This is a genomic window from Nocardioides sp., assembly GCF_035697785.1.
Taxonomy (GTDB): Bacteria; Actinomycetota; Actinomycetes; order Propionibacteriales; family Nocardioidaceae; genus Nocardioides_B.
Genome location: NZ_DASSCL010000005.1, coordinates 1 through 43,710 on the forward strand (window position 1 = coordinate 1; position 43,710 = coordinate 43,710).

The 43,710-nt window shown below is 69.4% G+C and carries 42 protein-coding genes; 22 read left to right on the forward strand and 20 right to left on the reverse strand.

The window, feature by feature from the left end; genetic code table 11:
* Both VFH10_RS00650 and VFH10_RS00655 read right to left on the reverse strand, forming a co-directional pair.
* On the reverse strand, nucleotides 1-205 hold a 205-nt coding region (locus VFH10_RS00650), incomplete at its 3' end, for an acyl-CoA dehydrogenase family protein (protein ID WP_325124976.1).
* A gap of 38 nt (nucleotides 206-243) precedes the next feature.
* Nucleotides 244-675, reverse strand: coding sequence for an RDD family protein (locus VFH10_RS00655; protein WP_325124977.1), 432 nt, complete (start codon nucleotides 673-675; stop codon nucleotides 244-246).
* 197 nt (nucleotides 676-872) lie between these two features.
* On the opposite strand from VFH10_RS00655, the gene glnA (VFH10_RS00660) reads away from it, so the two are divergent.
* Nucleotides 873-2,297, forward strand: coding sequence for a type I glutamate--ammonia ligase (gene glnA, locus VFH10_RS00660; RefSeq protein ID WP_325124978.1), 1,425 nt, complete (start codon nucleotides 873-875; stop codon nucleotides 2,295-2,297).
* Between the two features lie 330 nt (nucleotides 2,298-2,627).
* Here glnA (VFH10_RS00660) and VFH10_RS00665 read toward each other — a convergent pair whose 3' ends face one another.
* Nucleotides 2,628-3,101, reverse strand: a complete 474-nt coding sequence (locus VFH10_RS00665; RefSeq protein WP_325124979.1) for a hypothetical protein — start codon at nucleotides 3,099-3,101, stop codon at nucleotides 2,628-2,630.
* Between the two features lie 115 nt (nucleotides 3,102-3,216).
* On the opposite strand from VFH10_RS00665, the gene VFH10_RS18335 reads away from it, so the two are divergent.
* Nucleotides 3,217-3,486 (forward strand): helix-turn-helix domain-containing protein, encoded by a 270-nt coding sequence (locus tag VFH10_RS18335; RefSeq protein WP_414689819.1) that lies wholly within the window; start codon nucleotides 3,217-3,219, stop codon nucleotides 3,484-3,486.
* Here VFH10_RS18335 and VFH10_RS00670 read toward each other — a convergent pair.
* Nucleotides 3,474-4,166 carry a DUF4304 domain-containing protein gene (locus VFH10_RS00670; protein WP_325124981.1) on the reverse strand — a complete coding sequence of 231 codons (693 nt, stop codon included), beginning with the start codon at nucleotides 4,164-4,166 and terminating at the stop codon, nucleotides 3,474-3,476. The two genes, VFH10_RS18335 and VFH10_RS00670, sit on opposite strands and share 13 nt — an antisense overlap.
* Before the next feature lie 469 nt (nucleotides 4,167-4,635).
* Here VFH10_RS00670 and VFH10_RS00675 point away from each other — a divergent pair, with 469 nt between their 5' ends.
* The 5 genes from VFH10_RS00675 (at nucleotide 4,636) to VFH10_RS00695 (ending at nucleotide 8,704) form a co-directional block, all read left to right on the forward strand.
* Complete coding sequence (locus tag VFH10_RS00675; RefSeq protein WP_325124983.1) at nucleotides 4,636-5,217, forward strand: dihydrofolate reductase family protein; 582 nt, start codon at nucleotides 4,636-4,638, stop codon at nucleotides 5,215-5,217.
* Between the two features lie 515 nt (nucleotides 5,218-5,732).
* Entirely contained in the window at nucleotides 5,733-6,119 is a 387-nt protein-coding gene (locus tag VFH10_RS00680; RefSeq protein WP_325124985.1) for a hypothetical protein, read from the forward strand.
* A gap of 84 nt (nucleotides 6,120-6,203) precedes the next feature.
* Entirely contained in the window at nucleotides 6,204-6,878 is a 675-nt protein-coding gene (locus VFH10_RS00685) for a DUF6766 family protein (protein WP_325124987.1), read from the forward strand.
* 68 nt (nucleotides 6,879-6,946) lie between these two features.
* On the forward strand, nucleotides 6,947-8,266 hold the full coding sequence (locus VFH10_RS00690; RefSeq protein WP_325124989.1) for a ferredoxin reductase family protein: 1,320 nt from the start codon (nucleotides 6,947-6,949) through the stop codon (nucleotides 8,264-8,266).
* A gap of 84 nt (nucleotides 8,267-8,350) precedes the next feature.
* Nucleotides 8,351-8,704 (forward strand): cupin domain-containing protein, encoded by a 354-nt coding sequence (locus VFH10_RS00695; RefSeq protein ID WP_325124991.1) that lies wholly within the window; start codon nucleotides 8,351-8,353, stop codon nucleotides 8,702-8,704.
* Between the two features lie 19 nt (nucleotides 8,705-8,723).
* Here the strand turns inward: VFH10_RS00695 and VFH10_RS00700 are convergent, their stop codons facing one another.
* Nucleotides 8,724-9,125 (reverse strand): hypothetical protein, encoded by a 402-nt coding sequence (locus VFH10_RS00700; protein ID WP_325124993.1) that lies wholly within the window; start codon nucleotides 9,123-9,125, stop codon nucleotides 8,724-8,726.
* A gap of 320 nt (nucleotides 9,126-9,445) precedes the next feature.
* Here VFH10_RS00700 and VFH10_RS00705 point away from each other — a divergent pair, with 320 nt between their 5' ends.
* From VFH10_RS00705 to VFH10_RS00745, 9 genes are all read left to right on the forward strand, one after another.
* Nucleotides 9,446-9,877, forward strand: a complete 432-nt coding sequence (locus VFH10_RS00705; RefSeq protein ID WP_325124996.1) for a DUF7144 family membrane protein — start codon at nucleotides 9,446-9,448, stop codon at nucleotides 9,875-9,877.
* Nucleotides 9,878-9,959: 82 nt separating this feature from the next.
* On the forward strand, nucleotides 9,960-11,021 hold the full coding sequence (locus tag VFH10_RS00710; RefSeq protein ID WP_325124998.1) for an AI-2E family transporter: 1,062 nt from the start codon (nucleotides 9,960-9,962) through the stop codon (nucleotides 11,019-11,021).
* Between the two features lie 7 nt (nucleotides 11,022-11,028).
* Nucleotides 11,029-11,982, forward strand: a complete 954-nt coding sequence (locus tag VFH10_RS00715; protein ID WP_325125001.1) for a YhjD/YihY/BrkB family envelope integrity protein — start codon at nucleotides 11,029-11,031, stop codon at nucleotides 11,980-11,982.
* Nucleotides 11,975-13,291 (forward strand): hypothetical protein, encoded by a 1,317-nt coding sequence (locus VFH10_RS00720; RefSeq protein ID WP_325125003.1) that lies wholly within the window; start codon nucleotides 11,975-11,977, stop codon nucleotides 13,289-13,291. Before VFH10_RS00715 ends, VFH10_RS00720 begins: the two co-directional genes overlap by 8 nt.
* Before the next feature lie 58 nt (nucleotides 13,292-13,349).
* A complete protein-coding gene (locus VFH10_RS00725; RefSeq protein WP_325125005.1) occupies nucleotides 13,350-13,910 on the forward strand; it encodes a cysteine hydrolase family protein in 561 nt (186 codons plus the stop codon).
* A 34-nt stretch (nucleotides 13,911-13,944) separates the two neighbouring features.
* On the forward strand, nucleotides 13,945-15,201 hold the full coding sequence (locus VFH10_RS00730; protein ID WP_325125006.1) for a sensor histidine kinase: 1,257 nt from the start codon (nucleotides 13,945-13,947) through the stop codon (nucleotides 15,199-15,201).
* A complete protein-coding gene (locus VFH10_RS00735) occupies nucleotides 15,198-15,887 on the forward strand; it encodes a response regulator transcription factor (protein ID WP_325125008.1) in 690 nt (229 codons plus the stop codon). The genes VFH10_RS00730 and VFH10_RS00735 overlap by 4 nt, the downstream gene beginning before the upstream one ends.
* Before the next feature lie 59 nt (nucleotides 15,888-15,946).
* Nucleotides 15,947-16,831: an ABC transporter ATP-binding protein gene (locus tag VFH10_RS00740; RefSeq protein WP_325125010.1), complete on the forward strand. Its 885-nt coding sequence runs from the start codon at nucleotides 15,947-15,949 to the stop codon at nucleotides 16,829-16,831.
* Nucleotides 16,828-18,000, forward strand: a complete 1,173-nt coding sequence (locus tag VFH10_RS00745) for an ABC transporter permease (RefSeq protein WP_325125011.1) — start codon at nucleotides 16,828-16,830, stop codon at nucleotides 17,998-18,000. Before VFH10_RS00740 ends, VFH10_RS00745 begins: the two co-directional genes overlap by 4 nt.
* Before the next feature lie 131 nt (nucleotides 18,001-18,131).
* Here the strand turns inward: VFH10_RS00745 and VFH10_RS00750 are convergent, their stop codons facing one another.
* The 6 genes from VFH10_RS00750 to VFH10_RS00775 all read right to left on the reverse strand — a co-directional run bounded on the left by VFH10_RS00750 (nucleotide 18,132) and on the right by VFH10_RS00775 (nucleotide 25,749).
* The gene (locus VFH10_RS00750) at nucleotides 18,132-18,551 is read right to left on the reverse strand and encodes a response regulator transcription factor (protein ID WP_325125013.1); all 420 of its coding nucleotides are present in this window, start codon (nucleotides 18,549-18,551) and stop codon (nucleotides 18,132-18,134) included.
* Between the two features lie 81 nt (nucleotides 18,552-18,632).
* Complete coding sequence (locus tag VFH10_RS00755) at nucleotides 18,633-19,967, reverse strand: sensor histidine kinase (protein WP_325125015.1); 1,335 nt, start codon at nucleotides 19,965-19,967, stop codon at nucleotides 18,633-18,635.
* A complete protein-coding gene (locus VFH10_RS00760; protein WP_325125017.1) occupies nucleotides 19,948-20,580 on the reverse strand; it encodes a response regulator transcription factor in 633 nt (210 codons plus the stop codon). Before VFH10_RS00760 ends, VFH10_RS00755 begins: the two co-directional genes overlap by 20 nt.
* Nucleotides 20,581-20,776: 196 nt before the next feature.
* Nucleotides 20,777-21,673 (reverse strand): AfsR/SARP family transcriptional regulator, encoded by an 897-nt coding sequence (locus VFH10_RS00765; RefSeq protein WP_325125019.1) that lies wholly within the window; start codon nucleotides 21,671-21,673, stop codon nucleotides 20,777-20,779.
* 360 nt (nucleotides 21,674-22,033) lie between these two features.
* Complete coding sequence (locus VFH10_RS00770) at nucleotides 22,034-25,018, reverse strand: bifunctional [glutamine synthetase] adenylyltransferase/[glutamine synthetase]-adenylyl-L-tyrosine phosphorylase (RefSeq protein ID WP_325125020.1); 2,985 nt, start codon at nucleotides 25,016-25,018, stop codon at nucleotides 22,034-22,036.
* Entirely contained in the window at nucleotides 25,015-25,749 is a 735-nt protein-coding gene (locus tag VFH10_RS00775; RefSeq protein ID WP_325125022.1) for a type 1 glutamine amidotransferase, read from the reverse strand. The genes VFH10_RS00770 and VFH10_RS00775 overlap by 4 nt, the downstream gene beginning before the upstream one ends.
* Before the next feature lie 292 nt (nucleotides 25,750-26,041).
* Between VFH10_RS00775 and VFH10_RS00780 the strand changes: the two genes are divergently transcribed.
* Entirely contained in the window at nucleotides 26,042-28,273 is a 2,232-nt protein-coding gene (locus VFH10_RS00780; RefSeq protein WP_325125024.1) for a PKD domain-containing protein, read from the forward strand.
* A gap of 121 nt (nucleotides 28,274-28,394) precedes the next feature.
* Here the strand turns inward: VFH10_RS00780 and glnA (VFH10_RS00785) are convergent, their stop codons facing one another.
* Nucleotides 28,395-29,732 carry a type I glutamate--ammonia ligase gene (gene glnA, locus VFH10_RS00785; protein ID WP_325125026.1) on the reverse strand — a complete coding sequence of 446 codons (1,338 nt, stop codon included), beginning with the start codon at nucleotides 29,730-29,732 and terminating at the stop codon, nucleotides 28,395-28,397.
* A gap of 133 nt (nucleotides 29,733-29,865) precedes the next feature.
* Complete coding sequence (locus VFH10_RS00790; protein ID WP_325125028.1) at nucleotides 29,866-31,908, reverse strand: NAD(+) synthase; 2,043 nt, start codon at nucleotides 31,906-31,908, stop codon at nucleotides 29,866-29,868.
* An 88-nt stretch (nucleotides 31,909-31,996) separates the two neighbouring features.
* Between VFH10_RS00790 and panB the strand changes: the two genes are divergently transcribed.
* Nucleotides 31,997-32,890, forward strand: a complete 894-nt coding sequence (panB, locus tag VFH10_RS00795; RefSeq protein WP_325125030.1) for a 3-methyl-2-oxobutanoate hydroxymethyltransferase — start codon at nucleotides 31,997-31,999, stop codon at nucleotides 32,888-32,890.
* A gap of 22 nt (nucleotides 32,891-32,912) precedes the next feature.
* Here the strand turns inward: panB and VFH10_RS00800 are convergent, their stop codons facing one another.
* Nucleotides 32,913-33,164 (reverse strand): hypothetical protein, encoded by a 252-nt coding sequence (locus VFH10_RS00800; RefSeq protein WP_325125032.1) that lies wholly within the window; start codon nucleotides 33,162-33,164, stop codon nucleotides 32,913-32,915.
* A gap of 261 nt (nucleotides 33,165-33,425) precedes the next feature.
* Here VFH10_RS00800 and VFH10_RS00805 point away from each other — a divergent pair, with 261 nt between their 5' ends.
* Nucleotides 33,426-33,878 carry a hypothetical protein gene (locus VFH10_RS00805; RefSeq protein WP_325125034.1) on the forward strand — a complete coding sequence of 151 codons (453 nt, stop codon included), beginning with the start codon at nucleotides 33,426-33,428 and terminating at the stop codon, nucleotides 33,876-33,878.
* Nucleotides 33,879-33,943: 65 nt separating this feature from the next.
* Here VFH10_RS00805 and VFH10_RS00810 read toward each other — a convergent pair whose 3' ends face one another.
* On the reverse strand, nucleotides 33,944-34,135 hold the full coding sequence (locus tag VFH10_RS00810) for a hypothetical protein (RefSeq protein ID WP_325125036.1): 192 nt from the start codon (nucleotides 34,133-34,135) through the stop codon (nucleotides 33,944-33,946).
* A gap of 80 nt (nucleotides 34,136-34,215) precedes the next feature.
* Between VFH10_RS00810 and map the strand changes: the two genes are divergently transcribed.
* Nucleotides 34,216-35,064: a type I methionyl aminopeptidase gene (gene map, locus VFH10_RS00815; protein ID WP_325125038.1), complete on the forward strand. Its 849-nt coding sequence runs from the start codon at nucleotides 34,216-34,218 to the stop codon at nucleotides 35,062-35,064.
* A 16-nt stretch (nucleotides 35,065-35,080) separates the two neighbouring features.
* Here map and VFH10_RS00820 read toward each other — a convergent pair whose 3' ends face one another.
* The gene (locus VFH10_RS00820) at nucleotides 35,081-35,518 is read right to left on the reverse strand and encodes a tetratricopeptide repeat protein (protein ID WP_325125040.1); all 438 of its coding nucleotides are present in this window, start codon (nucleotides 35,516-35,518) and stop codon (nucleotides 35,081-35,083) included.
* 91 nt (nucleotides 35,519-35,609) lie between these two features.
* Between VFH10_RS00820 and VFH10_RS00825 the strand changes: the two genes are divergently transcribed.
* Complete coding sequence (locus VFH10_RS00825; RefSeq protein ID WP_325125042.1) at nucleotides 35,610-37,541, forward strand: M3 family metallopeptidase; 1,932 nt, start codon at nucleotides 35,610-35,612, stop codon at nucleotides 37,539-37,541.
* Nucleotides 37,542-37,547: 6 nt separating this feature from the next.
* On the opposite strand, the gene VFH10_RS00830 is transcribed toward VFH10_RS00825, so the two are convergent.
* From VFH10_RS00830 to VFH10_RS00840, 3 genes are all read right to left on the reverse strand, one after another.
* Entirely contained in the window at nucleotides 37,548-37,733 is a 186-nt protein-coding gene (locus VFH10_RS00830; RefSeq protein WP_325125044.1) for a hypothetical protein, read from the reverse strand.
* A gap of 267 nt (nucleotides 37,734-38,000) precedes the next feature.
* Nucleotides 38,001-39,569, reverse strand: a complete 1,569-nt coding sequence (locus tag VFH10_RS00835; protein WP_325125046.1) for a chitobiase/beta-hexosaminidase C-terminal domain-containing protein — start codon at nucleotides 39,567-39,569, stop codon at nucleotides 38,001-38,003.
* 1,558 nt (nucleotides 39,570-41,127) lie between these two features.
* Nucleotides 41,128-42,276, reverse strand: coding sequence for a hypothetical protein (locus VFH10_RS00840; protein ID WP_325125048.1), 1,149 nt, complete (start codon nucleotides 42,274-42,276; stop codon nucleotides 41,128-41,130).
* A 183-nt stretch (nucleotides 42,277-42,459) separates the two neighbouring features.
* Here VFH10_RS00840 and VFH10_RS18340 point away from each other — a divergent pair, with 183 nt between their 5' ends.
* Nucleotides 42,460-42,873: a helix-turn-helix domain-containing protein gene (locus VFH10_RS18340; protein ID WP_414689820.1), complete on the forward strand. Its 414-nt coding sequence runs from the start codon at nucleotides 42,460-42,462 to the stop codon at nucleotides 42,871-42,873.
* Nucleotides 42,874-43,323: 450 nt separating this feature from the next.
* On the opposite strand, the gene VFH10_RS00845 is transcribed toward VFH10_RS18340, so the two are convergent.
* A complete protein-coding gene (locus VFH10_RS00845; RefSeq protein ID WP_325125050.1) occupies nucleotides 43,324-43,455 on the reverse strand; it encodes a hypothetical protein in 132 nt (43 codons plus the stop codon).
* Nucleotides 43,456-43,710 lie beyond the last annotated feature (255 nt).

Genomic DNA, 43,710 nt, shown 5'->3' on the forward strand with positions numbered 1-43,710 from the left:
CGTAGCACGGCGCGCTCACGCTCGCCCCTCCCCAGGGCTCCGGCACGGCCAGGCCGAAGACGCCCAGCTCCTTCATTCGGTCGATGAGCTCGCCCGGGTAGGTGTTGGCGTGCTCGAGCTCGCGGGCCACGGGCCGCACGGCGTCGTCGACGAATCGTCGTACGAGCTCGACGATCTCGCGCTCCTCCGGCGAAAGGTCGTCCATGTCCTCTGCTCCTTCCGCGATCGACGCCGGTGCGGTCGTCAGCGGCGCAGCGTGATCGTGCCGACCGCCAGGTCGTGCAGGCCGCGGTTGTCGCGGTTGAAGACGAGCGGCGGTACCACCAGGCAGATCAGCGCGGTCCGGGCCAGCGCCTGCAGCAGGTTCACCGGCCGGCCGTCGAGGCGTACGACGGCAAGCCGGAGCGCCAGCTGCCCGAAGGACCCGCCGACGAGCGCGGTGAGCACGGCGGCCTCCACGAGGAACACCCCCATCGGCGCCCAGGCGGCAGCGCCCTGTCCCCACACGCCGCTGCCGAACAGCGCCGAGGCCACGAGCAGTGACGCGATCCAGTCGATGACCAACGCGAGGATCCGCCGCCCCCACGACGCGACCGACCCGGGACCGTCGGCCGGGACGCCGAGCCGGGCGCCCGGGTAGGGCTCGGCGCCGGGGGTGCTGGCGGGCTGGGGCACGGCGACAAACTACCCGGCGCCCCCTCGGCGTCTCCTCGGCGCCCCTGCCCGGCCCTCGGCGTGGTGTTACATGGGCGAAACAAAGGGGATACGGTCAAGAAACCGCATCTCCGTAGGTTGCGGACCGGTGGTGCAGTGTCGCGCCGCCCGATCCATGCTGACTTGAACTGGCCACGCCGTTGGCCGCAGGAGGACGAATGTTCGCAAACAGCGACGAGCTGCTGAAGTACGTCAAGGACGAGGGCGTCGAGATGGTCGACGTGCGCTTCTGCGACCTCCCGGGCGTGATGCAGCACTTCACGGTTCCGGTCTCGTCGTTCGACCAGTCGGTGTTCGACGACGGCCTGAACTTCGACGGGTCCTCGATCCGCGGCTTCCAGGCGATCCACGAGTCCGACATGTCGCTGTTCCCCGACCCGACCACGGCGTACCTCGACCCGTTCCGCACCGCCAAGACGCTGGTGGTGAACTTCTTCATCCACGACCCGATCACCGGTGAGGCCTACAGCCGCGACCCGCGCAACATCGCCCGCAAGGCGCAGACCTACCTGTCCAGCACGGGCATCGGCGACACGGCGTACTTCGCCCCCGAGGCCGAGTTCTACGTGTTCGACGACGTGCGGTTCGAGACGAAGGCCGAGACCGGCTTCTACGCGATCGACTCGGTGGCCGGCGCCTGGAACACCGGACGCGAGGAGGAGCGCGGCAACCTCGGCTACAAGGTCAAGTACAAGGGCGGCTACTTCCCGGTCGCGCCCACCGACCACTTCGGCGAGCTCCGCGACGAGATCGTCATCGAGATGGAGAAGGCCGGCCTCCTCGTTGAGCGGGCACACCACGAGGTCGGCACGGCCGGCCAGGCCGAGATCAACTGGCGCTTCGACGAGCTGCTGAAGAGCGCCGACAACGTCATGAAGTTCAAGTACCTCGTGAAGAACGTTGCCTGGCGCAACAGCAAGACCGCGACGTTCATGCCCAAGCCGATCTTCGGGGACAACGGCTCCGGCATGCACTGCCACCAGTCGATCTGGAACAATGGCGAGCCGCTGTTCTACGACGAGGCCGGCTACGCGGGCCTGTCCGACATGGCGCGCTACTACATCGGCGGCCTGCTCAAGCACGCCCCGTCGCTGCTCGCGTTCACGAACCCGACGGTGAACTCCTACCACCGCCTGGTGCCCGGCTTCGAGGCGCCGATCAGTCTCGTCTACAGCCAGCGCAACCGGTCGGCCTGTGTGCGGATCCCGATCACCGGTTCGAACCCGAAGGCCAAGCGCATCGAGTTCCGCTGCCCCGACCCGTCGGCCAACCCGTACCTCGCCTTCTCCGCGCTGCTGCTCGCCGGCCTCGACGGAATCAAGAACAAGATCGAGCCGCCGCAGCCGATCGACAAGGACATCTACGAGCTGCCGCCGGACGAGCTGGCCGAGGTCGACCAGGTGCCGACGTCGCTGGGCGCCGTGCTCGACAACCTCGAACGCGACCACGAGTTCCTGACCGAGGGCGGCGTGTTCACCCCCGACCTCATCGAGACGTGGATCGAGTACAAGCGGTCGGCCGAGATCCTGCCGGTGCAGCTGCGGCCGCACCCGCACGAGTTCGAGCTCTACTACGACATCTAGAAACGGCCGGTCGCTGACCTGCTCGGATGTCTGGAAAAGGACTTCCGACCTGCGAAAACATCCCGCAACGCTTCCCAACGTTGCGGGATGTTTCTCGTTGGTCTGTTACATCAGGGTTGGATAGCGAGATCGCCAGCAGGAAGGGACAGTAACGCAAGGACTACGACGAAGGCCCACTCCCCCCTCGTCACCAGGGCTCCTACCGTCGAATGTGCGGCCCCGTCTGATACCCCGTTGGGGACCCCCCGTCAGACGGGGTCGCACCTTGCGATTCCGGTCAAGAATCTCTCGATTCGGAACATCCACCGGCCTGTGCAAGCTGTTCAGACCTCAGTAAGTCAGCGGGCCCTTCGCGACGATCCGGACAAAGAATGTCTCGGGCGGCTGGTTTTCGTCGCAACCGAAGCCCTGCCCGAGCACCTTGTACGTGCCGCTGCCTTCCACATTGGCGTAGGCCCTGGTGCCCTTGACCGTCTTCCAGGTCCCACGCTCAGTGAACGTGAACAAGCAGGTAGCCGGGTCGAAGGAGTCCTTGCCACTGCCCTGCGGCTTGTGCCTGATGATGACATTCCCGTCCGGGAACTTGAACCTGTCCTTGAACTCACCGGTCACGACGTCGACGCCCTTGGCGTGGATCGGTCCAGTGGCTGCGATCGGACCGCCTTCCTCATTCGGGTCGGTCTGGATCAGCACGAACTTCTGGTCGCCCGGTGCTGCGCTGCCGGACGCACTGACCGCTGGCACGTTCAGCATCGCTCCGGTCAGGACGACAGCACCGAGTGCGAGGATGCGCGATCTGGTCATGACTCCCCCCTCCGGTGGGAACTCTGGATCCCTCATCTTGTCACCGACTGCCACGCTGTCGAGTCCCCACTGTTTAGGTAGAAGATCGTGACAGCCCGTGTGCCGATCGCCATCTGTGGGCCGTTTCGCCCCCTATGCCAATTCTGGGTGCGGAGCTTCGTCGGCAAGCTGGCGCGAGTCGGTATCCACGCGATTCGCCCGCATCCGCCACGGCAAGCCGCACCACTACTGGGCCGACACACGTGAAGCAGCGGACCTGCTCGGCGTCACGGGCAAGCGGGTACGTCAGCTCATCCGCACGGACCTTCTGCCGGCGGTCCAGGCGACGAACGGGCGCTGGTACTTCCGACGCGCGCAGCTCGAGGTCGTGGCTCAGAGGCCGTGAGGGGGCCTGACGGTCACGATGGCGACGAGGTCGGGATGACCCACGGTCGGCAGATAGTCCCGGAGATATTCGGCGTGGGCGGCATGGACGGGAGTCGCGACGTAGCGTTCCAGCGTGCGGCGCTCGTCCGCGGTGCGGCCTTGAGCTGCGTGGATCTGCGCGATGTCGAGCCCCGCAGCGGGGGTCATCCCGACCTCCCATGGTTCCTTCGCTCGCTCGAAGGCCGCCACGACGGCGCCCTGGTCCTCGAACTGGTCGAGCCACGGCAGCCCGGACTCGAGGAGCCCAGTGCGAGCGAATGTCGCGGATGACGGATCGTCGAGCGACCACCAGGCGCTGCCGAACTCACCGGTCATGACTTGGGTGAGGCCGACGCGAAGGTCACAGTCGTACTCGTTCACCCATGCACCAGGATGCTTGGCCTGCTTCCCCCTGGTGATCTCTGAGACCCGCACACCCAGATCCACTCGGAAGGAGCCGTACAACCTTTCTCGAAGACCTGGCACCTCGGTCCACGCCGGTGGCTCCTTTGGCGCCATCCAGAAGTGAACGACGTGAACCAATCCGTTGGGGTTCACGCGGTTGAAGCTGTGCCGGCGCTTATGGAACCCAGCGGCCTTGAGATCAGGCGAGGACGTGGCAACAGCGTTCTTCATCGCCTCGGCATACTGGGTCGCCACCGCCCAAGTATCAGCTTCGGGGAGCAGCAACCGCAGGCAAAGCAGGTGTCCTCTCGAACCCGCCGGACCCCCGAGCCCCCTCCCCCGCGGTCCGGCCAACGGATGCCGAACCCTTCCGTTCCCTGACCCTTCATGACGGCGTCGGCCGTGGTCTGACAGCTCCGTGTGTGAAAGAGCCATGTGCGAGAGGTGGCTGGTTGGCACGACGCCTGGGGACCCCGGCCGGGGTCCCTGGACCGGGCACACCGCAGCCACCATCGGCAGAGGGCTGCGCATATCCCTGAGACCCTTTTCAGGAGCCCTTGGGAACGGGTCGAAGTCCGGTCACTACTACGACATTTGGTCACGCGTGGGTGATGCCCACCGGCTTGGTGCCTGAGAACGGCCTCTGACCTGCGAAGACTCTTCCAGCGTCGGGGGTCGTTTTCGTGCGTAACCTGAGGGCCATTCCAAAGCAGAGGAGCGCCCGATGGGCAAGGTGGTCATGTACGGCTCCGTGTCGGTGGACGGCTTCATCGCGGACGAGTACGACCAGCCCGGACCGCTGTTCGACTGGTTGCTCAGCGGTGACGTCCCGCTGGACGAGAGCGGCGTGTTGAAGGTGTCGCAGAAGTCCTACGACTACACCCGGCCGTACTGGGACCAGATCGGGGCGACAGTCAGCGGCCGCCACGTCTTCGACATGACGGACGGCTGGGACGGGAAGCCCCCGGGCGGGGTCGACCACGTGGTCGTCGTGACGCACCGGCCGAAGCCCGAGGGCTGGGACCCCGAGGCGCCGTTCCACTTCGTCGACGGCGTGGAGGCAGCCATGGCCGAGGCGCAGCTGCTTGCGGGTGACCGCATCGTCGAGGTCGCCGCTGGCGACGTCGGTGGCCAGGTGCTCGCCTCGGGCTTGGTCGACGAGGTGCGCATGGACGTCGTACCCGTCGTGTTCGGGTCCGGCAAGCGCTACTTCGGGTCGGTCGACGCGCAGCAGCTGTTGGAGAACCCCGACGTGGTGATTCAGGGCAACCGGGTGCTTCACCTGCGCTATCGGGTGCGCCGTTGACGATCTGAGCGGGTACGCGAAGAAGTCCACTGCGGACGGTGACACGGATCGAGCCACCGGCTGCGTTGAGCATCGCTGCCCCGGGACCGACGTTCCGGCCATCATCCAGCCAGCGATCACACCCTCATCGGCTGCTGGTGTGTGATGGCTGTGTCACGGCGTCCTGCTTTGGGTGAATCGCACGACCGAGCGCCGATTGGGGTGGCGGCGGAGATGCATCTGTGTTTACCTGGATGAGCGACCAGCACCCAGACCCCGTGCCTTCTTCGTGAGAAGTGGCTCGGGGTTTTCGCGGCTGGAGCACCGCGTTGGTCCGCCTGCCCCCGGGTCGACGCCACGGCAAGGCTCCTCGTCCGGTGCCCCGTCCTGGACGAGGAGTCCTGTTGCCGGACCCCTCCCCGGGCGCGAGCTCGTCGACGGCGCGGGACGTTTGGTCGACGGGGCTGGCGCGCTGGACGCGCGACCGCTACGACTGTCGTATGTGGCGACAGCGACGGGTTGTTCCCCTGCGACTGTTGGCTGCCGGGCTGCTCACAGCGACCGTCCTCACCGGGTGCACGGCCGCGCCGGACGGCGATGTCGAGGACGCGGCCGCCCGGTTCGCAGACGCCGTCGCTGCGGGTGACGGCACAGAGGCCTGCCGACTGCTGGCACCACGCACGAAGTCCGAGCTCGAGGCCAATGCCGGTGAGCCGTGCCGAGACGGCATCGTCAAGGAAATGCCGAGCCGACCGGGCGGTGCGGAGAGCGTGCGCGTGGAGGTCTTCGGCACCGCGGCCCGGGCCCGCACCGGTCGGGACACGATGTTCCTGGCCCGGTTCCAGGGCGGTTGGAAGGTGTCGGCAGCCGGCTGCACATCGACCCCGTCGGGCATCTACGAATGTGTCCTGAAGGGGTCGTGAGCCGATGCGCACCTCGTTCATCGTCTACCTCCTGATCATCGTCGGCGGGCTCGTCTACTTCTTCACGATCGCGACGAGGCACGCATGAGTCGGTTCCTCCGGGAGACCTCTTTGGCGTCGGTCTTCCTGCTCCTGTTTCTCGTCACGCTGATAGGCCAGGCACTCGCCGGTTGGCAGCAGTTCAACGCGGAGCAGTTCGCCGACGGGCTCGGCCAACTCACCTTCTGGCGCTACGTCACCACGGCGACGTTCGCCGGCGACGTGACAGAGAACTGGCAATCGGAGTATCTGCAGTTCCTGCTCTACACCGTCGGCACCATCTGGCTGTTGCAGAAGGGCTCGCCGGAGTCGAAGAGCCTCGATGAGGGCGGCCTGGAGACCGACCAGGAGCAGAAGGTTGGCCGCTATGCGGTCGAGGACTCGCCACGCTGGGCGAAGGTCGGCGGCGCGCGTACGACGCTCTTGTCCTGGTCGCTGTCGTTGGTGATGGCCAGCATGTTCTTTGCGTCGTGGGGTGCTCAGTCGCTGGCCGGCTGGGCACAGTACAACGAGACCCGCCTCGAGCGGCTGCAGTCTCCCATCACGTGGGGCGAGTACGTGCTGAACGCCGACTTCTGGGCCCGGTCGATGCAGAACTGGCAGTCCGAGATGCTCGCCGTCGGCTCGATGGTGGTGCTCTCGATCTACCTGCGGCAGCGCGGCTCCCCGGAGAGCAAACCGGTCGGACAGCCGCACGCCAGCACCGGCATCGAGTCCTAGCAGGCTGACCCGCACGATCCGGACAAGACCACATTCACACACGGTGGGCGCCGCCGCTACGTTGAGGTATGGGTCCTCGCGCAGGCCTCGTGGCTTGGCTCGGTCTGCTGGCGTTTGTCCTGATCGTCCCCCTGGTCACGGCCTGGACCCTCGTCGACCCGTCTGACACGACCCTCGCCGCGGAGCTCGCGACCGCATCCGGGCTGCTCGCGCTGGCGGTCCTCTTCGTGGCGCTCCTGATGCCCGCCCGGTTTCGTTCGCTGGTGTCCACGCTGGGCATCGAGAAGATCCTGCGCAGTCACCGCGTCCTGGCTCTGACGGCGTTCGGTCTGGTCGCGCTGCACGTCGTGCTGGTGCTGTTCACCGACCCGAGGGGCCTCTCCATCCTCGACTTCCGGGACACGACGGCTGCCGCCTGGGCGGGTTCGGTTGCGACCGTGGCTCTCGCGATCGCGGTCGGTCTGGGCCTGCGCCGACGGAAGCGACGGCCTCGGTACGAGGGATGGAGACTGCAGCACATCGCGTTGGCGGCCGTCGTGGTGGTGGGCGCCTGGCTGCACATCTGGTGGCTGGACAACCTGATCGGCAACCCGGTGATACTGCTCTGGTTCGCGCTGCTGGCTTCGGCCACGCTCATCATCGCCTCACGGCGCTGGATCTGGCTTCCGTGGCGTGCACACCGACGGTCATACCTGCTCGAGGAGGTCGTCCCCGAGGCCGGCGACGCAGTGACTCTCGTGATGCGCGCGCACGGGCACGAAGGCAGGCCGTTCGCCGCCGGTCAGTTCGCCTGGCTCAAGATCGGGTCGTCGTCGTTCGTCTTCGAGGAGCACCCGTTCACCATCGCTTCGACGGCGGAGCAGCCGCACCGCAAGGAGTTCACCATCAAGGCGCTCGGAGACTTCAGCGAGCTGCTCCGCGGCCTGCGACCCGGACGGCGGATCTTCCTCGACGGACCCTACGGAGGGTTCACCATGAACGGCCTGGAGAGGTCCGAAGGTTTCGTGTTCATCGCCGGCGGGGTCGGGCTCACGCCGATGCTGAGCATGCTGCGAACTCTGAGCGACCGCCGGGACCGCCGCCATCACCACCTGATGATCGGCGCGCGCACGGTTGAGGAGCTCATGCTGCGGTCGGAGATCGACAAGCTGCGAGCCGAGCTGGACCTGGCAGTGACCGAGGTGATCGAGGCTCCGCCCTCCGAGTGGCTCGGCGAGACCGGCCGGATCAACACCGATCTGCTCGAGCGCTGCCTGCCCCCGCACTACCGGCACCACGACTACTTCCTGTGCGGCCCACCGCCGATGGTCGCCGCAGTGGGAGCACAGCTCCGCGAACGCGGGATCCCCACGCGTCGGATCCACACCGAGCAGTTCGAGGTCGTCTGAGCGACGACGGGGGTGGACCCGAGACCGTGCCCGTCGTCATGCTGGGCAGACCGACCTACGCGCTCGACCACTGAGGAGAACCCGATGCAGGGTCTGTCCCTGGAACGCCTGATCGACGAACAGCTGGCCGCGGCCCGGTCCGCCAGCGCCGGCCGCAGCGCACGGACAGTCCACGGTGGCCAGGAGCACGCACTCCGACAGACCCTGATCGCACTCGCGGCGGGCCACAGCCTGGGCGAGCACGAGAGCCCCGGCGAGGCGACCCTGCAGGTGCTACGAGGCTCCGTGCGGCTGCGGGCAGACGAGGAGACGTGGTCCGGGACGACCGGTGACTTCCTGCTCATCCCCGATGCCCGTCACGACCTCGAGGCGGTCGAGGACTCGGCCGTGCTCCTGACCGTGTCCCTCAAGGATGGGCGCGAGTCGGCTGGAGGCTGATCGTGATCCGGGTCCGCGCTCAGCAGGTAGCGCGGATGTCGTCGATCAGGCTCTGCACGTCTCTGCCGAGCGTGGACACCGCGTTGGCGACGGCGCTCAGGGTGTCGGCGGACACGGCGTCCTGAGCGGCCCGGAAGCTCCTCTCGAGCTCCGCGATGCCGGCCTGCACCGTGTCGATCTGTGAGGAGAACTCGTCGGCAGCATCGTCCCTGACGGTCGCCAGGTCGGACTTCACGGCCGCGAGCCCGTCCTGGAGCTCGCCGAGCGCGCCGGACGACCTGATGTCGACGTCCCTCACGCTGTCGACGGACGTCCTGAGGTCGTCGACGGACGTGCAGACGGCCGGGGTCTCCTCACTGCACGCGACGAGCGAAACGCTCAGGAGCAGCGCGGCGACCGTGCCGAGGGCTGTTCGCTTCATGGTTGTCTCCTCGTGCGGCAGCACGTCAATCGTGCTGCCCGTCCTGGGAGCCGTCGTCGTACACACCAGATGAGGTCGTCGGCGCCGAGACGTGGGCAGCGCCCCTGCACAAGTGCGCGGAATGTCCACAATGGGCCGATAAGGGCTGGTCGCGCGTGCCGTAGCTGGGTCATCACAACATGCAACCGCCAACCGGTCGAGCGGTCTCGAATATCACCCGGACAGAGTGATCCGACGAAGCCCGACCCAGCGGTGGGATGAGCACGACGGGCGACGCCGTCCCGCCACCATGCAGCTCATCAGTCAAGGAGGGTTCGGCAATGACCGAGCAGACCACATCGAGCCGTTCCGCGGGTCGAGCACAAGACGCCAGCCCCTGGGCGGCCGGCTTCATCGCGTTCGCCGGAGTCATGATGATCATGGCCGGCGCGTTCCAGTCCCTCGCCGGCCTCGTCGCCATCTTCGAGAACGAGTTCTACGTGACCACGCCGAACTACTTCCTGCAGTTCGACGCCACCTCCTGGGGCTGGATCCACCTGCTCATGGGACTCCTGGTGCTCTTCGCCGGCTTCGCGGTGCTGAGCGGACAGACGTGGGGCCGGGTCGTCGGTATCACGTTGGCCACGTTGAGCGCCATCGCGAACTTCGCCTTCATCCCGTACTACCCGTTCTGGGCGATGACGATCATCGCGGTCGACATCTTCGTCATCTGGGCGCTCGCCGCGCACGGCCGCGACCTCGCCGCGATGTGACCCGCGAGCCAGGGCGTCGGTGAACGGTCGGCCTCCGCGACCGGAGGCGGAGGAGAGGGGTGCATCGGAGCCGTCGCACGCGGTGGCTCCGCGCACCCGGCCGTTCGCGTCCAGCTTCCTGGTGGGCGCGGCCGCCTTCACCATCGCCCTCGCCGGCGTGCGTTCCGCCGCGGACATCGTCGGACCCGTCTTCCTGGCCCTGGTCATCACCGTCACGGTGCATCCGATCCGCACCTGGCTGGAGAGGGGCCGTCTGCCGACGTGGGCCACTTCCCTGCTGATGCTCGTGATCGCCTACCTGCTGCTACTCCTCCTCGCACTCGCCCTGCTGGTCTCGGTCGCGCAGCTGGCATCACTGGTGCCGCAGTACGTCGACCAGATGACCGACGTGGTCATGAGCGCCGCCAGCACCCTGGAGAGCCTCGGCGTCGACCAGGCCCAGATCGACGCGGTGGCCGGGGCCGTCGACCCGGGGCAGGTCGTCGAGGTCGTCGCGTCTGTGCTGGCCGACACGCTCGGGCTGGTCACGGACGTGCTCTTCCTGGTCACCGTGCTGCTGTTCATGGCCTTCGACACCAACTCGACCCGCCGCAACCTGGACTCCGTCGCAGAACGCTTCCCCGACCCGGTGTCAGCAGTGCGGAACTTCGCAAGGGGCACCCGCAGCTACATGGGCGTCTCCGCCGGCTTCGGCCTGATCGTGGCCGTGATCGACGGTGTCGCGCTGTACCTTCTGGGCGTCCCCGGCGCGTTCGTGTGGGCCGTGCTCGCCTTCGTCACGAACTTCATCCCCAACATCGGGTTCGTCATCGGCCTGATCCCCCCTGCCTTGATCGCCCTGCTGGAGAGCGGACCGGGCCTGATGCTGACGGTGATCGCCCTCTACAGCGTGATCAACTTCGTGATCCAGTCGGTGATCCAACCACGTGTGGTCGGCGATGTCGTCGGCCTCTCACCGACCTTGACCTTCCTGTCCCTGGTGTTCTGGACCTGGATCCTCGGGCCCCTTGGAGCACTGCTTGCTGTCCCCTTCAGCCTGCTCACCAAGTCCCTGCTGGTCGAGGCCGACCCACGCGGACGGTGGGCGGAGACGCTCATCTCCGGCAAGCCGGAGCCGGTGCTGGCGGAGACCACGACCGAGTGAGGGCGAGATGGCGGCGGATCTCAGCGCACCTGGCGGTGCGAAGGCCGCGACGGAGGCCGTCCTGCACCGGCTGCCGCCGTGGCTGCAACGGTGGGTGAACACGGCGCTCGACGCCTGGCCGGGCCGGATCCTCGTCAACACCATCGCCTCCTTCGTCCGGATCGAGACGTTCGACCGCTCGATGACCCTCGCGGCGCAGTTCTTCTCGTCAATACTCCCGATCGTGATCCTGTTCGCCACGTGGGGGGACCCGGATGAGTTCGCCGAGGCGCTCGACATGCCCGAGGAGTCTCGCTCCGTCGTCGAGCAGGCGGTCCAGGGAGCCGAAGGGTCCGCGTTCGGCGTCGTCGGCGCTCTGGTCGTGCTGGCGTCCGCCACCAGCCTGTCCCGCGCGCTGACCCGCGCCTTCGCGGCGATCTGGCGGCTGCCGCGCCCCCGGGCCAAGCTCGCGTCGGCTTGGCGGTGGGTGGCCGTGATCCTGGTGCTGGCGCTGTCCCTGGTCGTCGTGCGCGCGGTGGCCGAGTCGATGTCCGTGCTGCCGCCGCGCGAGGTGTGGCCGGTGGTCGCATCCTTCGCCCTCGACATCGCGGTCACCATCTTCGTCCCCTGGGTGCTGCTCTCCGGTGATCTGAGACCACGTCTCCTGGTCCCGGGCGCCGTGATCTTCGCGGTCGTGATGCTGGCCGTGCGCCCGGCCACGCAGGTGTGGCTGACCCGGGCCCTGGAGGTCAGCGCCGACCGCTACGGCTCCATCGGAGTCGCGTTCACCTACCTCACCTGGTTGTACGTCCTGTCCTTCTGCTTCCTGACGACGGCCGTGCTCGGGCAGACGATCGCCACCGACCCCGGAAAGCTCGGCGGCTGGATCAGACGCGACGGAGTATCACGCGCTGCGGGTGACGACCACGCGCCCGGACCCTTCGAGGATGGACCAGGCCGAGAGGAGACCCGACATGGCTGACCCAGACCCTGCGGTGCGCCAAGGGACCGGCGAGCAGTCGCCGTCCTACGGTGGGGCATCATCGCGGCCGTCCCGGGGTCGCTCCGTGGCGGCGATCATCTGTCTGGTGCTCGCAGCCCTGCTGACCACACCGGCTGCCGTGGCGTTCTGGGGCCAGCGCACGCTCAACGACACCGGGCGCTACGTCGAGACCGTAGGCCCGCTCGTCCAGTCCCCCGAGGTCCAGGACGTCATCGCCACCACCGTCACCGACGCCATCGAGCAGCAGGTGGACATCGAGGCGCTGCTCGACGACATCTTCGCCGACGTGATCACCGACCGGCCACGCCTGGAGCGGCTGGTCGGGCCGCTCGCGGCCGCGATCAACGGTCTGATCGACCGTGAGGTCCGCGCCCTGGTCGCCTCCGACGAGTTCGCGGCGTTCTGGACCAGACTCAATGCCCGGGCCCAGCAGGCGCTGCTCAGGGTGCTGACCGGCGACGAGTCGGGCGCGGTCGCCCTCGAGGGTGACCAGATCGTGCTCAACGTCGACCAGGTGATCAACCGCGCCAAGGAGCGTCTCGTCGCGCGAGGTCTGACCGTCGTGGAGAACGTCCCCATTCCCGAGACCGAGCGTCAGATCGTGCTCATGGACGCGCCCCAGGTGAAGCAGCTGCAAACGATCTACGCATTCGGAAACCCGGTGGCGCGGTGGCTGCTCCCGCTGGTCGGCCTGCTGTTCCTCGTCGCCTTCGTCCTGGCCCGGAACCGTCCGCGGATGACGGTCGCGATCGGCGCCGCGCTCGCGGTCAACGCCCTCCTGATAGCTCTGGCACAGTCGGTCGGCGGCCAGCTGTTCGTCAACGAGCTGGCCGGCACCGTGTTCGGTCCGGCGAGCCGGGTCTTCTTCGACACCTTGCTGGCGTTCCTCGACCGCGGCCAGCAGGTCGTGTTCTGGCTCGGCCTGGTGCTGATGCTGGCGGGTTGGTTCGCCGGCTCGAACCGGTACGGCTCCGCCGTCCGCACGACCACGAGCGGAGGACTGGAACGGGCCGGTGGCGCCCTCGCCGGCGCCGGGACGGGCGTGGGCCGGGCCGGACGGTGGACCACCGACAACGCCGGCTGGCTGCGCGTGGTCGTGGTCGTCCTCGGCGGCGTGGTCCTGCTCTGGGGCAACGACGTGTCGATGAGCCGGCTGTGGTGGTCCTTGGCGCTCGTGCTCGTGCTGCTCGCCGGCATCCAGGTCCTGGTGGGTGCGGGCCGAGAGCCGGCGTCGACCCCGAGACCACGACCTGTCAGTCCCGAGGCGGCAACAGCTCCTGCGCCTTGACCCTGAGGCCTCCTTCGCGCCGTCGTGGCCGACCTGACCGGTGCCGTAGGTTCGGCTCATGCAGACCCCCGACCTGTCCCGCTACGCCCTCGTCGTCGTCGACGTGCAGCAGGGGTTCGACGCCCCGTCCTGGGGAGTGCGCAACAACGCGGAGTGTGACGCCAACATCGACGCGCTCGTCCACCACTGGGCGGCGCGGGGCCGGCCGGTGGTCTACGTGCAGCACGACTCGGTGGACCCGGGGTCCCCGCTGCACCCGGACTCGGCCGGGCACCTGCTCAAGGACTACCTCTCCGACGTGACCCCGGACCTGGTCGTCCGCAAGACGGTGAACTCCAGCTTCCACGGCACGCCGGACCTCGACGAGTGGCTGCGCTCGTCGGAGCTGGCGGGGATCGTGGTCTGCGGCATCACCACGAACCACTGCTGCGAGACGACCGCCCGGGTGGGCGGCAACCTGGGGCACGACGTGCTCTACGCACTCGACGCCACGCACACGTTCGACCGCGAGGGACCGGACGGGACGGTCGTGACCGCCGACGAGCTGGCCCGGGTCACGGCCACCAACCTGCACGGGGAGTTCGCGACCGTCGTCGGCACCGCCGAGCTGCTCCGCTGATTTCGGGCCCTCCGCGCCCGGATAGGGTCGGCATGTGAGAGCGCTGGACGACGGCTGGCAACGCCCCGGGCCGACACCGGAGCAGCGCCGCGCCGACCTCGTCGTGGGCGTGCTGATGGGGCTGGGGTCCGTCGCCTTCGTGGAGCTGCTCCGGGCCACCCCGGGCGGGGCCGACCTCGCCGGCCGCAGCACCGAGGCGTACCTCTGGGCCCTCGCCGCGGTCCTGCCCCTCGTCGTGCGCCGTCGGTTCCCGATCACGGTCATGCTGCTCTGCTCGCTCGCGTTCTACGGGGCGGGCGAACGTGTCCCGCCGGTCAGCTACTCGATGTTCGTGCAGATCGGCCTGTTCATGTCGATCTACACGGCCTGGGCGTGGGCCCGCCACCGGCGCGCCCTGCACGTCACGAGCGGGGCCGTGGTGCTGGGCATGTTCGCCTGGCTGGTCCAGCTGGTCGTGACCTCCCCGCTGCCGGACGTGCCGACGGCCGCGGGCCTGGCCAGCCCGGCGGTGGCGCTCACGCTGATCACGTTCGGCATCAACATCGTCTACTTTTTCGGTGCGATCGCCTGGGGGCTCGCCGCGCATCGAGCCGCCCGGCAGCGACTCCAGCTCGAGCAGCAGGCCGAGGAGCTGCGCACGGAGCGCGACCGCAGCGCGCGACGGGCCGTGGTCGAGGAGCGGCTGCGGATCGCGCGCGACCTGCACGACGTCGTCGCCCACCACGTCACCGGCATCGGTGTGCAGGCCGCCGCAGCCCGGCACGTGCTGGACAAGGACCCGGCCGGAAGCCGTGAGGCGCTCACCGCCATCGAGTCCTCCAGCCGGTCGGCCGTCCGGGAGATGCACCAGCTGGTGGGGCTGCTGCGTGACGATGCGGACCCACACGAGGTCCAGCCCTCGCTCAACGGCCTTCGCGACCTGGTCGGCGAGGTCGCCGACCACAGGCTGGAGGTCGACTACCGCGAGGTCGGCGAACCGTTCCCGGTCACTCCGGCGGTCGGTACGTCGGCGTACCGCACCGTCCAGGAGGCGCTCACCAACGTGCGCCGGCATTCCACCGCACGCCGGGCCGAGGTGGTGCTGCGCTACCTGCGCGACGGCCGCACGGTCGAGGTCGAGGTGCTCGACTCGGGCAGCCCGACGGGCGCGGCCCTGGACGGTCGACCGGGCTTCGGGCTCACCGGGGTGCGTGAGCGGGTGGGGCTGCACGGCGGCGAGTGTGAGATCGGGCCACGGCCCGACGGCGGCTTCCGGGTGCGGGTCCGCCTTCCGGTGGAGGCGGCGTCGTGACGGCGTCGACGACGGTGGCGCTGGTCGACGACCAGGACCTGGTCCGCACCGGGTTCCGGATGATCCTGTCGGTCGAGGACGACCTCGAGCTGGTCGGCGAGGCCTCCGACGGTCTCGAGGCCACCCGCCTCGTCGCCGACGTGCAGCCGCAGGTGGTGCTGATGGACGTGCAGATGCCCACCATGGACGGCATCGAGGCGACCCGCCGGATCGTCGACGCCGGGGACACGAAGGTCGTCATCCTCACCACGTTCGAGCGCGACGACTACCTGTTCGCGGCCCTGGAGGCGGGGGCGTCCGGCTTCCTGCTGAAGAGCTGCACGGCCCAGGAGCTGGTGGGTGCGATCCGCAACGTCGCCGACGGACACGCCCTGCTCGCACCGCAGATGACCCGGCGGCTGATCGAGCGGTTCACCGCGCAGCAGGACCGGCCGGCCGCTCCCGTCGAGTCGGCACCCGCCGCCGAACTGGAGTCCCTGACCGGACGCGAGCGCGACGTGCTGGCGCTGCTCGCGCAGGGGCTGAGCAACGCCGAGATCGCCGAGGAGCTCGTGGTCGGGACCGCGACCGTGAAGACGCACGTCTCCCGCATCCTGACCAAGCTCGACCTGCGCGACCGGGTGCAGGCCGTCGTCCTGGCGTACCGGACCGGCCTCGTCGACGGACCGGGTCCGTCCGCAGGCTGATCCCGCGGATCACCCGTGCGACGGACGACGCCGGGACCCCGGCTGCCTAGGCTCGAGGCATGCTCAGCGTCCACGACCTGACCCGCGCCTACGGTGATGCCACGGTGCTCGACGGGGTCTCCTTCGACGTCCGTCCGGGACGGGTGACCGGCTTCGTCGGCGCCAACGGCGCGGGCAAGACCACGACGATGCGGATCGTCGTGGGAGTGCTGGCCGCGACCCGCGGAGAGGTCACCTGGGACGGCGCGCCGATCACCGTGGAGCAGCGCAGACGGATCGGCTACATGCCCGAGGAGCGCGGCCTGTACCCGAAGATGCGCGTGCGCGAGCAGCTGGCCTTCTTCGGCCGCCTGCACGGCCAGTCCAGGGAGGAGGCGGAGCAGCGCGCCCACGAGCTGCTGGCCCGCCTCGGGCTCGAGGAGCGTGAGCACGACGTGCTCGAGACGCTGTCCCTGGGCAACCAGCAGCGCGTGCAGATCGCCGCCGCGCTCATGCATCGACCCGACGCCCTGGTGCTGGACGAGCCGTTCAGCGGCCTCGACCCGATCGCGGTCGACTCGATGGTGTCGCTACTGCGCGACGAGGTCTCGGCCCAGGTGCCGGTGCTGTTCTCCAGCCACCAGCTAGAGCTCGTCGAGAACCTGTGCGACGACCTGGTGATCCTCTCCCGGGGCCGGGTGGTGGCCGCCGGCGCGGTGGAGGACCTGCGCCGCCGCGAGGCCGACCGCTTCCGCGTCGTGCTGGCCCAGGGCAGCGACGCGGGCACGCTGCGTGACCTGCCCGAGCTCACGGTGCTCGACGCCGCGGGACCCGAGGCGCTGGTCGAGCTGCGCGAGGGACCACCCGAGAAGGTCCTCGAGATCATCCAGCGCACGGCCCCGGTCGCGGAGTTCGCCCGGGTCGTGCGTCCGCTCGCCCAGGTCTACCGGGAGGTCGTCCGATGAGCACCGCTGTCTGGCGGATCGTCGCCGAACGCGAGGTCAGCACCCGGCTGCGGGACAAGACGTTCCTGGGCGCCACCGCGATGTCGGTCCTCTTCGTGCTCGGCTTCTTCGTGATCACGTCGATCCTCGGCAGCGGGTCCGACGAGTTCGACGTCGCGGCCGCGTCGCAGGACGAGGAGCGGATCGCGCGCTCGGCCGAGCAGGTGCTGCGCGCCTCCGGCGTCCCGGACGCCGAGATCACGGTACGCCGGGCCGACAGCACGGGCGCCGCGGAGGCGCTGGTGCGCGACGGGGACGCGGACGTGGCCCTCCTGGCCGCGGGCGACGGCTACACGCTCGTCGGCGACGACGACGTCGACCCGGCGCTCGGTGCCGCCCTGACGAGCGCCGTTGCCGAGGACGTCCTGCAGACCAACGCGGACGTCCAGGGCGTCGACCTCGAGGCGCTCGCCCAGGGCAGTGAGGTGGACCAGCGGCTGCTCGACCCGAACGCGGTCGACAGCGACGCGCGGTCCGGCGTCGCCTTCGCGTTCGCGCTGGTGTTCTTCATGACCGCTCTGGGCTTCGGCATGACCATCGCGCAGAGCGTCGCCCGCGAGAAGGAGAGTCGCGTCGTCGAGATCCTGGCGGCCGCCGTACCGATCCGCGCGCTGCTCTGGGGCAAGATCATCGGGAACACGCTGCTCGCGCTCGGGCAGGTGCTGCTCATGGTCGTGGTCGGTCTGGTGGGTCTGGCTTTCACCGGCCGTCGGGAGCTGCTGACCGGGATCGGCTGGGCGGTGGTCGCCTACATCGCGTTCTTCGTTCTCGGCTTCCTGGCCCTCGCGGCGCTGTGGTCGGTCGCGGGTGCGCTCGCCAGCCGTCAGGAGGACCTCCAGTCGACGACCCTGCCCGGTCAGATGATCCTGCTCATCCCCTACTTCGTCTCGGTTCTGGCCAGCGAGAAGGTGCAGACCGTCGTCTCGATGCTGCCCATCGCGTCGACGATGGTGATGCCGGGACGGATGGCCAAGGGCGACGTGCCCTGGTGGCAGGTCGGTGTCGGCATAGCGCTCACCGTGCTCGCGGCAGTGGTGTTCGTCCGGATCGGTTCGCGTCTCTACGAGCGCACCCTGCTGCGCACCGGAGGTCGGATCGGCTACCGGGAGGCGTTCCGGCTCACGGCATGACCTCGTTGGTGGCGCCCCCGCCCGTGGAGTGGGAAAGGTCTCCGACCGGGGGCGCCCCCTTGCGTCGGCATGGGATCAACGCACCAGAAGCGTGACAGCAGCACCGCAAAACAACGTGAAATGCCGACCCGTCAGACCCCTCGCAGCCGGCGCAGGCCGGGGAGCAGGCTCTTGGACAGCGGCCGTTCGCCGTCGTGCGCCTGCCGGACCGCGGCGCGCACTTCGGCGACCGACTCGCCCTTCACCAGGAACCCGCAGGCACCGGCCCGCAGCGCCTGGTCGACCCGCGACGGCTGACCGTAGGAGCTGAGGACGAGGACGCGCGCGGCGGGATCCCTGGCCAGGATGCCCTCGATGGTCGACACCCCGTCCATCTCGCGCATCGACAGGTCCATCACGATCACGTCGGGGCGCAGGTCGCCGGCGAGGCGCACCGCGTCGGCCCCGTCACCCGCGGTGCCGACGACCGAGAAGCCCTCGGACTCGTCGAGCACGCCCGTCAGCCCGTGCAGGATCGCCTCGTGGTCGTCCACGAGCAGCACCCGGATCATGGTCCGTCCGCCCTTCAGTCGCGCCCTCGACCAGACGGCAACCGTGCCGGACGCTCCTTGGAAAGACCTTGTGCTCAGGTCCTACTCGACTGCGTCGACCGGGAACCTCGCCTCGAGCAGCGTCCCTCCCGCCGGGGCCGGCGTCGTGCGCACCGTGCCGCCGACGTCGCTGATCGTGTCGGCCAGCAGCCGCAGACCGATGTGGCCCTCCGGGGCACCTCCGGCCGCGAGGCCGACGCCGTCGTCTTCGACCTGGACGACCACCTCGGGACCCTCGTGGAGGACTCGGATCGTCGCGTGCTCGGCCCGCGCGTGCCGGGTGACGTTGCGCAGCCCCTCCCGGATCACCCGGTAGGCCAGCCGGGCCGACCCGCCGGACAAGGCGCCGTTGGCGGACACGTCGATGGTGACGGTCAGGGTGTCGCTCTCGGCGGCGCTCGCCAGGTCGCCGAGAGCGTTGCCCAGGCCTTCGGCCTCGAGGTCGGGAGGGTAGCTGTCGGTGATCAGCCGACGCAGTGCGGCGACCGAGTCCAGGAGCACCTCATGGGCGCGTTCGAGGGTGAGCCGCCGCTTGCGATTCCGGTCCTCCCCCTCGCCGCCGTCGGCCTCGATCAGGGGCAGCGCGTACGCCAGGCCGGCCAGCTCCTGGATGACGCCGTCGTGCAGGTCCTGGGCGATCCGCCGGCGCTCGAGGTCGGAGGCGAGAAGAGCGTGCCGGGTCAGCCGCGACCGCTCCTGCTCCCCTCGCTCGATGCGGCGGGCCAGGGCAAGTGCGAGCGGGAACACGGCCAGCTGGAAGAGCAACAGCCCGCCCACCATGAGCGGCAACATGCCGGTGAGCAGCGCCATCCGGTTCTCGTCGAGCTTCTCGGTCGAGAGGTACGCCTCGACCAGGACGTCCTCGCCGGCGCCGTCCCGTGCTCCGACGTACACCTCGAGGAGCTGTCCGGCCCCCTGCTCCGCGACGTTCTCCTCCCGGTCCACGTCGCTGACCTCGGCCACGACCTCGTCGGTGCCGAGGAGGTCCCGCACGTCCGGGGCAAGCGTGAAGCTCCGTCCGATGATCCCGTCCTCGTCGGACCAGAGCACGGTCCCGTCGCTCGACCACACCTTCACGTGCCGGAGGTCGCCGTCGCGGAGCTGCGGCTCGATGAAGGCATCGAGTCGCTCGATGGCTGCTGTGTCGCCCTCGCGGAGGGAGGGCGTGACCTGTCCGGCGACGAAGCCGGCCAGGCCCTGGGCCTGGGACGTCCCGTCGCGGAGCGCCTCCGCCCGGGCCAGCCGGTCGGCGGCGTACACACTGACGGCAGCGAGCAGCAGCACCGCGACGATGCTGCTGATCACGAACCGTCTCAGGGCGGTCCGGACCACCGCGCCGGAGTGGGCCTCGCGCGGCTCAGCGCTGCCGAGGGACATGGACGATGCCGACCCGTGTCGCGGTCGCCACGGCCTCCAGCTGTGAGTGTGCGTCCAGCTTGGCCAGCACGTTCTTGATGTAGCTGCGACAGGTGTGCAGGGAGATCCCCATCGACCGGGCCGCGGTGCGTGCGTCCTGGCCGTCGGCGAGGAGCTCGAGCACCTCCTGCTCACGCGGTGTCAGCGAGGGCAGGTCGACCGGGGTGTTGTCGCGGGTCGACACCAGCCGCTGGAGCAGCTGCGGGTCGACGATGAAACCGCCCGGCCGGGCCGACCGGAGGGTGTTCAGCAGGTCATTGAGCGAGCCGTTCTTCGCCAGCAGCCCGCACACTCCAGCGGCGGAGGCACGCCGCATCACGATCTGGTCGGCGTGCGCGGTGAGGATCACCACGCGGATCCCCGGGCGGAGGCTCGCGAGCTCCGCGGCCAGGGAGATGCCGTCCTCGCGTCCCAGCAGGAGGTCGACCACGGCGATGTCCGGCGCATGCTCCCGGGCGGCCTCGATCGCCGTCGCCCGGTCGGCCGCGACCGCCACGCAGTGCAGATCCGGCTCCGAATCAAGAGCCAGGGCAAGCAGCTCTGCGAACGTGCTGTGGTCGTCGACCACCAGCACGCCCATATCCCCCGGACCACCGCCCACAGTCCAACCCCCAACATCCGGTCACCCAAGACGTCGACCCCCGTCGACCTTGTTTCAGTGAACCGCATGCCACCGACCCATGAAACCGGGTTAGTGAAATTTGACCCTTCGGGCAGTCGGGATGGCGCGCCCTGCCTATGCCAGAACGACCCAAAGGGTGGCTTTGCAGTCAGGCCGCGACGTGCAGGTGCCGGGCCAGCGCCCGCATCGCCAGGTCGGTGTCCGTTCCGACGTGGAGCCCGGTGGACTCCAACGCCTGACGGAGGAGCTCCAGGAGCAGACGGGCCTCGGACTCACCCGATCGGCGCTCCTCGGTGTGCCCTCCCCGGCGGCGCAGGACGTCGAGGTACGCCGCCAGCGTCTCCGTGTCGGGGTCGATGCCCAGCTCGTCGACGAGCAGCCGGCGGAAGTCGCGGAACACCCGGATCGCCTCGGACCTACGGCCCTGGGCGGTCAGGGCCCGCAGCAGCACCTGCACCGCGGCCTCGGCGAACGGGTCCCGTCGCAGCGCCTCGCGGGCCAGCCGGGCAGCGACCACGAGCTCGCGCTCGTCGAGGCAGCGATCCGCGGTGTGCACGCAGGCGGCCACGACCTTGGCGGTGAAGTCCCGGCGTACCGCGTCGACCCAGTGATCCCCGGCGGACTCGACGAGCAGCCCCTGCTCGTCGAGGCCGACTGCGGCCTCGGTCAGCCGCACCGCCACGGCGGTCTCGGAGTCGGGCGCGCAACGAAGGGCGTGCCGGGCCTCCGCCAGGTCGACGCTCACCAGCCGCGGGTCCAGCAGGTAGCCGCCCGGCGTGGTCGCCAGCCAGGAGTCCCGTCCGCCTGGCGCACCCACCGACCTGCGCAGCACGCAGACGTAGCTCTCCAGGGTGGCGACGTAAGACCGCGGCGGGTTCTCGCCCCAGAGTCGGTCGGCGAGCACCTCCTTGGACACGGCTCGGCCGGGTGTGAGCGCCAGCGCCTCCAGCAGCCTGCGCGGCTTGACGCCGCCGAGCCGGCCGCCGGTCACGACCCGGTCGCCGACCCGGACGGTGGTGCCCCCGAACAGACTGATCTCCCACATGACTTCGGCGCCCTCCTCGGTCACGACCCCCCGGCCGGATGCGCTCAGTCTGTGCCTGGCACACGCGAGGGAACAGCCGCAGCGGGGGGAAGGCCCGGCCCCCACTTCTCGGTGACCCGGCTGGGTGCTGCGGCGGCGCGGACGGACTACTCCCGAGTCCGCTGTCCGCGGGTACTAGGACCATCGCCCTCTGTCGGAGGTCCGCGGGGAGTGTCAGGGTTGAGGCATCTCGCGCACGCCGAGACGGGCACGGTCACGGCCCCGGCAGAGCGTTCACGCTCTAGCCCGTGACCGTGAGTGGGACCGGCCCCTCCCCCCGGGTCGGTCCCCGTCTCGACCACCCGTCACCCGGCTCGTGGGCTAGCCCCAGAAGACCCGCTCGACGACCTGTCGGGCCCGGCGCGTGACCCGCAGGTAGTCGTCGACGAGCTTGTCGGACTCCCCCGGCGCGTAGCCACGGATGTGCGCCACCGCCGCGCGTTCGCGGGTGTCGCGCGGCAACGAGTCGGCCGGCTTCCCGCGCACCTGGATGATCGCGTTGCGCAGCCCGCTCGCCGTCCGCCACGCGGCTGCGAGCGCCTGGGCGTCGCCGATGTCGAGCAGGTCGGCGTCGACGGCGGCCGTCAACGCGTCGAGCGTCCGGGTGGTGCGCAGTGCGGGTACGGCGCCGGCGTGCTGCATCTGCAGCAGCTGCACGGTCCACTCCACGTCGGCGAGCCCGCCGCGCCCGAGCTTGAGATGCGAGGCGGGGTCCGCGCCACGGGGCAGCCGCTCGTCATCGACACGCGCCTTGATCCGACGTACCTCCCGAACGTCGTCGTCGCTGATCCCGGACTCCGGGAACCGCAGCGGGTCGATCAGGGCGGTGAAGCGCTCACAGAGGTCCGGGTCGCCGATGGACGCGGATGCGCGCAGCAGCGCCTGCGCCTCCCACACCGCGGACCACTTCGCGTAGTAGGCCGCGAACGAGTCGAGCGAGCGGGCCAACGGGCCCTGCTTCCCTTCGGGCCGCAGCCCGGCGTCGACATCGAGGGCCGGGTCGGTGCCCGGCAGTGCGAGCAGCCGGCGCATCTCGTTGGCGACGTCGTGGGCGGCCCGGGACGCGTCCTCGGCCGAGGCCCCCTCCACGGGGTCGTGCACGAACATAACGTCCGCGTCGCTGGCGAAGCTCATCTCCCCGCCGCCGAGCCGCCCCATCGCCACGATCGCGATCCGGGTGGGCATCGGTCCGCGCCGCTCCGCCTCGACCGCCATCGTGGCGACGGTCAAGGCCGCCTCGAGGGTCGCGAGCGTGAGGTCGGTCAGCGCGTAGCCCACCTGCGCCGTGTCGAGGTCGCCGAGCAGGTCGGCGACCGCGACCCGGAACAGCTCGCGACGCCGCATCGCCCTGATGGCGGTGATCGCCTCCACCGGGTCGTGGTGCCGGCGGGCGGCCGAGACCATCTCCTTCTGGACCGTCTCGCGGTCGCGGGGCACCAGGCCGTCCTCCTCGCCGAGCAGCTTCACGCCCTGCGGAGCCCGTTGCAGCAGGTCGGTGGCGTAGCGGCTGGAGGCGAGAAGGGTAGCGAGCCGCTGGGCGACCTGGCCCTCGTCACGCAGCGTCTTGAGGTACCAGTGCGTGGTGCCGAGGGCGTCGGAGATCCGGCGGAAGCCGAGCAGCCCGGCGTCGGGGTTGGGCGCGTCGGCGAACCACTCGAGCATCGCCGGCAGCAGGGTGCGCTGGATGCTGGCGGCCCGGCTCATGCCGGAGGTGAGGGCCTCGAGGTGCCGCAGGGCCGCGACCGGGTCCTCGTAGCCGAGCGCGGCGAGCCGCTGCTGCGCCGCCTCCGGGGTCAGCCGCACCTCGTCGCTGGGCAGCTTCGCCACGGCGGCGAGCAGAGGCCGGTAGAAGAGCTTCTCGTGCAGCCGCTGCACCTCCCTGCGGTGCCGCCGCCACTCCCGGTCCAGCTGGGCCACCGGGTCCTTGGTCATCCCCATGGAGCGGCCGAGGCAGCGCAGCGCGTCCTCGTCGTCGGGTACGACGTGGGTGCGGCGCAGCTGCGAGAGCTGGATCCGATGCTCCAGGGTGCGCAGGAACCGGTAGGCCTCATCGAGTGCGGCGCCGTCGTCGCGTCCGACGTACCCGCCCCTGGTGAGCTGCGTCAATGCGCTCAGCGTCGCGGGCGAGCGCACCGACTCGTCGGCCCGGCCGTGCACCATCTGCAGCAGCTGCACGGCGAACTCGACGTCGCGCAGGCCGCCCGAGCCGAGCTTGAGCTGCCGCTTCGTCTCGGCAGCGGGGATGTGGTCGAGGACCCGGCGACGCATCGTCTGGACCTCGGTGACGAAACCCTCGCGCTCGGCCGCAGACCAGACCGACGGCGTGATGCGCTCGATGTACCGCTGCCCGATCTCGGGGTCCCCGGCGACGGGCCGGGCCTTGAGGAGCGCCTGGAACTCCCAGGTGTTCGCCCAGCGCTCGTAGTAGCCCTGGTGGCTGGCCAGGGTGCGGACTAGCGGGCCGGCCTTGCCCTCGGGGCGCAACGCCGCGTCGACCGGCCAGATCGTGCCCTCCCCGGTGTGGTCGGAGCAGACCCGGATGAGGTGCGAGGCGAGCTGGGTGCCGACCCGGACAGCTGCCTGCTCCTCGTGCCCCTCGGCCGGCTCCACGACGAAGATCACGTCGACGTCGCTGACGTAGTTCAGCTCGTGACCGCCACACTTGCCCATCGCGATGACCGCGAGCCGCGCCGCCTGACCGGCCTCACCGACACGGGAACGGGCGACCGCGAGCCCGGCCTCCAGGGTGGCGGCGGCGAGGTCGGAGAGCTCCGCCGCGACGTCGTCGACGCCGACGCCATGCGCCAGGTCGCGCGCGGCAAGCCGGAGCAGCAACCGGCGGTACTCGACCCGCATCGCGTCGACCGCCTCGGTGTCGGGCCGGGTGGCCGTCGGGCAGTCGTCCGTCGGGTCGGCGCCGACCGCCTCGAGCATGCTGGCCCTGAGGTGGTACGCCGCCGCGCGGGTCGACTCGAGGGTGGGGTCGGTGAGGTCGTGCCAGTGCTCGGGATACCGGAGCAGGTGGTCGCCGAGAGCGGAGCTCGCACCGAGCACGCTGAGCAGCCGCCGGGCGGTGCCCTCGTCGTCGGCCACCGCCGCCAGCAGGTCAGCGCGGTCGGTCACCCGGTCGGCGATGTCGGCGAGGTAGCGGGCGGCCTGGTCGGGGTCGGCGGCGACCTCGCTGTGCCGGACCAGCGCGTCGCCGGCCGGGGCGATCCGGTCCAGGGCGGCGGTGGTGCCCTCGACGTCGCGGTAGCCCAGGCGGGCCAGCCGCCCGGTGACCGTGCTGACGCGGCCGTCGCTCACGGGACCGCCGGCGCCCGGGTGCGTACGCCGGCGACGAAGCTCTCCACCAGCGGCCGCCAGGTGGCCCGCAGCTCGGGCTCGGCGTCCGTCACGTGCCGGAGGTACTCGTAGACGTCGATGCCCCGCTCGGTCGCGTCGTCGCGGTCGTCGTCCGCCCAGACCCGGATGATGTCGCCGCCCGCCTCGGGATGCCACTGCACGCCCCACACGGTCGGCGCGAACCGCGCGGCCTGCACCTCACCGCGCGGTGTCTCGGCCAGCAGCACCGCGTCGTCGGGCAGCCGCACCACGATGTCGTTGTTCCACTGCGCGGCGCGGGCCGGGCCGGAGACCGGTCCGAACAGCGCGTCCTGGGCGGCCTCCGGGCGCCAGCCGACGTCGAGTACGCCCAGCTGCTGGCCTCGCGGGTTGGGCGCGACCTCGCCGCCGAGGGCCACCGCGCAGAGCTGGTGACCCAGGCAGATGCCCCACGTGGGGACACTGTGCTCGGCCGCCTCGCGGACCAGGCGCTTGACGTCGGTGAGCCAGCCATGGTCGGCGTCGTCGTCCGCGCCCATGCTGCCGCCCAGCACGACCAGCCCGTCGTGGTCGGCGAGTGTCGCCGGCAGGTCGCCCCCGGCGTACGGCATGCGCAGGTCGAGGTCGGCACCCGCCTCCACGAGCCACTCCCCCACCCAACCCGGCGGGCAGATGGCCTCGTGCTGGACGACGAGGACGCGGGGCTGGCTCACGCGTCCGAATCTATCGGGTCGGACGCCCCGGGCCGGCGCCCCGTCGTCGAGCGCCGCGACCCCGAGGAACGAGGCCGACCGCGTCGCGATGCACCGCCGCGGGACGTGCTGTCTAGCCGGGAGCGTGAACCGGCCCGCAGATGACGGGTTCATGACCAGATCCGCCCCTCTTTCACGCCGGTTTTACCTAGCGCACAAACGATGCGTGGTCAGCGCACATCGAGTGCGGCCCCCTAGCTCGGGCTGGGGGGACGAGACATCAGCCCGTATCGAGAGCACCCCTGGGGTAACCATGAACAGTCGGAACATCGCGCGCCGGGCAGGCAGCTCGCGCGTGGACACCGAGAAGAAGGAAGTACGCGCAGGCCGGCTGCGGACGATCGGCGGCCGGACGCGTGCCGGCACTGCCGTTCTGGTGGCCTTCGGCCTCGTCGCCGCGACCGCGACGCTTGCCGGGGCCGAGGTGGTCACACCGCCGCCGAGCGGCCTTCAGGCCGTCGGCCCCGCCAGCAGCTCGCACGGGTTCCCCGTCTGGTACGAGGACACCAACAACCTCCGCCTCGAGCAGTGCCTGGATCTCGAGAACCCGCTCTGCGACAACGCCTTCCTCGCAGGAGAGACGCCGGACCCGACCAGTCCGATCAGCTTCCCGGGCAACTGGCCCGGTGAGTCGTTCTACTTCTCGGCGGGCTCGGAGCTGACCACCGCGGGTGGAGGAAAGGCCGTGCTGGTCAGCGCGCTCGAGGCGACGTTCGCCAACGAGGCCGTCCGTGACGGCGACCAGGTCGTCTTCGGCCGGGTCAGGTTCGACATCGACTTCCCGAGCGCCGGCACCTACACGGTGACCCACCCCTACGGCGTGGACAGGTTCACCGTGACCGACGCGGACGCCGACGACTACCGGTATGTCGAGGACATCACCCCTGCACCGGGCGACTTCACGCTTGCCATGAAGTCCCGGATCAACCCGTTCCTGCGATGGGACACCGGCCTGGTAACCGACGCGGCCGGCGACAAGTACGTCGGCGACCCCAACATCGCGCATGCGGTGACCGGCAGTCCGCTCGACACGAACTTCTTCCGGATCGAGGGACCGGGCATCGGCGGGCCGGGGGTCGACATGATCCAGACCGACCTGTTCAACATCATGGGCAAGGTCTCCACGAACTCCGGCGTCAAGCCGGACAAGGCCGTGTTCACAGAGACCGCGAGCGGTCGGTACCTCGACGTGTTCGCCGGTTCGGACGCCGGGGACTCGATCACGGTGGAGGCGGACGGGATCCAGAAGACGACCTTGAAGGGTGAGGGCAGCCGCTACTTCGCCCGCATACCGATTCCCGACAGCACCCCGGCCCCCGCAGAGGTGACGATCACGAACGAGAGCGACGTCCCGGTCGCAACGAAGAAGATGCCTGTGACTGACGACGTCACGATCGCGGCCGCGGTCTACGACACCGGAGCGAAGACGCTGACAGTGGAGGCGAAGTCGAGCGACGAGGTCGAGCCGCCGACGTTGTCCCTCAAGGGACTCGTCGACTCCGTCACCGGAGCCCAGGCGACCTTCACCGACGGTCGGGCGACCCTGTCGCTCGAGTCACCTCCGGCCGACGTCACGGTCGGCTCCACCGGCAAGGGCGCGGATGTCGCGCCCGTCACGGTGACCGGTGGCGAGCTGTCCACCCCGGCGCCGACCACCGCGATCATCACCGGCCCGGCGAACGTCACGTTCGGTGAGCCGGTGACGCTCGACGCCAGCGCCTCCTTGAACACCGACACCCTCGTGTGGGAGCAGACCGCCGGACCGGACATGGGGGTGACCGGCCAGACCGGCCAGCAGGTCACCTTCGCGGCTCCCCAAGACACCGCCACCCTGGAGTTCACCGTGACGGCCACCGGGTCCGGAGGCACGCACACCAGTGCCCCGTTCGTGGTCAACGTCATGGACACGCTGCCCGAGCCGGCCGCGCCGGTGGCCGTCGCGACGGCCAGCCCGGCCAACGCGATGGCGGGCCAGCAGGTGACCGTGTCCGGCGCGGGCAGCACCAACGCCGCCGAGTTTGCCTGGTCGCAGACCGGTGGCCCGACTGTCGACGTGCCGACCGGAAGCGCGGAGTCGTTCTCCTTCGGGATGCCGGCGACGACGCAGCCGCTGACCTTCACACTGACGGTGACGTCGCCCCAAGGCGCAACGTCGGAGGCCGCCACCGTCACGGTCACCCCGGTCGTCGACCAGCTGACGGTGACCTCCGCGGAGTTGCGGACCAGCAAGACGGAGTGGCGGATCAGCGGCACGGCGAGCATCGTCACGGGCAACACGGTGAGCGTGTACCTGCAGACGGCCACCGGTGAGAAGGGTGCCCTCGTCGGCAGCGGACCGGTCGCCGCCCCGGTGGCTCCGGCCACCACTGGGGACTGGTCGGTCCGGGCTCGAGGCGGGGTCTCCCCGAACGGCGCGAACCGTCTGATCGTCGAGTCGAGCCGAGGTGGGGTTCTGACGAACGTCTCCTTCAGCACGCGCCGATAGGCGCCCGCGGACCGGCGACACCCGGTCGGCTCCCCTGACACGACCGTCCGGCCCTCACCGGCCGGGCGGTCGTGCCAGTCGACCACCGGACCTCGAGAGGGCACTGGGTCAGCTCGGCCGCTCAGATGATCGGCAGCATGAGGTCGCGCTCGAACGCGGAGACCTGCACGCGGTAGTCCTCCCACTCCTTGCGCTTGTTGCGCAGGAAGAAGTCGTAGACGTGCTCGCCCAGGGTCTCGGCGAGCAGCTCGGAGCTCTCCGCCACCTCGATGGCCTCGTAGAGGCTCTTCGGCAGCGGGTCGATGCCGAGCGACTTGCGCTCCCTCTCGTTGAGCGACCACACGTCGTCCTCGGCCTCGCGCGGCAGCTCGTAGCCCTCCTCGATGCCCTTGAGACCGGCCGCGAGGATCACCGCGAACGCGAGGTAGGGGTTGCACGCCGAGTCGATCGTCCGCAGCTCCATGCGCGTCGACTGGCCCTTGTTGGGCTTGTACATCGGGACCCGGATCATCGCCGAGCGGTTGTTGTGGCCCCAGCAGATGTACGACGGCGCCTCGCCGCCCCACATCAGCCGCTTGTAGGAGTTCACCCACTGGTTGGTGACCACCGTGATCTCGGAGGCGTGCTTGAGGACGCCGGCGATGAACTGGCGGCCGACGGTCGAGAGCTGGTACTCCGATCCGGCGGCGAAGAACGCGTTGCGGTCGCCCTCGAACAGCGACACGTGCGTGTGCATCCCGGAGCCCGGGTGGGTGGTGAACGGCTTGGGCATGAACGACGCCCAGATTCCCTGCGACAGCGCGACCTCGCGGACCACCGTGCGGAACGTCATCACGTTGTCGGCCGTCGACAACGCGTCGGCGTACCTCAGGTCGATCTCCTGCTGCCCGGGCCCACCCTCGTGGTGGCTGAACTCGACGGAGATGCCCATCGCCTCGAGCATCGAGATCGCCTCGCGACGGAAGTCCGAGCCCATGCTCTGCGCGGTGTGGTCGAAGTAGCCGCTGCGGTCGACGGGGACCGGGTCGCCGCCGGGCTCCGGGGTGTCCTTGAAGAGGTAGAACTCGATCTCGGGGTGTGTGTAGAAGGTGAAGCCGGCCTCGGCGGCCTTCGACAGTGTGCGCTTGAGCACGAACCGTGGGTCGGCGTACGACGGGGAGCCGTCCGGCATCACGATGTCGCAGAACATCCGCGCTGTCGCCGGCCCTTCACCGCGCCACGGCAGGATCTGGAACGTCGACGGGTCGGGCTTGGCCAGCATGTCCGCCTCGTAGACCCGGGCGAAGCCCTCGATCGCCGAGCCGTCGAAGCCGATGCCCTCCGTGAAGGCACCCTCGAGCTCGGCCGGCGCGACGGCCACCGACTTCAGCGAGCCCAGCACGTCGGTGAACCAGAGCCGCACGAAGCGCACGTCGCGCTCCTCCAGGGCGCGGAGCACGAAGTCTTCCTGCTTGCCCATGGCTTCCTCCCGCTAGTTCGTGGTCCCTCAGGTGTCGGCGGCCAGTCTGACCTTCCCATGTTTCACCCCGGTATCCGGGGACCGGCCCGCTGCCCGGTGATCGACCCGCTCCCGGTGATCGAGCCCGGCGAGATCACTCAGGCACGTTGCGGCGCAGCTCGTCGAGCCACACCCGCGCGTTGCCGTCGGAGGGGGCACGCCAGTCACCCCGCGGTGACAGCGAGCCACCGGCGACCACCTTCGGGCCGTTGGGCAGCGCGGACCGCTTGAACTGGCTGAACGCGAAGAACCGCTGCACGAACACCTCGAGCCACTTCCGGATGGTCGGCAGGTCGTAGGCGATCCGCCGCGACTCGTCGAAGCCCGGCGGCCAGGCGCCCCGGTCGGCGTCGGCCCACGCGTGGTGGGCGAGGAACGCGATCCGGCTCGGCGGGAAGCCGTAGCGCAGGACGTGGAACAGCGTGAAGTCCTGCAGGGCGTAGGGGCCGATCGCGTCCTCGGTGCTCTGCGGCCGCTCCCCCTCCTCCGCCGGCACCAGCTCGGGTGAGATCTCCTGGTCCAGGATCTCCAGGAGTACGTCGCTGGCACCCGGCTCCAGCTGGGCGGTGGCCACCACCCATCGGATGAGGTGCTGGATCAGCGTCTTCGGGATGCCGGCGTTCACGCCGTAGTGCGACATCTGGTCACCGACGCCGTACGTGCACCAGCCCAGGGCCAGCTCGGAGAGGTCGCCGGTGCCGAGCACGATGCCGCCGCGGTGGTTGGCGATCCGGAACAGGTAGTCCGTGCGCAGCCCGGCCTGCACGTTCTCGAACGTGACGTCGTAGACGGGTTCGCCGTCGGCGAAGGGATGGTCGAGGTCGTCCAGCATCCGCGTCGCCGCCGGCCGGATGTCGATCTCCTCGAACGTCACGCCCAGTGCCTGCGCCAGCCGGGTGGCGTTGGTCTTCGTCCCCGAGCTGGTCGCGAAGCCCGGCATCGTGATCCCGTGGATGTCTGAACGGGGTCGGCCGAGCCGGTCCATGGCCTTCGCGGCCACGATCAACGCGTGCGTCGAGTCGAGGCCGCCCGACAGCCCGATCACGACCTTGGGGCTGCCGATCGCGTTGAGCCGCTGCTCCAGGCCGGACACCTGGATGTTGTAGGCCTCGTAGCAGTCGAGGGCGAGGCGTTCGGGATCGTCGGGCACGAACGGGTACCGGTCCATCACGCGACGCAGCCCGATGTCGCCCGTGGGCGGCGTGAGCGCGACCTCGACGGTGCGGAACTCCGAGACCCGCTGCCCGAGCGTCCGCCGGTTGTCGTCGAACGTGCCCTGCCGCAGCCGCTCCTGCCGCAGCCGCATCAGGTCGACGTCGGCGACCGATCGTCTCGGGCCGTCGGGGAAGCGCTCGGTCTCGTCGAGCAGCTCGCCCATCTCGAACATCATCGTCTGCCCGTCCCACGACAGGTCCGTGCTGGACTCGCCGAACCCGGCCGCGGCGTACACGTAGGCCGCGAGGCACCGCTTCGACGCCGACTGGACGAGGAGCCGGCGGTCCTCGGCCCGGCCGACTGTGATGGGGCTGCCGGACAGGTTGATGAGGACCGTGGCACCGGCAAGCGCGGCCTCCGCGCTGGGCGGCACCGGCACCCACATGTCCTCGCAGATCTCGACGTGCACGACCAGGCCCGGCACCGCCGGGGCGGAGAACAGCAGGTCGGGACCGAACGGGACCTCCACGCCGCCGAGCACGATCGCCTCGCCGCGTTGGTCGTCTCCGGGCGCGAAGTGTCGCCGCTCGTAGAACTCGCGGTAGGTCGGCAGGTAGGACTTCGGCGCGACTCCGAGCACCCGGCCGCCGTGCACAACGACCGCGCAGTTGAGCACGCGCAGCCCCTGGCGCAGCGGCGCGCCGACGACGAGCATCACGTCGAGGTCCGCGGACCCCGCGACTACGTCGGCGATGGCTCCCTCGACCTCGTCGAGCAGGGTCTCCTGCAGCAGCAGGTCCTCGATGGCGTAGCCGCTCAGCGTCAGCTCGGGGAACACCGCCACCACGACGCCCTCCGCGGCGCAGCCACGTGCCTCGTCGAGCACCGCCTGCGCGTTGGCCCGCGGGTCGGCGATGGAGGTGGTCACCGTGCAGGCCGCGACTCGTGCGAAGCCCTGGTCGTACGCCGAATGGAAGTCCACGTCCCGAGTCTGCCAGCCCCGACGTGACCCGGGACACAGGGCGCACCGCCGCGATCCGGGGATAGCCTGGAAAGGATCCGGGGACTCCATGAGGGAGCCTCGAGAGCACAGCGTGTGGAGGTACTCCATGAGCGAGACGGCCGCCCCCTACGGCACCGGTCCGGCGGCACCCGACGCCGCGAAGCCGCTACGCCGGGTCCGGACGCATCACCTGCGGGAGATGAAGGAGCGCGGCGAGAAGTTCGCGATGCTCACCGCCTACGAGATGTACGCCGCGCAGACGTTCGACGAGGCCGGCATCCCGGTGATGCTGGTCGGCGACTCGGCCTCCAACAACGTCTACGCCAACGAGACCTCGCTGCCGGTGACGGTCGACGAGCTGATCCCGTTGGTCCGTGCGGTCACCCGGTCGGCGAAGCGGGCGTTGATCGTCGCCGACCTCCCGTTCGGCTCCTACCAGGCCTCCCCCGAGCAGGCCTTCCACACGTCCGTGCGATTCATGAAGGAGGCCAACGCCCACGCCGTCAAGCTGGAGGGCGGCGTGGAGATGGTCCCCCAGGTCGAGAAGCTCACCCAGTCGGGTGTCCCCGTGATGGCGCACATCGGGTTCACGCCGCAGTCCGAGCACAACCTCGGCGGCTACCGCGTGCAGGGTCGTGGAGACAGCGCGTCCCGGCTCGTCGACGCGGCCAAGGCGATGGAAGCCGCGGGTGCGTTCTCCCTGGTGATGGAGATGGTGCCCGGAGACGTCGCCGCCCAGGTCACCAAGGAGCTCACCATCCCGACGATCGGCATCGGCGCCGGCCCGCACTGCGACGGACAGGTGCTGGTGTGGCAGGACGCGTTCGGCCTTCGCACCGGACGGATGGCGAAGTTCGTCAAGCAGTACGCCGACGTGCACGGGGTGCTGCTCGAGGCGGCGAAGCAGTACGCCGCCGAGGTGGCGGACGGCACGTTCCCCGGGCCGGAGCACACGTTCTGACGACGGCTCCGACCGTCTCACTTCAGTCGCGCGGCACGAGCAGCATCACTGCGAACCACACTGCGATTGCAACGACCGGCAGCAGTATCGACGCCCGCGGATGCCGGGTGAACCAGCGCGTCGCGACGACGAGAAGCACCACCCAGAAGACCGGCAGAACGAGCGAGTTCAGCCAACCGGGCAACGCGATCGCGGAGTACGCGTAGAGGAAGAACGCAACAGCGAGGCCACCGATCACCAAGAACGGCCCGGACTTGTCGAGCTGCTGGTTCATGCGATGAGCCTCCCATCATTCGCGGGACGCAGCCTCAGACCCCAACAAATCAAGGGGTTCTGAGGCCATGAAGTCACTGGTCACTATCGAACGTGGTCGACGTTGGCAATCGCGACACGCGATGCGACTTTGCGGATTTCGTTTACCTCACGCCTCAATGTTGCCAAGATCATCTTCGAGGGGGCGACCGATGGCCGCCTAACCCCGTCAGGGAACAGTGAAGGCCGACACCGGGTCGGGCTCTCGAACCAGGAGGCAGCAGTGCCTGCAGCAACGAAGACCGCGGCGAAGAAGGCTCCCGCCAAGAAGGCCACGAAGAAGGCCACCGCCACCAAGTCCGCGGCCAAGAGGACCGTGGCCAAGAAGTCTCCCGCCAAGAAGACCACCACCAAGAAGGTCGCAGCGAAGAAGGCACCGGCCAAGAAGACCGCCACGAAGGCCACCGCCAAGAAGTCGCCGGCCAAGAAGGTCGCGAAGAAGGCTGTGAAGAAGGCGGCCAAGAAGGCCAGCGCCACCAAGAGCGCCGCCAAGAAGACAGCGAAGAAGTCGCCCGCCAAGAAGTCGACCGCGAAGAAGACCGTGACCAAGAAGGCCCCGGCCGCCAAGAAGACCGCCACCAAGAAGGTCGCGGCGAAGAAGGCGCCGGCCAAGAAGACCGCCACTCGCAAGGCGGGCGCCACCAAGGCCACCGCCAAGCGGACCGCGAAGAAGTAGAACTCACGCACGAGGCCCCGTCACCGCTGGTCGGTGACGGGGCCTCGTCGTGTCTGCGGGAGGGGTCAGTCCTCCATGTCGTCGTCGTTCCAGTTGGGGTCGTTCTCCCACTGCTCGTTGCGCTCGGCGACCTTGTCGAGCGCGCGGGACGCCTCCTCCGAGGTGGCGTAGGGACCCAGGCGGTCAGCGTTCTTGCAGCCGTCCGCGCCCTCCACCGTGTGGTGCTTCAGGCAGAACCAGTACTCCGTGTCGCTCATCGATCCTCCGGTCGCTCGGTCGTGCCGCCGCGCGCGTGCACGCTGGTCGTTCCCTCTGCCTCGGAAACTACACTCGACGGGTGACCGCGATCGCCCCTGCCGCCGTGTCTCCCCGCCGTCCCGTGCCCGGCCACATCGCGCGTCCGGAGTACGTCGACCGGCCATCCCCGGCAACGTACGAAGGGCCCGAGGTCAAGGACTCGGAGACGATCGAGCGGATGCGCGTGGCCGGGCGGCTGGCCGCGCAGGCGCTCCAGGTCGTCGGCAAGCAGGTCAGCCCAGGCACCACCACGGACGAGCTCGACCGCATCGGCCACGAGTTCCTCTGCGACAACGGCGCCTACCCCTCGACGTTGGGCTACCGGAGGTTCCCGAAGTCGCTATGCACCAGCGTCAACGAGGTGATCTGCCACGGCATCCCCGACAGCCGGGTCATCGAGGACGGCGACATCGTGAACGTCGACATCACCGCCTACGTCGGCGGGGTGCACGGTGACACCAACGCGACGTTCCTCGCCGGTGACGTCGACGAGGAGAGCCGGCTGCTCGTCGAGCGCACCGAGGAGTCACTGCGCCGCGCCATCAAGGCGGTGCGCCCGGGCCGGCAGGTGAACGTGATCGGACGGGTCATCGAGTCCTACGCGAAGCGGTTCGGCTACGGCGTCGTACGCGAGTTCACCGGCCACGGGATCGGCACGTCGTTCCACTCGGGGCTGATCATCCCGCACTTCGACACACCGATGTACGACACCGTCATCGAGCCGGGCATGACGTTCACGATCGAGCCGATGCTGTGCCTGGGCACGCACGAGTGGGAGATGTGGCCCGACGACTGGACCGTGGTCACCAAGGACGGGCGCCGCAGCGCGCAGTTCGAGCACACGCTGCTCGTCACGGACTCCGGCGCCGAGGTGCTCACCCTCCCCTGAGGTTCGCCGCGGATCGTCAGGTCAGCTGGTCGAGGGTGCCGTCGGCCTCCGCCAGCCGGCGCTCCACGCGCAGCACGCCGGCCTCGTGCTCCGCGTCGCCGGACATCACCGCCGCCAGCCGCAGGTGCGGCAGCGCGTCGGCGTAGCGGGACTGGCGCTCGAGCACCCGGCCCAGCGCGAACCGCGCCCACACGTCGGTCGGGTTGTTCTCCACCAGACGCTCGAGGTCCTCCTGGGCCCGACCGAGCTGGGCGCTCTTGAAGTACGCCCAGGCACGCAGTGTGCGCAACGCGCTGGAGTCCGGCTCCGCGGACAGTGCGGGGTCGAGGATCTCGATCGCCTTCAACGGCGCGGACCCCTCGATGAGGTTCCACGCCTGCTGGTAGGCGTCGGCGGGATGCTTGGTGCCGCCGTCGTCGTACGACGCGGGCAGCTCGAACGGTGGCAGGCTCACGGATCCTCCAATCGGCCCCTCCAACGTACGCCGCGCCGTCGGGATTCCCGGACACCGGCGGCGGCCGTGTCCGGCACCCTAGAGTGCCGGAGTGACGCCACTGGAGCTGCCCGGATCCCCCGACGACCGCGACGCGTGGGCGACGTTCCTGGTGGAGCGCTGCGACGACATGCTCGACGAGGTACGCCGTGCCGCCGACACGCTCGCGGAGCCGACCGACCGGGCCCACGACAGTGCCGACGTGCTGCGGTTGTGGGGGCGGTTGAGCACCGCGCTGCTGAACGCCACCACCGCCGCCCGGCTGGTCGGCCAGGCTCACCCGGACGCCGTGATCCGGGAGCGGGCCGACGCCGCCGAGCAGCAGGTCGCCGCGGTCGCCAACGAGGTCCGGCTCGACCGCGGGATCTACCAGACGCTCGCCTCGCTCGACGCCTACGGGCTCGACGACGCCTCTTCCCGGATGCTGCACATGACCCTGCGCGACTTCCGCCGGGCCGGGGTCGACCGCGACGACGAGACCCGGGCCCGACTGCGCGAGCTGGCCGAACGCGACGTGACGTTGTCGCAGACCTTCGAGCGCACCGTGAGTGCCGACGTGCGGAGCGTCCAGCTGCGCCCCGACCAGCTCGACGGCCTCCCCGACGACTACGTCTCGGCCCATCCACCCGGGCCGGACGGGACGGTCACCGTCACCACCGACTATCCCGACGCGCTGCCCTTCCGAGAGTTCGCCACCGACCGCGAGGCCCGGCACCTGCTGCTGCGGGAGTTCTACAACCGCGGCTTCCCCGACAACGACGCCGTGCTGCGCGAGATCCTGGAGATCCGCCGCGAGCGCGCCGAGCTGTTGGACTACTCCGGCTGGCCGGACTACGACGCCGAGATCCGGATGATCGGCTCCGAGCCCGCGATCCGCGAGTTCGTCGACCGGCTCAGCGCGGAGTCCGCGGAGGCGTCCGCAAGGAGCCTCGCCGACCTGGTGGAGCGACAGCGGCAGGACCACCCCGAGCTGACCACGATGAGCTGGGCGGACTCGTGGTACTGGACGCAGGTCGTCCGGCGCGAGCGCTACGGACTGGATGCCCAGGAGGTCCGCCGGTACTTCGACTTCGCGAAGGTCCGGGCCGGCGTGCTCGACGTGACGTCCCGGCTGTTCGGGCTCGAGTACGTCGAGCGGCCGGACGCGCCGACGTGGCATGCCGACGTCTCGACGTACGACGTGATCCTCGACGGTGCGCTGCTCGGCCGGATCCACCTCGACCTGCACCCCCGCGACGGGAAGTTCAAGCACGCCGCGCACTTCCCGCTGGTCAAGGGGATCCGCGACGTCCAGCTCCCGCAGTCGGCTCTGCTCTGCAACCTGCCGCGGGGCCTGATGTCGCACGACGACGTGGTGACGCTGCTGCACGAGTTCGGCCACCTGATCCACGCGATCGTCGGCGGTCGGCAGGACTGGGCGCGGTTCTCGGGCGTGGCCACCGAGCGGGACTTCATCGAGGCGCCCAGCCAGATGCTCGAGGAGTGGGCGCGGAACGCCTCCGTGCTGGGCACGTTCGCGACCGACGCCGAGGGCCGCCCGATCCCCGAGGACCTGGTCCGTCGGATGCGGGACGCGAACTCGTTCAACCTCGCCAACGAGCTGCGCGTGCAGATGTTCTACGCCGCGACCTCGGTGGGCATCCACGCCGACGTACCCACGGACCTCGCGGCGTACGTCGACCAGCTCGCCGCGACGTACTTCCCCTACGAGCCGCTGGCCGACACCCACCACTACGCATCGTTCGGCCACCTCGCGGACGAGGGCTACGGCTCGTCGTACTACACCTACCTGTGGAGCCTGGTCATCTCGAAGGACCTCTTCTCGGCCTTCGACGAGGGTGACCTGCTCGCGCCCGAGGTCGCCCGGAGGTACCGCGACACCGTGCTCGAGCCCGGCGGCAGCCGGGACGCGGCCGACCTGGTCGAGGCGTTCCTCGGCAGACCGACCGACACCCGCGCCTTCGACGCGTGGCTGGCCGGCTGACCGACCTCAGACTCGGCGGTCGCCGTCCTCGCGGCGCGGCTTCGCGGTCGCGGTCATCGCGGCCACCAGGACGGCGCCCACGATCATCGCGGCGCCGACCAGGTCGGTTCGCCCGCGCGCCACCACCGCCAAGATCACGCCCATGACGCCCAGCAGGCCGGCGAACGCCATCAGCGCGCCTCGAGCCGTCATCGTGTGTCCCCTCACTAGGTTCCGGGACCCGGGAATTACGGAACCAACATACGGAATCTGCTCCATTTTGTCAGGACCGGCCTGGGACGGACGGGCCTGCGCGTCCTCGTACGCAGAGGAGGAGAGGGGAGCGGGCGGCGCTGATACCCGCCGGACGGCCACACCTGGGGGGTGACGCGACTGCGCCGCCGGACGTCTCCGACGGCGCAGTCTCTTCTCATTGGCGAGGGCTGCCTGGCTGGCCGGGGAAACCCGACAGACGACCCTCTACCGCGCGGTCACCTTGTTGGAGCGCCCTGACCACGGGCTGTTGCCTGCCGCGCTGCTGGCCCGCACCTGGAACCGGTACTTGCCCTTCGGCAGAGTCACCTTCACCTTCGTCGCCTTCGGTCCCACCGACTTGGGCCGCAGGACCTTCGCTGCTCGGCCGGGCCGGAGCTTCAGCGCCCGGACGTCATAGCCGTTGCGCACCGCGCCGTTGGCCTTCGGGGGCCGCCAGCGAGCGGTTGCGGTCTTGACGCCGCGCGGCTTCCCGGACTTCGCCTTGGCGATGGACGGAGCGAGGGGGACGATCGCACGCCCACCCCGGGGACCGGCACCGGCACCGGCACCGGGGGGCGTCCCGCTGCCGGGGCCAGGTGGAACCAGTTTTGTGAACCTGCGGGTGATCTGCGGCCCCAGGTTGCCGGCAGCATCCTGCTGGACGGCGTGCAGGAGGGTGTCCCCGGTGATCAGGAACGGACCGGTGAAGACGGTGCCGTTCTGGCTCGGGTCGCCGCCGCGCAGGTTGAACAGGATCCTGCCCCCGTCCTCGCCCGCCATGGTCACCGACACCCGGTCCCGGAAGGTGCCGCCGTCCGGGGAGACAGTCGGCACCCCGGGCGCCACGAAGTCCTTCAGGACCGTTCTGGTGTTCTGCGCTCCCCCGGGGATCGGGGCATGCTCAGCGGTGACGGTGATGGCGCCGTCGAGCGTGGTCAGCTCGGCCGCGGAGAAGGTCGCCCTCCAGGTCACTTCAGTCGGGACAGCATCTGGTGGGGTGCCGACCAGACTCGCCTGCCGACTGATTGTCGGGGGCGTTCCATCGGACAGGTCGACGCGAACCGTCGGCGACACACCTCCGGTCACACCCGACACCGTCAGGTCCGAGCCCGGGTTGTTCAGGTTGATGCTCACCGGCGACACGTCTTGGATCGCCCGCCTCGCCCTTCGCGGGCACCCCTCGGGTATCGGGGCGCCGGCACCGACGCGGTCGGCCGTCGCTTCGTTGTAGGGGGGGTCCCCCTCCGGGTCGCCACCGACGCCGTACGTCGCCTCCAGCACGGTCGGAGTCCGGGCGGCCGCGATCACCTCGGCGTCGACCGGAATTCCGTCTCTGCTAGTGGTGAAGGTCGCGGTCCAGGTGCTGCCGTCGAGCTCCAGCGTGTTGTCCTCGTCCGACGTGTTGGCGTCCGCCCGCCATTCATCCGCGGCAAACGGAAACCGGACGAGGACGTTCACGTTGTCGAGGTCGAGGTCGGCACCCAGCGTGCCGGTGACCGTGAACGCGTCGTTCCCCTCGTTTCCGACCGGTCTGCTCGTGACCTTGATGTCCTCGACGGTGGCGAAGTCGTCGTCGACACCGCCGCCCGTCAGGTGGACCTCGTCGCCGGGGATGACCTCGGGGGTCACCCCGATCCAGCAGAACGGCTGGGCGCCCGCGTTGATCTCCAACGTCCCTGAGGCGTCCGGGGTACCGGTCGCCGACGACACCGGGAGGCCGCCTCGCTCCAGCGTGATGGTGTACGTCTCGTCGTCGAGGCCGCTGACCGCCACGACGCTGCTCTCGGGACTCACCACGATGACCCGGGGACCACTTACTGCTGCATTGACAGGGGGCACCAACGCGCTTGCCCCCAAAGCCGTTACTGCGGTCAGCGCCAGGCCCCACCTGGCACCTTTCCTCCTTCTCCCGCCTGCATGCATCTGCCTCACCGCTCCCCTTGGTTGAGGTGTCTATACCGATGAGCATGCCGACGCTTCGTCAAGGACTCGCAAAAAATGCCCACACACCCACCCCTTCCAGCAGCGGACGGGATCATCCGCCGCAACCGGACTGCGCGCAGGTCGGAGGCTCGGGAGGGATGAGCTGGCCTTTAGGCCGGGAACTATTTGCGGTGGGTCACTGACCTGCGGCGGAACACCGAGAGGGCCACCCTGACCTGCGGTGACGCCGTTTGTCAGCGTTGGCAGCCGGTGGCCGTTTGTGAACGTCTTGCGGACTTTCTGCGGACTGTCCGCGCACTGCTCAAGGTCCCGAGGATCGGCTCACCGACGCTCAAGATGTGACCCTCAGCGCCCCATTCCGGGAGACTGCTAGCAATGTTCCCCCGTTGGAGGTGGCGCAGGTAGGTCGAGGCGTTCCCGGATTAGTGCTGGAACGCTCTCGTCATGGATACGCTCGGCACGCAAGTGCAGACGCACCCATCGGACGGCCGAATGGACATGCCCCTGCTCCCGTCGAACGTTGGCCTGACGGGCGTCCATGTTTGCTAACCGAAAGACGTTCCCGTCGATTGACTCCGGCCATGCTGCCGGCGGGTTGTTCAGGGCACGAGCGAACTCGTTGAGGGCAGGCGCGAGGCGCCTCGACTCCCGCTTGAATGTCGGTAGCCGACGCGCGACTTCTGCCTTAGTCACCCGATTGTCGCCCAAGAGGACCGTGTGGAAGCGATGGTTGGCTGCGTTTAGCGCGCAAGCCGCTGCTAGGTAGTACGCGGCCGCTTCAGACTTCTCCATGACCGGCTCAGCCTGGGCGCCGGCTGGGGCCGCAGTCACCACGCCGAACAGTCCAGCAACAACGACGCAGGCCAGCGGGCGAAGCGTCATGAGATCCCCCTGAGGTGAGACTCGCCACTAATCGGAGTATCTGCGTTCTGGTTCGCTTGCGCCAGCGTCCACGATGACTCCAGTCGGCGCGCTGCTCTGGAATCAGGGTCGAGGAGCAGCACCCCTGGTTAGGCGTCGCGCGGACGTGGCCTAGCGCCTACGCGCGATGGCAAGAGTCACGAAAACGATGCCCATCTTGTAGGCAGCAAGCAACCCGGCTACGAGCCACTGGCGGGATCCATGCCAACAGACACTAGGCTCCGTCCCAGGGTCGACCGACGATGGGAAACCCACGACCTCCCGGACGCATGTTGCCCGCCGAACGCCTCTGGATCGACGTCGAGCTGCGCGTCGAAGACGAGTGGCACCCGGGCACCCTCGAGCAGCGCAGACAGACCCGCGAAGGCGACTGGCAGGGGTGCGTGCGTTGGTCGACGGGGCCGGGAGAGAACCGGATCGGCTGGCTCAGTTATGCGGTGACCGCCTTCCCGCCTGAGTTGGCGTCCGCGGAGATGACATTTGCGGCTCAGCGTGGGGATCGAATCCGGGGAAGGAACCGGCACTGGCTTGCCTTGGCGAACCCGTCTCGTCGGGCGCTGACGCAGGCGCTGAGCGTTTGCACGCCCTTTAGCTTGCTGGTCAGTGTCAGTGTTCGGCCGCGCTTCAAGCGCTGGTCGTTGGCATGCCACGAGAATCGGTATGAGTCGGGACGCTTGTTCCACTCCCCTGGGCTGGTGATTCGCACGGTCTGGCCCACCCGGGCCGTCCCGCTCCAAGTCAGCCGCTTCACCGCCCACAGGTGCCTCCGGGTCGCGTCGAAGGTCACGACCCGCGGCGTGGTGGACACGGCGGCCACGCCGGCGACTCGCTGCGCGGCATCCTCAGTGGCGGCGTGGTCGAACCACGTAGGTTTGTAGCCTGGGAGCCGGGGCTCGACGTAGATCCGATAGTCGGCGGTCTGTAGGCCGTAGGCGAAGTACTCGTCTGTTTCGACGGAGATGGTGTTGCTGCCGGTGACGTGCATGTCTGCGACGGTGCCGCCGACGTCGCGGGCAAGGTCAACGCTACGGACCCGCACGTCCGCATAGAGGGTCGGCTGAAACTGGGCGTCCTTGGCGGAGCAGCATCCGAGCAAGCCGATCGGGCGCCGGTCGGAGGACCTCACCCGGCCGATGAAACGGCCGCCTCGTTGCACCACCGCGTCGACGCCAGCCGTTGTGGTGTCAGCGGTCACGGCGATCGGAGGTGAGGCCGCACGGGCGGTGTGGTTCCCGTGCCACTGCCAGGCCCAGTGATCCGGTGTGCCGCCCGGCTCGGAAGTGAAAAGCACCTGGTACTGACCTTCGGGCAAAGGCCCGACGCGATATCCGCCGGTGAAAGGATGGCTGAACTCCTGGCCGGCCTCGCCAGCGCTGCCGACCGGAAACACACGCACGTACACACGAGCAGCCGTCCCGGCCTGATCCACCACCCGGCCCTCGAGGTAACCCACCCCGGCCGCGCGCGCCGCAGTCCCCTGGAAAGGGACAGCGCCCGTCATCAGCACCGTCGCAAACAGCATGCCTATAACGAGGGCTCGGCCTGCGGGGGAAAGCCACTGGCGCGTTGCTTTGGTCCCCACGGCGAGCATCCCCCCGTTCGGCTGCTGATGCCACATCAGGAGTCGATTACGCATTTCCCGATCCTCGCAAGCGGGATGCGACGCTGTCAGGACTTTCACGCAGAAGGCTAACCGCCGCGGAGGCCGCCGAGATCCTAGGCATCCGCACCTCCTCTGGGCACCGGCTCGTGCTGGAAGGCAGACTGCCGAAGCAGACCCGAGACGCGAAGCGGGCGCGCAACTCGCCGACGTAAGCGGGTGTCCCTCGCCCGCATTCGCCACGGCAAGCCGCACCACTACTGGGCAGACACACGGGAAGCCGCGGATCTTCTCGGCGTCACGATCAAGCGGGTACATCAGCTCATTCGCAAGGAATTTCTGCCGGCCGTCCAGGCGCCGTACGGCCGCTGGTACTTCCGACGCGCACAGCTCGAGGTGGTGACCAACGCGAGGAACGCTCGCCACGGGGAGAAGGACCTTGGTTTTGTGGAGATGCCGCACCAAGCGGCGCGCAGGGGCTTCGTCGTGATGGCGAGACGCCCGTCAGCACATAGTCCCGTGGAATCACTCAATGACCAGTCAGCGATGCAACTTCGGACTCCGATTCCAGGTCGGGGGACTCAAGCGGCTTCCATACGTAGAACAAGAAGTCGTCCTCCATGTCAGCAATGAGGTTGTCATCGTCCTTCGCGCGACTTACGTAGGGAACGCGATTGAGGACTCCAATTCGCTAGCGCTCTTCGGATCTGCCTTCGGCACCGACGAGGACGCGCTCAGCGCGGGCGATTCCTGGCGGAGCCGGTTGGAGCGCTCCTTTTCTGTCCTCGGTATGGGGCGGACTTTGGAGCCGATCTCCGACCTCGTTCCTGGCTCCGGCGCTGTTGGAGCTGATGCAGGAACAGACTGGTCACGTCGTGCTCCCCGACACGCACGGCCTCATGACCTATCCGAGCGACGTCATGCCGATCTTCAGCCGAGTGAGCGCGCACGGGATCGGGCTTGCTCGTAGCTGCGAGGACCTTCACGGTGCTTCTTTTCGAGTAGAGACGGGGCTGCGAGGGCCAGGTCGACAGCCTCACGTGTGCGGTCGTCGCCGTCCGGGATGGCTCCGAGGAACTCTCTTCAGGGGAACGCGACGACGTCGAGGACGAGGTTGACGACCTCCTGGAGATCGCCGGCGAGGCGCCGGCTGGCGCCGTGTTCGAGCGGCGGATCGATGACCTGCGGACGAGGATGACGACGCGAGGTCGCCAATCCCGCGGACTCCTCGCGGAATGGTGGGGCGACGGACAGGCTCCGCCGCAGGTCAGAGCCATGGCGAGGGATGAGCTGGCCTGTAGGCCGGGTTCTGTTCACGCGCATCTCGCAATGCTGCGATCGGCGACCATCCATCTAGGGCTGCCGTTGCCGACAGCCTCGTGCGGTCTACCCGCGGACTCGGGCGGGCCACCCTCGATCGTCCGCGCAGGTCCCGTCTCTCGACGAGGCCCTCTTGACCTTGCTCCGGGT

Coding starts and splice junctions, on each gene's coding strand:
- VFH10_RS00750 (WP_325125013.1), bottom strand. CDS start 18,551: ATGATCCGGGTGCTGCTCGTGGACGACCACGAGGCGATCCTGCACGGG.
- VFH10_RS00725 (WP_325125005.1), top strand. CDS start 13,350: ATGCAGACCCCCGACCTGTCCCGCTACGCCCTCGTCGTCGTCGACGTG.
- VFH10_RS00755 (WP_325125015.1), bottom strand. CDS start 19,967: ATGTCCCTCGGCAGCGCTGAGCCGCGCGAGGCCCACTCCGGCGCGGTG.
- VFH10_RS00745 (WP_325125011.1), top strand. CDS start 16,828: ATGAGCACCGCTGTCTGGCGGATCGTCGCCGAACGCGAGGTCAGCACC.
- panB (WP_325125030.1), top strand. CDS start 31,997: ATGAGGGAGCCTCGAGAGCACAGCGTGTGGAGGTACTCCATGAGCGAG.
- VFH10_RS00810 (WP_325125036.1), bottom strand. CDS start 34,135: ATGAGCGACACGGAGTACTGGTTCTGCCTGAAGCACCACACGGTGGAG.
- VFH10_RS00765 (WP_325125019.1), bottom strand. CDS start 21,673: ATGTGGGAGATCAGTCTGTTCGGGGGCACCACCGTCCGGGTCGGCGAC.
- VFH10_RS00720 (WP_325125003.1), top strand. CDS start 11,975: ATGGCTGACCCAGACCCTGCGGTGCGCCAAGGGACCGGCGAGCAGTCG.
- VFH10_RS00830 (WP_325125044.1), bottom strand. CDS start 37,733: ATGACGGCTCGAGGCGCGCTGATGGCGTTCGCCGGCCTGCTGGGCGTC.
- VFH10_RS00665 (WP_325124979.1), bottom strand. CDS start 3,101: ATGACCAGATCGCGCATCCTCGCACTCGGTGCTGTCGTCCTGACCGGA.
- glnA (WP_325125026.1), bottom strand. CDS start 29,732: ATGGGCAAGCAGGAAGACTTCGTGCTCCGCGCCCTGGAGGAGCGCGAC.
- VFH10_RS00740 (WP_325125010.1), top strand. CDS start 15,947: ATGCTCAGCGTCCACGACCTGACCCGCGCCTACGGTGATGCCACGGTG.
- VFH10_RS00700 (WP_325124993.1), bottom strand. CDS start 9,125: ATGAAGCGAACAGCCCTCGGCACGGTCGCCGCGCTGCTCCTGAGCGTT.
- VFH10_RS00840 (WP_325125048.1), bottom strand. CDS start 42,276: ATGCGTAATCGACTCCTGATGTGGCATCAGCAGCCGAACGGGGGGATG.
- VFH10_RS00715 (WP_325125001.1), top strand. CDS start 11,029: ATGGCGGCGGATCTCAGCGCACCTGGCGGTGCGAAGGCCGCGACGGAG.
- VFH10_RS00695 (WP_325124991.1), top strand. CDS start 8,351: ATGCAGGGTCTGTCCCTGGAACGCCTGATCGACGAACAGCTGGCCGCG.
- VFH10_RS00675 (WP_325124983.1), top strand. CDS start 4,636: ATGGGCAAGGTGGTCATGTACGGCTCCGTGTCGGTGGACGGCTTCATC.
- VFH10_RS00780 (WP_325125024.1), top strand. CDS start 26,042: ATGAACAGTCGGAACATCGCGCGCCGGGCAGGCAGCTCGCGCGTGGAC.
- VFH10_RS00685 (WP_325124987.1), top strand. CDS start 6,204: ATGAGTCGGTTCCTCCGGGAGACCTCTTTGGCGTCGGTCTTCCTGCTC.
- glnA (WP_325124978.1), top strand. CDS start 873: ATGTTCGCAAACAGCGACGAGCTGCTGAAGTACGTCAAGGACGAGGGC.
- VFH10_RS00705 (WP_325124996.1), top strand. CDS start 9,446: ATGACCGAGCAGACCACATCGAGCCGTTCCGCGGGTCGAGCACAAGAC.
- VFH10_RS00800 (WP_325125032.1), bottom strand. CDS start 33,164: ATGAACCAGCAGCTCGACAAGTCCGGGCCGTTCTTGGTGATCGGTGGC.
- VFH10_RS00690 (WP_325124989.1), top strand. CDS start 6,947: ATGGGTCCTCGCGCAGGCCTCGTGGCTTGGCTCGGTCTGCTGGCGTTT.